Origin of the sequence: Campylobacter concisus, from assembly GCF_003048555.1 — a bacterium.
Lineage (GTDB): Bacteria > Campylobacterota > Campylobacteria > Campylobacterales > Campylobacteraceae > Campylobacter_A > Campylobacter_A concisus_AO.
In genome coordinates this window covers 1-57671 of record NZ_PIRR01000006.1, presented here as the reverse complement: position 1 = coordinate 57671, position 57671 = coordinate 1, and the positions used below count along the sequence as shown (strand labels likewise).

Sequence of the window (57671 nt, the reverse complement as noted above, 5' to 3'; positions counted from 1 at the left end):
CTTCCATCTGGCATAAGTAAAAATGCAGTTTTTGGAGAAATTTTAAGTAGTCTCTTTAGATAATCCCCTGCTTTTGCCTTTGAACGCTCTTCAAGATACTTGCCAAGAAGCACAAAAGCTATTATCATCGCCACGCCTGAGACATAGATATTTTTTAGATCATTTGGTAAAAATTTTTCAAAAAGCACCACAAAAAGCGAGTATAAAAACGCACTACCACTTCCAAGAGCGACAAGCACGTTCATATCGTAATTTCTATTTTTTACCGCTTCGTAGGCGTGAGTAAAAAAGCCTTTGCCACTAAAGATAAGAACTAAAAATGCCAAAGCTAGCATAACTAAATTTACTAGCAAGCTGTGAGGTGCGAACATCTCAAGTACCATTATTACGATACTTGCAATAAATGCAAATATAAATTTATTTCTAATATTTCTAATGTGAGCTTTTCTTTTTGCTTCAAACTCATCAATATCAGTTGCTACAAAGTAGCCAAGCTTCTTTATCTTTTGCTCTAAAATTTCACGCACACTCGCGTCTTTTAAGATAAACTCGCCGCTCGCGTTTGCAAAATTTACATTTGCTTCAAGTACTCCATCTATCTTTTTTGAAACCTTTTCGATAGCATTTGAGCAGTTTACGCAGCTCATTCCTGCTATATTTAGTTTGACTTTTAAAGACATATCAGAGCTCTTTTATTATGTCAAATCCCAAATCAGCCATTTCAGACTTAAATTTCTCAACATCGCCATCTTTTATATCAAGACTAACTTGTCTTGGCTCTTTGCTAAGATCAACTTCTATCTTGCCAAAGTCATCTTCAAGTGCGTTTTTTATTGTATTTGCGCAGTTTTGGCAGTGGATATTGTTTGCTTCAAATGTTTTCATATTATCTCCTTTATCATATGATCGTATTCGTGTAAATTTACAATTTTCTTGACATTAAATTTAAAACCCAAACTCTCGTAAAATTTACGAACTTTTGGCTTATTTGTATCTACTATTAATGAAACCTTTTTATGCCCTAGCTCTTTTGCCTTGACAAATGAATGCCTTATGAGCTCTTTTGCAAGCCCTTGGCCTCTAAAATTTTCATCAACAGCGATACTATCTATATAAAACTCATCGTCGAAACACTCTTTTTCTACCTTGTCATCTTTGCCAAGAGCCATTAAATGCTGTGAAATTTCTCTATCAAGCTGCTCCGCGTCGCCACCAAAGTAAGCACACATAGCAGCGATAATTTCCTCGTTATATTTATAAACAAAGACATTTTTATAGCTTAGTCTATTTGTCTCACTTTTGAAAAAAATTTCTAAAATTTCATCACTTTTAATAGGATCGTCGTAGCCACTTAGCTTGTAGGCGATATCTTCCATTGCTAGATTTAGTAGCTTTATGCAGCTTTTTGCATCTTGTTTTTGAGCATTTTGTATCATGTGCGTCATTATAAAACTCTAGCTTAAATTTTTACCAAATATCAATCTGTGATTTACAAATTAATAACCCGCAATATGCAAACTAAAAATGTTTTAAAAAAGTATAAAATTTTTTTAGTTATAATCCGTAAAAAATTTATTTAAGGATATTTATGGGACGAGCATTTGAGTACCGAAGAGCGGCAAAAGAAGCTAGATGGGATAAGATGAGCAAGGTATTTCCAAAACTTGCAAAAGCTATAACAGTAGCTGCAAAAGATGGTGGATGTGATCCGGATATGAACCCTAAACTTCGCGCAGCTATCGCAGCGGCAAAAGCTGAAAATATGCCAAAAGATAACATCGATGCAGCTATAAAAAGAGCAAATGGCAAAGATAGCGCCGATATTAAGACTATTTTTTATGACGGCAAAGCAGCTCACGGCGTGCAAATCATCGTTGAGTGTGCGACTGACAATCCAACTAGAACAGTTGCCAATGTTAAAGCGATATTTAGCAAAAATGGCGGAGAAATTTTGCCAAGTGGTAGCCTTAGCTTTATGTTTACAAGAAAGAGCGTTTTTGAGCTTGAAAAGCTAAGCGCAGACATCGAAGAGATCGAACTTGAGCTGATTGATTATGGACTAAGTGATATCGAGGCTGACGATGAGACGCTATTTGTTTACGGCGACTATGCAAATTTTGGCACACTTCACGAGGGCATAGAGAAGCTAAATTTAGTAGTTAAAAAAGCTTCACTTCAGTACCTGCCAAACCAAGCTGTAAATTTAGACGAAGAGCAGATGCTTGAGGTCGAGAAGCTTCTTGATAAATTAGAAGACGATGACGACGTCCAAGCAGTTTATACAAATATAGAGTAAAAAAGGATATACATGCGTTTTGATGAGTTAAAAGTTTATGATATAAATTTAGATGAGCTTAAAAAAGATAAATTTGCGGTTTTAAACACCGATAAAGGCGAGATTAGACTTGAACTTTTTGTCGAGGAAGCTCCGCAAGCTGTTGCAAATTTTATACATTTGATAAAATCAGGCTTTTATAATGGCCTAAATTTTCACAGAGTTATACCAAATTTCGTAATCCAAGGCGGCTGCCCAAATGGCACAGGCACAGGTGGTCCTGGCTGGAGGATAAAGTGCGAGTGTGATAAGCAAGGAGTAAAACACGAGCGTGGTAGCCTCAGCATGGCTCACGCAGGTCGCGACACTGGTGGATCGCAGTTTTTCATCTGCCACAGCAAGCAACCTCATCTAGACGGCGTACACACAGTTTTTGGAAAGTGCGTTGACGATGAGAGTTTAAAGGTGCTTGATGCTATTAGACAAGGCGATAAGATCATCTCTGCGGTGGTCAAAGCTAGCCTATAAAGGGGAATTTGATGGAAAATGCAAAAACGCAAAAAAGCCTCTTCGTGAGACTATTTACCAATCTCGCCATTTGGGTTGTGATCGGTATAGTTGGCGGTGTCATCGTCGGCATGGTTGCACCTGAGCTTGGCATAGCAAGCAAGCCAGGCATTGATTATTTTATAAAAGCACTTAAAATTTTAATCGGCCCTATTATCTTTTTAACGATCGTCTCTGGTATCGTTGGACTTGAGAGTTTAAAGGACCTTGGCTCTATCGGACTAAAGGCGTTTATCTACTTTGAGATCGTTAGTACACTTGCCCTTGCTGTTGGTATTATCTTTGGCGAGGTACTTCGCCCAGGACACGGCATGAACCTCAACTACACGCAGCTTGACGCCTCAAGCGTGGCTAAATTTACATCACAAGCTGCAAATATGGACGCAAATAGCGGCTTTTTAACACATACACTTCATCTTTTAAGAGGGGCTGTACCAGTTGATGGTATATTTCCTTACGTGCACTTGCTTGATCCATTTATAAAGTCAAACACACTTCAAGTGCTTTTCATGGCGATAGTCGTTGCTATCGTGCTTTCGCTACTTGCTCATGATAAAAAGCAAGCTTGCCTAAAACCGCTTGAATTTATCCAACACTACGTCTTAAAGCTACTTACTTGGCTTATGCTATTTAGCCCAGTGGCTGCCTTTTCAGCGATGGCTTACTTGATCGGTAAATTTGGCATCGGAACGCTTCTTGGCATGATGGAGCTTCTTGTTGTTATGGCGCTTGCAAGCTGCTTTTTTATCTTTGTCGTGCTTGGCGTCATTTGCTACTTTGCCAAAGTCAATGTCTTTAAATTTATGCGCTTTATCTCAAAAGAAGTCTTAGTCGTTTTTGCGACAAGCTCGAGCGAGACAGCTCTTGCGCCACTTATGCAAAAGCTAGAATCAGCTGGTATAAACAGAGGCGCTGTTGGCCTTATCATCCCAACTGGCTACTCATTTAACCTTGACTGCACAAACATCTATCTAAGCCTAAGCGTTATTTTCTTAGCTCAAGCATTTAATATACCGCTAAGTTTTGAGCATCTAATAAGCATTTTAATCGTGCTAATGATCACAAGTAAAGGCGCAGTTGGCGTTACAGGATCGGGCTTTGTCGTCCTTGCTGGCACATTAAGCGCACTTCCGAGCACTGGCATACCAGTAGTCACCGTAGCTGTGCTACTTGGTGTTGATAAATTTATGTCAGAGATGCGTGCTGTTGGTAACCTTTGCGGTAATGCCGTTGGCTGCATGATCGTATCTATCTGGGATAAAAAGGTCGATATGGAGAAATTTAGATACGCACTAGATCATCCAGAGGAATTTCACTTTCACTCATAATATACACTTATAACTATAAGGGCAACTTTGCCCTTATTTTTCTTTTTATTCTAAATTTAATGCGCTCTATCTACTTCCTCAAACCTATAAAAATTTTAAAAACAGCATCGCAATAAATGATATTTGATAACTGGTTCAAGCACAAAAAGAAAAACTAGAGGCTAAGTGTAATAGAAAAATTTTATTAGTAACTCATATATTTGGCAATACCTAATATTTTGTTACTTACTAGAATAAATTTGCAAATGTAATACTTGAGCTTGGAATTTGGAAGAGAGATACTTTAAATTTAGCCATATCAAAAATACCAACTAAAAATTCTTGTAAGATATTAGGAACAGCCTTGCAAGAAGCTTTGCAAGGCCATATAAATTAAGCTTTTGGTCCAGCTTTAGCGTACTCAACACCCTCTTTTACATCTTCGTAACGTTTGAAATTTTCAACAAACATTTTAGCGAGCTTATCACGTGAAGCGTTATACTCAGCAGGATTTGCCCATGTATTTATAGGGTTTAGCAGTTTTGTCTCGACACCATCAAGCTCTTTTGGTATAGCAAAGTTAAATTTATCAAAATTTTCAAATTCGCATTTTGTAATGCTACCATCAAGGATCGCATTTATGCAAGCACGAGTTGCTTTTATGCTCATACGCTTGCCAACACCGTAAGCACCGCCGCTCCAGCCTGTATTTACAAGATAGACATTAACGCCGTGTTTATCGATCTTCTCGCCTAGTAGTTTTGCATAGACGGTTGGATGAAGTGGCATAAATGGCTCGCCAAAGCAAGCACTAAAAGTAGCGACTGGCTCAGTTATGCCGCGCTCTGTGCCAGCAACTTTTGCTGTGTAGCCACTTAAGAAATAATACATCGCCTGCTCTTTTGTGAGCTTCGCAACTGGAGGAAGCACGCCAAAAGCGTCAGCACTTAAAAAGATGATATTTTTTGGATGGCCGGCACTTGAGCTTGGTTCGTAGTTGTCGATGTGATAGATTGGATAGCTCACACGTGTGTTTTCAGTTTTTGAGCCATCTTTGTAATCAACCACGCCATTTTCGTCAGCCACGACATTTTCAAGTAGCGCATCACGCCTGATCGCTGCATAAATTTCTGGCTCACTACTTGGATCAAGGTTGATACATTTTGCGTAGCAGCCACCCTCAAAGTTAAATACACCATCATCGTCCCAGCCGTGCTCGTCATCGCCTATTAGTTTGCGTTTTGGATCAGTTGAAAGTGTGGTTTTACCAGTACCAGATAGGCCAAAAAATAGCGCTGTATCACCCTTCTCACCTACGTTTGCAGAGCAGTGCATACTTAGTTTGCCCTCAAGTGGCAACCAGTAGTTCATCATAGAAAAAATGCCTTTTTTCATCTCACCACCGTACCATGTGCCACCGATCACTGCAACATTTTCTTCGACGTTAAAGATGACAAAGACCTCTGAATGTAGCCCATCAGCCTTATAGTCCTCATTTTTTGTCTTACAAGCGTTATATACTACAAAATCAGGCTCAAATTTAGCTAGCTCTGCCTCACTTGGGCGGATAAACATATTTTTTACAAAGTGCGCTTGCCACGCTACTTCTGTGACAAAACGAACTGATTTTTTACTCTTTTTGCTAGCTCCACAAAATGCATCTTGGATAAAAATTTCTTTACCACTTAGCTGCTCTTTTGCTTTTTTAAGAAGCTTGTCAAAAAGCTCTTTTGTGATAGGCTGATTTATCTTACCCCAAGCGATGTATTTTTGGCTTGGATCTTGCTTGACGAAATACTTATCTTTTGGGCTTCTTCCAGTAAAAATTCCCGTATCAACCATAAATGTGCCGTTGCTTGAAACCCTACCCTCGTTGTTTGCCTTTTCAAGCTCAAAAAGCTCGTCGTAGCTTAGATTGTGATTTATCTTTTTGATCTCTTTTAGACCTAGTTCGTCTAGTTTATTTATCATGTTATTTCCTTTTAAAATTTTCATTTTTTATAAATTCTGACCTAAAAGTCATCAAAATGTTAATCAAATTTCGCTTAACACTATCTTTTTAAAAGTGGCAAATTTATTTAAATTTAGCCACCGCTTGATTGTTCGCGACGCTTTGACCTTTGCTAACTTCAATAGAGCCTATCACACCATCTTTTGGGGCTTTGACCTCTATCTCCATCTTCATTGCTTCAAGCACGACTACAGCTTGCCCTTTTTTGACATGGTCTCCTGCGCTTACTAAAATTTTATGCACAGCGCCCGGCAAACTTGCAACGATATCATTTTCAGTTGCACCTGCTGCTGCACTTTTGGCATTTTTTACGCTCTTGCCTTCAACTTCAGTGATTGATTTTACTTGGATGCTATCGTTAAAGCCCTCGCTTACTTCGACATTGTAGCGGCTACCATTTACAACAACGCTATATCTGCCACTTTGAGTTTGTCTGCATTCATTTGCCTTAGTGTTTGGATCGATTTTTCTTATATTTACTTTGGCTTCGCCTTTTAAAAACGCGATGCCTTTTTCTTTACAAGCTGCTGCTATAAAGACGTTTTCTTCGGTAACTTTGATCTTATTTTGTTTTAAAATTTCTTTCACGTGTGCAAGCGACTTACTCTCATCTTTATCAGCTATATCAACTGCGTGTTTTGTAGTTGGTTTTAAGCCTAGTTGCTCACTTGCAAGCTTGATGATCTCTTTATCAGGCGCAACTGGGGTCTTACCAAAGTAGCCAAGCACCATTTTGCCGTATCCCTCAGCGATCTTTTTCCACTTGCCAAACATCACATTATTAAACGCTTGCTGGAAGTAAAACTGACTAACCGGGGTCACTGAAGTACCGTATCCACCCTTTTGTACCACTTCGCGCATAGCAAGGATGACCTCTGGGAATTTATCTAAGATGTTGTTATCTCTCATCATCTGGGTATTTGCAGTGAGTGCGCCACCAGGCATCGGTGAAAATGGTATGAGTGGGCTTACTTGCACAGCCTCAGGTGGTAAGAAATACTCTTTTAAACAATCATTCAAAACGCTTTCGTATTTTAAAATTTTCTCCACATCAAGTCCGCCAAGATCGTAGTTTTTGCCTTTTACTGCGTGAAGCATAGTTAAGATATCTGGCTGGCTTGTACCGCCACTTACTGGGCTTGCGGCTAGATCTATGCCATCAACGCCGGCTTCAAGCGCTGCAAGATAGCAAGCGACACTTACGCCTGCTGTTTCATGTGTGTGAAGTCTGATGTGAGTTTTTTCTGGCAATAATTTTCTAGCCATTTTTATAGTTTCATAGACCTTTTGTGGGCTACTTGTGCCACTTGCATCTTTAAAGCAAACGCTGTGATAAGGGATGTTTGCATCTAAAATTTCTCTTAAAATTTTCTCATAAAATTTAACATCGTGTGCTCCCACGCAGCCACTAGGCAGATCCATCATAGTAACTACGACTTCGTGTTTTAGCCCGTGATGAGCGATCCTTTCACCTGAATACTTTAAATTTTCAACGTCATTTAGTGCGTCAAAATTTCTAATAGTAGTGGTTCCATGTTTTTTGAAAAGTTTTGCATGAAGGTCGATTAGCTCACGGCTACCGGTGTCAAGTGTGACGGTGTTTACACCCCTGCTTAGGGTTTGAAGATTTGCTTTTGGTCCTACGATGCTTCTAAATTTATCCATCATCGCAAAAGCATCTTCATTTAGGTAAAAATAAAGGCTTTGAAATCTCGCTCCGCCACCAAATTCAAAATGCTCTATGCCAGCCTCTTTGGCTGCTTCAAGCGCGGGCAAAAAATCGTTCATAAGCACTCTAGCACCATAAACTGACTGAAAGCCATCTCTAAAGGTCGTATCCATAACATCGATAAATTTCTTCGCCATCACCCACCTCATTAATTTTATAAATTTATTTAAAGAATTCATAGAAAATGGCTAAATTGGTTAGAAACTCAAATTAGCCATTTTGCTTGTTTTTTGGTATTTTACAACCAAAAACTTTTATATCATTTAAAAAGTGAGAGCAAGAAGTTTAATAATCCGCCGTGGCTCGCATCAAGCATTGGCTTTAATTCCATTAGAAAGACGCAGAAAAATACAAGTACAGCAAGCTGAATAAAAATATAAGGCACAACGCCTTTATAAATAGCAGTCGTTTTTATCTCAGCTGGTGCGACTGACCTTAGGAAAAATAAACTAAAACCAAATGGCGGCGTTAGGAATGAAGTTTGCAAATTCATCGCAACTAAGATTGCTAGATAAATTGGATTTATACCAAGCTTTGCGGCTATTGGCACCAAGATAGGAAGCACAATATATGAAATTTCAACAAAGTCGATAAAAAAGCCAAGCACAAAGATGACAACCATACTAAAAATGATAAAGCCCCACTTCTCGCCTGGTAAATTTGTCATAAATTTTTCAACAATCTCATCACCACCAGTGTAACTAAATACCATAGAAAAGGCTGTCGCACCAACAAGTATGGCAAAGACAAGTGCTGTAGTTTTTACGCTTTCTGCCAATGCCTCTTTTATCATAGAAAATGAAAATGTCCTATAAAAAATAGCTAAAATAATGGCTCCAACGCAACCAAAAGCTGAACTTTCAGTTGGTGTAGCGATACCTGCAAATATAGAGCCCAATACACAAATAACTAGTAAAAGCGGCGGAAAGATAGCGATTAATGCTCTCATGATCTGCTTAAATTTACTAACACCGCTCTCATCTTTTACTACCGGTGCGGTATCTGGTTTCAAATAAGCAATAATCAAAATATAAATGATATAAACTGCTACTAGCGTGAATCCTGGGATGATGGCTTGATGAAAAAGCTCACCAACTGGCACTGAAAATATATCACCCAAAATAATCAGCACGATAGAAGGTGGAATGATCTGTCCAAGCGTACCAGCAGCACATATAGTGCCACAACCTAGCGCTTGGTCGTATTTATACTTTAACATAACAGGCAAGCTTATAACACCCATTGCAACGACACTTGCACCAACAACACCAGTCGAAGCCGCAAGAAGTGCTCCAACCAAGATAGTGCTAATAGCAATACCTCCGCGAATTTCTCCAAAAAGCATGCCCATGCTCTCAAGTAGCCTCTCAGCTAGTTTTGACTTTTGGAGCACAACGCCCATAAAGACAAAAAGTGGAACTGCTATAAAAATTCTACTCTCCATGATAGAGAAAATTCTATAAGGCATGAAGTTAAACATATCTTTGAAAACTTCGATACTTCCAAGTAGTCCGTCTCCGTCTCCAATACTCTCAACAATACTACCAATCATGCCAAATATCATCGAAACCGCACCAAAGGTAAAGGCTACCGGAAAGCCAATGCCTAGCATCAAAAGTGCGGCTATAAACATTATCAAACCAGCCATTATTCCCCCTTTTTAGCTTTTTTGTAAAGATTAAAATTTCTTATAAAAAAGCCAATCGCAAAAAATACAAGTAGATAAAAAGAAAAAGGAATAAGTGCTTTTATGATCCATCTGTGAGTAAGACCGCCTGGATCTGCACTAGCTTCAGCTGAAGTATAAGCATCACTCACAAATTCAAATGATAAATTTGAAACTAAAAGTGCAAATGGGATTACAAAAATAACAGTTCCTATCATATTTACAAGGGCTTTATTTTTTGGTGAAAATTTAGCATAAAAGATATCAACTCTAACGTGCGCATCTTCTTTTAATGCATAGCTCATGCCAAGCAAAAATATCACAGCAAAAAAATGCCACTCAAGCTCCTGAAATGCGACGTTTCCATAAGAGAAAAAGTATCTTGCCACAACGTTAAAAAAGACGTCTATTATCATCAAAGCCATAATAAACATGCAAATATAGCCGACTATATCACCGACCTTATCAAAAAATTTCTCAACTTTTTGCATAAACAACCCTTAAAAAAACAATTTATTTATCATGATGATAAAGACGCAAACTGGCGCTACATATCTTAATAAAAAATACCACGCACTAAATACAAAGTCACTCATATATGGACTAAATAGCACATAAAGTGCCTCTCTTTTCATAAAATATCCAACAAATATCGCTCCACCAATACCACTAATTGGAAGCAGAACATTTGAAGCGGTAAAGTCAAGAAAATCAAAGAAATTTTTACCAAAGAGCATAAATTTGTCGCCAATATTTTCTATATTTGATAAAAGACATAAAAATCCCAATACAAAAACACCAGTTCCAACTATGCTAAGAGCTTTTATCCTGCTAATGCCATACTCTCTGATCAAGAAAAATACAAACGGCTCTACGATAGAGATAGCTGAAGTAATGCCAGCAAAGATAAGTGCTGCAAAAAATGCCACAGCTAAAATTTGACCTATCACACCAAGCTTAGCAAAGAGCGTTGGAAGCGAGATAAAGACAAGTCCTGGTCCTTGAGACGGCTCTGCGCCAAATTCAAATATAAATGTAAAGATAACAAGACCCATCATAATGGCTAAGACGATGTTTATAAAAACAATACTTAGCGTAGAAGTAGCTAAATTTGTATCATCGCTTAGGCTAGCTGAATATGTAATGATCGCTGCCATACCAAGAGATAGTGTCCAAAAAGCAAGCCCAAGAGCAAGCAAGAGCGAGTTAAATGAAATTTTACTAAAGTCAGGAACAAGTAAAAACTCAGCAGACTTTGTAAAGCCATTCATCGTCATAGAAAAGATAAGCATGATTAAAACCATAATAAATAGGCTTGGCATCATCCAAACATTTAGCTTTTCAATGCCACTTTTCACACCTTTTGAAAGGATAAAAAAGCAAGCTACAAATGCTATAACAAAATAAAGCGTCTGCTCGCCAAGACCATGCGTAAGAAGCTCATTAAATATTACTTTTGAACTTTCTATATCGTTTGGAAGACCGGTAAAAGATAGGCTGAAATACTTAAAGACCCAGCCGATGATCACAATATAATAAGATGAGATTATGGCTGCGGTTACCATAGCTAAAATTCCAACCAGCTGCCATAAATTTTTATTTTTATTCGCCAACTTTCTAAAGGCATTTACACTATCGCTCTCACTAAGTTTGCCGATACTTAGCTCTGCCATAAAGATAGGTATGCCAACTAAAAACGTTATCAAAAGATATAAAATAACAAATGCCGATCCACCATTTTCACCGACCATATATGGAAATTTCCATGCATTGCCAAGTCCAACAGCTGACCCTGCAACTGCTAAAACATAACCTATTTTAGAAAACTGTTCTTTTGCCATTATGCAATCTCCCTTACTAACACCACAAAAACTAGAACTGGCGCTATAAACCTTATTAAAAAATACCAAATTTTAAAAACAATCTTACCCATATAAGGCAAGAATAGCTCTTTTAAAAGCTCAAATTTCATAAAGTATCCAACAAAAATGGCAAATATAATGCCACCAAGTGGGAGCATAATGTTTGAGCTAAGATAATCAAGCAAATCAAAAAAGCTCTTACCAAAAAATGTAAGTGCTTCTTTAAAAACGCCAATACCGCTTAACGCACATAAAATCCCTAAAACATAAACTACGGCACCGACAATAATAATTGATCTATTTCTACTAAATCCCAAACTTTTATTTAAGAAAAATATAAATGGCTCGACTAGCGAAATAACCGATGTTATACCAGCAAAAAATAAAGATGTAAAAAATGCAAAAGCCAAGAAATTTCCAAGCAAACCAAGCTTTGCAAAAAGCGTTGGAAGCGAGATAAATGCTAACCCTGCCCCCTTTGATGGCTCTGAGCCAAATTCATAGGTGAATGTAAAAACTATAAGCCCTATAATTACGCTAATAATTATATTTGCAAAGACTACATAAAGCGATGAAGTGAACAAATTTGTATCATCACCAAGACTTGATGAATAAGTAAGTATGCAGCCTATACCAATACACATCGTAAAAAAAGCAAGTCCAAGAGCGTTTAAAATAGCACCTTGATCAATTTTTGAAAAGTCTGGCACAAGTAAAAATTTAGCCGCCTCGTCAAAACCATTCATACCAAAAGAGTAGCCAAGCATAAGCAAAAGCAAAATAAAAAGTGCTGGAATAAGATATACATTTATACGCTCTATTCCACTTTTTATACCTTTTGTAAGTATAAAAAAGTAGGCAAAAAAAGCGATGCTAAAATATAAAATTTGCTCCCATGCGCCATTTGAAGTAAAATTTACAAAAAGCGCTTCTGAGCTTGCCATATCTTTTGGAAGCTCACCAAGACTTAAGATAACGTATTTTAAAACCCAGCCGATAATGAGCGTATAAAAAGAGGCAATGAATAACCCTGTCACCATCACAACACCAGCAAATTTCCATACATTTGCACCTTTTGTAGCTAGACTTTTAAACGCTCCAACCGTATCAAGGCGTGAAATTTTGCCCATTGCCATCTCAGCAAAAAATATACTAAGCCCAACAACAAAAGCAAAAAATAGATATATAAGAATAAATGCTGAACCGCCATTACTACCGACCATATATGGAAATTTCCATGCATTACCAAGGCCAATAGCCGCTCCAATGATAGAAAGAACAAAACCAACTTTACTAAATCTATCCATCATTTACCTGCTATTTGATAGATCATGATGGCACAAATTGCAATTGGCACGATATATCTTAGAGTGAAGTACCAAATTTCAAAGAATACTTTTCCCATAAATTCGCCAAAGAGTAGATATAGGCTCTCTTTTTTAAGTTTATAGCCAACAAAAAAACTAAAAATTATGGCACCTATTGGCATCATGATATTTGAAGTAAGAAAATCAAGTGCATCAAAGACTGGCTTGCCAAAAATACTAAAAATATTAGCCGTCTGCGCATAATATGAAAAAATACAAAAAAGGCCTAAAATATAGGCAAAAATTCCAATATAAACAAGAGCCATTTTGCGTGAAATTTCAAATTTTCTAACCAAATAATAAGCAAATGGTTCAATCATCGAAACAGCACTTGTAACACCAGCAAACAAAAGTGAAACAAAAAATGCGATGGACATAATATTGCCAACTATCCCAAGCTTTGCAAAAAGCGTAACAAGTGAGATAAAAATAAGCCCTGGTCCACTTGCCGTACTATCAGCTCCATAAGCAAATATAAATGTAAAGACCACAAGTCCCATCATAATGCCTATTAATATGTTTATAAAGATGATAGAAAGCGTTGATTTTATAAGATTTGTCTGCTCTGGTAAATTTGCAGCGTATGTCGGTATGACACCAACACCCATAGATAGCGAGAAAAACGCAAGTCCAAGAGCCTGTAAAACAACATCTGGTGTGATCGCGCTAAAATTTGGTACAAATAAAAATTTAGCCGCCTTAACAAAACCATCGCCCATGCTAATTGCATAAAAAAGTATACAAACAAGCAGTATAAAAAGGCCCGGCATCATCCAGATATTTAGTTTTTCAATGCCACTTTTAACACCTTTTGAAACAGCAAAAAATACCATCAAAAAAACCAAGCTAAAACAAACAATAGCGCTACTTAGATCATTCGATAAAAGCGTATTAAACTGTTGGACTGCCTCTTCTTGATTGCTCAAAAGTGGCGAAAAGCCAAGATAAATATACTTTAATATCCAGCCAATTACAACCATATAAAATGAAGCAATAAGTATCGCTCCTATCATAAAAAAGCCTGAGAAAGACCATATTTTTTTATGTTTTGGAGCAAGTTTATAAATGGAGCTTACAACATCACTCTCGCCAAGCTTACCAATGCTAAGCTCTGCTAAAAACGCTACAAAAGCAATAGCAAACGTGAGAAGCAAATATAAAACTATAAACGCTGAACCGCCATTGTTTCCTACCATTGTTGGAAATTTCCATGCATTACCAAGTCCAACAGCTGATCCTGCCATAGCAAGAACAAAGCCTATTTTTGAAAATTTTTCATTTATCATTGATTACCTGAGATTAAGAATAAATTAATTTTTTCAAAGATAACATAAAAAAACTTTTATTTTTCTAAGCCAAGAATTTTTTATGGGCAATTTAAATTTTTAGTGTTTTTATTTGAAACAAAGTTTTGTTTTTGTAATATTACGGCTCATAAAGTTTAAGTAGGGGACAGATCCGAAAGAGCTTTAAAATTTAAAGGAGCAACGATGAAAAAGATCGTGTTTTTAATTCTTGGTCTTGCTGCATTCGCATTTGGCGCTGACGGCGAGATGATTAGATCATATTCAGTTATTGCTGGTGGTATTGGCCTTGGCCTTGCAGCTCTTGGTGGTGCTATTGGTATGGGTAATACAGCTGCTGCAACAATTAGTGGAACAGCTAGAAACCCAGGTGTTGGTAGCAAACTTATGACTACAATGTTTATCGCTCTTGCGATGATCGAAGCACAAGTTATCTACGCACTAGTTATTACGCTTATCGTTCTTTACGCAAACCCAATGCTTGGCTAAGCGTAAAGCTTAAATTTAGCCCCTTTGGGGCTTTTATTCTTTTTGCGATCATGGTGGAATTGGTAGACACGCTATCTTGAGGGGGTAGTGCCGCTAGGTGTGCGAGTTCGAGTCTCGCTGATCGCACCATCTAATCTTACACTTCAAAATCCAAAATCTTACAAAATTTAAAAAAGGGGAATTTATGCTAGATAAAAAGCGTGCTTTAAAACAGCTACAAAATGAAGCAGATGATACCGCCATCTATACGTTACTAGAAGCTAGTGAAAAAAATGAAGAAAATAAAAAAATACTTCGTAAATTAATAACTGAAGAAAAACGACATTATGCTTTTTGTCAAAAGATAACAGGCGAGAGCAGAACTGCGAATTTATTCAAAGTCATATTCTATACGATACTCGTTAAAATTTTTGGAACCTCTTTTACTTTAAAATTTATGGAGTCACGCGAAGAAGACGCAGAGCAATTTTATCTTGGTATCGTTGATGAGTATCCTGAAGCTAGAGATATTTATGACGAAGAAGTAAATCATGAAAACAATTTAATCTCTATGCTAAAAGATACGAAATTAGTCAATGCTGGTGGCATTGTTCTTGGCATGAATGACGCATTAGTTGAGTTAACTGGCACGCTAAGTGGCATCGCTCTAGCTTTTTCAAATACAAAATCAGTTGGTGCGACGGGCCTTATCATGGGCATTGCAGCTGCTCTTTCTATGGCAGGATCGGCCTATCTTGAGTCAAAAGAAAATCCAAGTGACGAGATCAAACCGCTTACCTATTCGCTCTACACAGGTGGTTCATACATCATAACAACGGCGTTTTTGATACTTCCATTTTTCATCTTTTCAAGTGGTGTTTACGCTGTCTTGTCGATGTTTTTCTTTGCCTTTGTTGCCATCATCACTTACAACTTTTACATAAGCGTGGCAAAAGAGCTTAAATTTTTGCCAAGAGTGATTGAGATGTGTGTGATAACTTTTGGTGTTGCGATCATTTCGTTTGGTATTGGCTTTTTAGTCAAGCACTATTTTGGCTTAGATATTTAATCCAAAATTTCATACCAAGTGTAGCTATCGTTTCCAAAATTTCCACTAAATAGTGGCTTTAAATTTAGATCAAGGCTCAAGCTTTTACCATCCTTAAAATTTGAGCTTTGATAGATAAGTAGCCATTTTACGTTTGCTAGCTTGCCATCTTTTGCAAGTTTTAAAAACTCGCCAGCACCTTCAAACATACTAAGTCCTGTTAAGCTAAGCTTTTTTTGAATACTAACTTTGCGCCCTGGCACACTAAAAAGCGGTATAGTTTTATCAAATTTATCACTTCTTGAGTAGATTATAACGTCTGGGTTTTTACCGCTACCCACTAACCTGCTGTCAAGCTTTGGCCGGTCTGTTCGCACTGTATTGCCACCGATCACTATCGTATCTATGACGCTTCTAAGTTTATGGACGTGCGTACGGCTAAGCTCATTTGTGATGATGCCGCCACTTGCCACGCCGTTTTTACTAAGAGCTATTTTTAAAAAGCTAAATCCACCATTTTGATAGGCTAAAAATGGCTCAAGTAGCTTATCACAGCGCTCTTTTAAAATGCCAAATTTAACTTTTACCCCAGCACTTTGAAGTAAATTTCCACCACCACTTGCTATTTTATTTTCATCGTGGCTGCCTATTATCACCTCACTAAAGCCAAGTTCTTTTAGCAAATTTGCACAAGGTGGCGTTTTGCCGTGATGTAGGCAAGGTTCAAGTGTGACGTAAGCTTTTGCTTTTTTTAGTAAATTTGAGTGATCTTTTAGTATAAATTCATGGGTAAATTTTGGCTCTAAAAGGCCAAATTCGCCCTCTTTTATATTAGAACTAAATTTATCGTTATACGCTTTTATAAAATCATCTTTAAATTTTTCACTTTTTTTGCAAAGTGCAAAGAGTATCGCTGTCGGTTCAGCGTGTAAATATCCAGCCTTTTCATGAGCCTTACAAGACAAAATTTGCCCATTTTCATCAAGAATAAGACATCCAACGGCTGGATTTGGATAGGTCAGGATTTGAAATTTCCAAGCCTCGCTTAAAGCAAGATCCATGTAAAATTCGTCATTCATCTTAGCAGACTATTTTTATTTTCCTATGTCTTTTATCTCATCAACAAGAGTTTTTGAGATCAAGTCGATATCGGTCGGCTCATCCTCCGCGTCCCATCTAAATGCAGCAATCTCTGCCAAAACCGCGATCTCTTTAAAATAGCTATATTTCGTTGTAGAGAGTGGTATAGCGTAAGAGACCAAAAGCCTATCAACGTTATCATAAATTTTCACGCTATAGCGAAAGTGTGGCTTGTTTAATGCCTTGCCACCCCAGTTAAACCATCTTTCATAGTCCATTTGTATTTTTATCTTGAAGCTATTTTCGTCCCCTAAAATGCCCTGCTCTTTTAGATGTTTGTTTATAAATTCCACAAACTCATCACGAAGTTCGCTTTCATTTTTATAGTTAGTGTTGTGCTCGTATCTAGTTGGTTGATTTATCAATGTTAGGTTAAAATCACTAACAATATATTTAGCCACGCCTTTTTGTATCGGCGTTGGCTCAACATTATATTTATATTTTCCCGCGCATCCAACGAAGAAAACACTTAAAACTATTAAAAAGAGTATTTTTACAAATTTCATATTTTCTAAATTTACGACAAACCGTCGATCTTGCCCTCTGCGTCTATCTTCATATTGACCGCAGCTGGCACTTTTGGAAGTCCTGGCATCAGCATGATCTTACCGCAAACCGCGACGATAAAGCCAGCTCCCGTTCTAATGTCAAGGTCTTTTACACTAAATGTAAAGCCCTTTGCTCTACCCAAAAGCTTCGCATCGTCACTAAACGAGTACTGAGTTTTTGCGATACAAACTGGTAAATGGCTCAAATTTAGCTCATTTATCATCTCAAGCTTTTTAAGAGCGGCTTCCTCAAAGACCACCTCACCAGCTCCATAAATTTCCTTAGCGATCTTTTCTATTTTAGTTCTCGTATCGTCGCTCATCTCATATGTGAAATTTATCTTGCTTGGCTTATCGCACGCTTTTAAAACTAGCTCAGCAAGCTCAATCGCACCTTTGCCACCTTTTAAGAAATTCTCACAAACTGCCACTTCTACGTCAAGCTTTTGGCAGTACTCTTTTACGAAATTTATCTCTTCATCTGTATCAAAGCCAAATTTATTAAGTGCCACGACTACGTTTTGACCAAATTTACCTTTTAAATTTTCGATGTGTCCGCCAAGGTTTTCGATGCCTTTTTTAAGGGCGTTCATATCTGGTTTTGTAATCTCGTCTTTGTTTGCTTCGCCGTTATATTTTAGCGATCTGATCGTACTTACAAGTACCACAGCGCTGGGTTTGATGCCAGCAACCCTGCATTTTATATCTAAAAATTTCTCCGCACCAAGCTCCGAGCCAAAGCCAGCCTCAGTGATGACGTAGTCAGCTAAATTTAGAGCTGTTTTTGTTGCGATGACCGAGTTACAGCCGTGTGCGATGTTTGCAAATGGGCCACCATGCACGAGCGTAGGTGTGTGCTCAAGCGTTTGAAACAAATTTGGTTTGATCGCATCTTTTAAAAGTATGCAAACAGCGTCTTGGCAGCCTAGATCGCGCACATAAATAGGCTTTTTATCGCTATCATAAGCGACCATGATGTTTGCCACGCGCTCTTTTAGATCTGATAAGCTTGTGGCTAGACAAAGCACGGCCATGATCTCGCTTGCTGCAGTGATGTTAAAGCCATCTTCTCTTGGCACGCCGTCCGTCCTGCCACCCTGACCCACAGTGATAAATCTAAGCGCGCGGTCGTTCATATCCATACAGCGCTTCCATAAAATTTTCTCGATTTTTAGCAGGTTTTCTTGATAGAGGCTATTATCTATCATCGCTGAAATAAGGTTGTTTGCCGATGTTATAGCATGAAAATCGCCAGTGAAGTGTAAATTTAGATCCTCCATCGGCGCAAGCTGCGAGTAGCCACCACCTGCTGCTCCACCCTTTATGCCAAAAACTGGTCCCAAAGATGGCTCACGAAGTGCCAAGCAGACCTTTTTATTAAGTGAATTTAGTGCATCAGCTAGACCGATCGACATAGTTGTTTTGCCCTCACCATATGGGGTTGGATTAGTCGCAGTGACCAAGATGAGCTTTGAGTTTGATGGCTCAAGCCTTGGAGAAATTTTTGCCTTATATTTGCCGTAAAGTTCAAGCTCGTCTTCACTTAAGCCTAGTCTTGCGGCAACTTTACTGATGTGTTCAAGTTTCGTTTGGTGAGTTATCTCGATGTCGCTTAGCATTTTACCACTCCAAATATGTTTTTGCTTTTTTTATCTCACTAATGTTGATCTCAAAAATTCCCTCTTTGTTTTCAACTGCAATGCCCTCTTCGTCTGCTTTTACAAGCCTTCCTGCAAATTTCTCAGCCTCGGTTTGAACTTTTACAAGCTCACCAACGCTCGCTTTAAAGTGAGATGGCTTGCTAAGCTTTCTCTCAAGACCAGGCGAACTAACTTCGAGGTTATAATCCCCACTAACTGGCGGTGTCACGTCAAAGATAGGCGAGAGCAGACGGCTCACTTTTTCGCAATCATCAAGGCTTACTCCACCATCTTTTGTGATGTAAACTCTAAAAATAGCCCTGCCATTTTCATTTGTGATCTCGTTGTCGTAAAGCTCGACACCGCATTCGCGTACTAGTTTGTCTAAATTATCCATTTTTGTTTAAATCCTTTGAAATTTTATCAAACAACTTATCCATATGGTTTTGATACTCTAATCTATCGTCAAATTTAAAGTGAAAATTTGGGCATCTATACCAGCCCTCAGCTGCCATACAGTGGTTTTGCAAATGCCTGCAAACTCGCTTTAAATGCCCCAAAATATACTCTTGTTCACGCTCATCAAAAGCCATTTTGTCAAGATAAACAAAGGCGTCATATCTGCCCTTTTTACACTCTACATCAGTGACACAAAGTCCTTTTAAAATGCTATCTTCAAGAGTGGCTAGAGCCTCTGGAATGAGCTCTTTTAGCACACTCTCTGTTCTCATACGCTTTATTTCGTTAGCGTTCATAGAGTAGCTTTCTCCTTGACTTCTTTGAAGCTTTCGATATAGTCGTTTTCTCTGATGTCATTGAAATTTTCGATACCAACGCCACACTCGTAGCCTTTAGCAACCTCTTTGACATCATCTTTGAAGCGTTTGAGTGAGCCAACTAAGCCCTCATAAACGACCACACCTTCTCTAATAAGGCGAATTTTTGCGCCTCTATTTATCGTGCCCTCAGTGACGATACATCCAGCAATAGTACCAACTTTTGGCACATGGATCACTTGGCGAACCTGAGCTTGACCAAGCTGCTCTTCTCTGATGATTGGTGACATTAATCCACCCAAGATCGCTTTCACATCATCAATTAGATTATAGATAACGTTGTATGTTTTAATCTCAACACCACTCTCTTTTGCCTTTTCTTTTATCTCGCCAGTTGGTCTTATGTTAAAACCAAGGATTATACAGTCTTCGCTCGCACTAGCAAGTGCCACGTCGCTTTGTGTAATGCCACCAACACCTGAGTGGATGACATTTACCCTGATCTCATCATTTGCTAGTTTTTCTAGGCTTGCTTTTAGCGCCTCAAGTGAGCCACCAACGTCAGCTTTAATAATAACTGGAAGCGTCTTTAACTCACCCTCAGCGATCTTAGCACTAAGCTCATCAATACTAACTTTCGTGCTCTTACTAAGCTCTTTTTGGCGGATATATTCAGCCTTTTTCTGTGCGTACTCACGAGCCTCTTTATCTGTTTTTACACCTATTAGCGTCTCGCCAGCCTCTGCTATCTCACTAAGACCTACTATCACACCGCATTCGCCCGGTTTTATATCTTGCAAAGGCTTACCTTGGTCATCAAGTAAGCTTCTTATCTTTCCATATGCAACGCCAGCTACGACAGTATCCCCAACATGAAGCGTGCCGTTTTCAACGATGATGGTAGCTACTGGACCACGACCTTTTTGAAGTGAGCTCTCGATAACAGTTGCTTTCGCATTTGCTTTTGGATTTGCTTTTAGCTCTAAAAGATCAGCTTGTAAAAGTACGATCTCTAATAGATCATCTATACCCATGCCTGTTTTTGCAGAGATTGGCACAAATTCATATTTTCCACCCCACTCTGTTGGCATGATATCAAGCTCGGCAAGACCTGTCTTTACTAGGTCAGGATTTGCTGACTCTTTATCCATTTTATTTATAGCGATGATTATTGGTACACCAGCAGCTTTTGCGTGACTAACTGCCTCTTTTGTTTGTGGTTTTACGCCGTCATCTGCTGCAACAACGATGATAACTATATCAGTTACACCAGCACCCCTTGCACGCATAGCAGTAAACGCTTCGTGACCTGGAGTGTCGATAAATGTGATGTTTTTGCCGTTTTTATTGACCATATAAGCACCAACATGCTGAGTGATACCGCCGGCCTCTCCTGCTGCTACACGTGATTTTCTTATGTAATCAAGCAATGAAGTTTTACCATGATCAACGTGGCCCATGATGGTTATAACTGGTGCTCTTGGCTGGAGATTTTCATCGTCTTTTATCTCTTCCTCATAGGCTGCTACGTAGTCAAATTCTTTTTGATCGTCGATGATATTAACCTCTACATTAAACTCATCGGCTAAAATTTCTATCGCATCTTCATCCAAAAAGTCATTTTTTGTTGTCATCATACCAAGCATAAAAAGCTTACCTATGATCTCACTTGGCTGCTTATTTAGCTTTTCAGCAAATTCATAAACACGAATTTCTTTTGGAATATTTATAGATGTCACAGCTTCATTGTTTTGTTTATTTTCAGGCTTTTTGTGTTTTTTTCTAGCTCTTCTTTGAATGCCGCCTTCGCCAAATGAATTTATCGTATTGTTGACTGTAGTTCTCATAACATTTGGCTGTTTTGTCTTTTGTACAGGTGCTGGTGCTGGGGTTTTAAAGCTAAAATCAGGAAGAACGACTACATCTTCATCTTCTAGCACTATGTCACCAAAATCACTTCCGCCAAGCAGATCCATCTTCTGGGCGCTATCCTTTTTACTTGCAACAACTACTTTTTTATCTTTTTTCTTTTTCTTAGCTAAATTTTCATCATTTGCTGAAAACATACTTTTAAAATCGCTTATATTAGCTATGCTTGGTTCAGGCTTTTTCTCTTCTTTTGTAGCAATTGGCGCCTCATAATCTTTTTTCTTTTTTACTATCACAAGGCCACGTCTTTTTTGAGTCACATCGGCCAAGCTCTCTTTTGGTCTTGGAGCTTCGACTTGTTTTTGCTCTATTTTTATTTCTTCTATTTTAGGCTCAATTTTTTGTTTTTCTTCTAAAATTTGTGCCTCTTTCTTAGGCTCAGTTTTTACCGACTTTGACTCAGTTTTAGTAGTAGCTTTTTTAGGTTCACTTTTTTGCTTTTCTTCTTTTTTTGCTGACTCTTTTTCTACTTCTTTTTTAGGCTCTTTTTTTGGTTTAGGCTCACTCTTTTTCTTTTTAAATTTATCTGGTATCACGCCAGTTTGAACATATTCATATATAGCTTCAGCCTCTTCAAGGCTAACTGCATTTGAGTGAGTTTTGACTTTTAATCCTAGCTCTTGAGCTTTTTCTACTATCTCTTTACTTGGATAGCCAAGCTCGTTTGCGATCTCTGAAATCCTAACATTGCTCATTTAAGAGTATCTCCTTTAACTTCGGTGCATCACAAATAAAAGCACCTTTAGTTTGTTTATCAATTATTTTTTTTAAAATTTTTATATCTTTTTGCATACATTTGTCGCACAGATAAAAGCTACGACCATTTCCTTTGCCATGCTCTAAATTCTTACCTACCAAGCGGTATCTTTTTAACAAGCTCTGAGAAATTTTAATTTTACAAGCGACGCATGTCCTTATAGGATTATTTTTGTTCATTATATCTTTTTAAACTTGTTTTTAGCTTTGCGTAATTTCGTATCCATCGTTATCAAATGAAAAAACCTCAACCCTAAAATCACCAAATTTACTCTTTAAAATATCTCGTAAATTTTTAGCATCATCTTTGTAAGCGATATTTAAAAAGCTTGAACCTGAGCCTGAAAGCGTGCTCATTAAAGCACCATTTTCATAAGCTACTTTTCTAACTTCAAAAAGCTCTTCTAAAGCGTGCATTCTACGCTCTTCATGCATCAAATCTTTGCTTGCTATTTTTAAGAGATCATACTTTTTTTCATAAAAACAAGACGTTAAAAAAGCGGCATGAGATAAGTTATTTACGCATTCTTTCATCGTATAGTTCTTTGGTAAAATTTGTCTTGACGAGGATGTGCTCATCGGTTTATTTGGGATAACAACTACTGCTTTTATCTCATCGCTTAAACTTATTTTATTTGCGTAAACATTACCATTTTTTACGATCGCGCTGATAAATCCACCGTGAACTGCTGGCGAGATATTATCAGGATGGGTTTCATAGATGATAGCTTTATTTAAAACTGTCTCTTTGCTTGCCTTAAAGCCAGCCATTTCGTACGCTGAAGCAATGGCCCCAACGATAACAGCAGAGCTACTGCCAAGCCCCCTTGAAAATGGGATATTATTTTCAAAAACGACTCTAAAATTTTCATTTTTACCAGTTAGCTCAAAAAAAATTTCATTAAAAATACTTAAGAATATATTATTTCTTTTTAAATTTACACTTCCACTGCCTTCGCCGTTTATCGACACTGAGCTAAATTTTGCTGGCTCGATTTTCACGCTATTAAAAAGCTTCAAACTAAGCCCCAAAGCATCGAAACCAGGACCCAAATTTGCACTTGTTGCAGGGACTAAGATATTCAAAATTTCTCCTAAACTGCTTGGATGATATAATCTGGTAGTGTATCTGAATTTAGTTTTAATTCATCTAAATTTAAAGGCAACCTAAATCCTACTGGCTCTACTTTTTCAAGTGAAATTTTGCCATCTTTTAAAATGAAGCTTAAATTTTTATTTGCTCTGATCGCTTGGCCTCCATTTAAGCTAAATCCACTAACGGCGTAAAATTTGCATCCTTTCGCCAAAGAAAATGTTTTTAAGATGACATAGGCCACCTTTAGCCCCATAAAGCTTCCTGGCGTATTTGCATAGATAATTTTTGTGATATTAAATTTAGAGGATAAATTTTCTAAGATCTTTATCAAAGCTTCACTGACATGTTCATCAGTCGTAATTTCATCAAATTTTACGCCATCTTTATAAACTCCAACCAAGAGCGGAATCGATAAAGAGACAACTAAAATTTCAATATTTTCTATGCAAATACCTTTTGATACTCTTTTAAAAGTTCGCCATTTAGAGTTGCGATCTCGTAGTTTTTCTCATCGGCCATCAAAGCAAGAGTTAATTTGTGATTTAGATCGTGACTTCCAGCAAATGCTGTATAATCGCCCAACAAAGGCGCTCCAAGCAAGCTTAAATCACCAATCGCATCTAAAATTTTGTGCCTTACAAACTCATTTTCAAATCTCAAACCTTCTGGATTTAGAATATGCGTATCATCGATTGCCACGGCATTATCAAGTGATGCACCAAGAGCTAGATTTTGAGCTTGCAAACGCTGTAAATCTTTCAAAAACCCAAAAGTTCTAGCACGAGCTATATTTTTTATAAAAGAGCTTTTACTAAAATCAAAAACATATCTTTGTTCACCAATAACTGGATGATCAAATTTTATCGTATAGTCAAATTTTGGACTTCTTGAAGGTGAAGTTCGCACAAATTTAGAACCCTCAACAACCTCAACTTCACGGCGGACAAGAATTACTTTTTTGCCAGCATCAAGATATCTTATACCAGCTTCATCAAGTAGCATACAAAAGCTTATTGCACTACCATCCATCACTGGAATTTCATTTGCATCAACAGAGATTCTAATATTATCAATGCCATAACCATTTATGGCTGACATTAGATGCTCAATCGTACTAATAAAGCCCTTTTCATTGCCAACAACGGTTGCCATCTGCGTATTTATAACATTTTTAGGTTCAGCTTTAAAACTAATTCCAAGATCTTCGCGGTGCAAAATAATACCAGAATTTGCATCAAGAGGTTCTAGTATAAGTCTTATCGGCTCACCTTTATGAAGCCCTATACCAACGGTCTCAACGCGTCTTGCGATAGTAGTTTGTTTCAAGAATTTTCCTTATATTTTTAATCCGCTTATGATAGCACTAAAAAATCAATTTTGCAAATTTTTTAGTTCTTGTCTATCATCGCTTTTGCAGCATCTAAAACACTTGTGATATTGTCTTTTATCCACTTTTTATCCATCCATTGTTGTGGTCTCACCTCTTCGCCTTGGACCAAAATTCCAAAGTGAAGGTGATCACCAAGTGCAAGACCACTAGTTCCAGTAGTACCTATCTGATCGCCAGCTGCCACCATATCGCCCTCTTTTACTCTAGTGCTTGAGCAGTGTCCATAAAGCGAATAAAGCCCAAATCCATGATCGATCACAATATTTAATCCATAAATTCCATTTTCAGATGCTAGCACAACACGACCAGCATTGCTAGCTATAATAGGAGCTGCGGCCACACTTGCAAAGTCTATTCCCATATGCCAAGACTCGCTTACTTGCTCGTTATTATATGTATAGTATCGGTGATCGGCGAAGTCAGCCACTTTTTTACCATTTCTTAGTGGGTAAAATGGTGTCACACTAAAGCCAGTTAACATCTCATCACCAGGATTTGTAGTAAGTGCTGTTATTTTTTCTTCGTTTGAATTTCTAAGCGTTTCATTGACAAATCTCATTTTTTCAAGCCTTGAAAGCGCACTCGGATCTTTTGCATATTGATCAGTTAGATCGACTATTTTGCCATCTAAAAATCTATCGTTTAATGCGATAGTTGAAGTTTTATACTTTACATTTTCATAAAAATATCTAACATGTGACTTGCTCTCATTGCCTGCGAAGTCCCTAGCAATAACTTCTGCACTAAAATTTTCAACCTGAACTGGCCAAGCAACAAGTGCTGCATAAAAGCCCTCTTTATAAAATGGAACAGCCTTAAATTTCTTACCAAAATTTGTCTGGACATAGACCTCTTTTAGCTGATTATCAGTTGCTCTAAAGACCACAACAGCACTACCGCCTTTTGAGATAGAATAAGACTGCGAAAGCACGTAAAGATCAGGCTTTGAAGTATCAAGCACTACTTCAACCTTTTTACTAGCTTTGTTGCCAGTAAAAAAGCTCCATTTACTAGTATCTACAGCTTCAATATTCATCTCATAGGTATCTTTTTGAGCAAAAAAGCCAGTCTTTGGAAAGGTTAAATTTACATCAAGCTCAGTACTTGGGTTTTGTATGATTTGATTTAATAAATTTAGATCATTTTTCCCATCATTCATACTAATTCGTACAAATTTTATACCGCTATCGTCTTTAAATTTGATATTCATTGGGGTTCTAAGATTCCAATAAACTTTATCAGCAACACCGATTATCGGCTCATTTCGCTCAAAATCTTTTGACATCAAAGCATAGCCAAAACCACCGGCTAAAATTAAAATTAGCAAAAGCACAACAATACCAAAACCGCCTATCCCACGTCTATACATATATTTTTACCTTAAATTTTATTTGCGAAATTTTACATTTAATCAATAAATTTTTAGTTAATTACAAAATTTCTCTTACAGCTCTAGCGTCGCTCATCCAAGCAAAAAGTTCATCCCAGCGTTCATCTTTTATGAGATCTTTGCACAAATTTAGCTCTTTTTCAAACATATTTATGGCTTCAACAACATTATTTTTATTTTGCTTAAAAATATCACTCCACATAAAAGGCGAACTCTTTGCGACACGTATCATGCCTTTAAATGTAGGTCCGCCAAGTGCTACGATGTGCCTTTTATCCTCTTCTTTTAAAATCCCACTCGCAAGAGAAAATGCAATCGCATGAGGCAAATGCGAAATAAGACCCACGTGATGATCATGCTCTTTCGCACTCATAAAAATGATCTTCATACCAAGGCAAGAAAATAGCTCAACGCTTCTTTTTACATGTTTTTCTGCGCTCTCAGCAAAGTCGCAAACAATAACAGTTGCCCCTGTGTAAAGTGATTTGAAAGCAGCCTCTGGACCAGAATACTCGGTACCTGCCATTGGATGAGCTGGGATGAAATTTTTACGAATTTTTTCTGGTACTGCCTCGATGATCTTTTGTTTGGTTGAGCCAAAATCAATAATAGTTGTATCTTCGCTAATATCGGTTAAATTTTGCACAATGCTCACGATAGCCTCGACTGGCACAGCCAAAAAGATGATGTCACACTTCTTTTTCATCTCGTCAATGCTTAAAATTTCATGCACCAAGCCAAGTTCTAAGGCCTTTTTGCTATGATTCTCGTCTTTATCGTATCCGCTAACACAAGAGATTAATTTTTCATCTTTTAATGCTAGCCCAAGTGAGCCACCCATAAGACCAAGTCCGATGATACCTATTTTCATAAAAAACCTTCAAAATTATAAAATTTAAATTTATTAAAAATAAAATATGATATTATACGCACTTATACTAAAACTCTAGGTTAAATTTAATGAGAAAGAAATTATTTTTATTAGCATTAGCTTTCAGTGGACTAAGCGCACAAACAATCCAGTCAATAAATTTTAAAGGCCTAATTCACCTTTCGCCTGAAGTAGCAAGCCAAATAATGGGCCTAAAAGTCGGTCAGGATTTGACTCCAAAGCTTAGCGATAAGGCGATCACAAATTTATACAAACAAAATTATTTCGACGATATCTACATAGAAGATACAGGCAATGGCAATCTTTTAGTAGCTGTAAAAGAAAAACCAAGTGTTGCTAGAGTCGATCTAAAAGGCGTCGTAACAAATGACAAAACTGCCATAGAATCACTGATTAATATCAAACCAGGCAATATGTATGATGAGCTTACAATAGAAAAAACTAAAGAGAGAATTCGTCAGTATTATGAGTCAAAGGGTTATTTTGATACCGTTGTAGACGTAGAAAAACAACCAGTTGCAGATAACGACAGCTCACTTTTTATAACACTCAACATAAACCGCGGCGAAAATATGATAATCAAAAATGTAAATTTAGTCGGTGCAAAAGAGTTTGATTATGACGACATTGAGCCAGTAGTTGCAAATAAAAGTAGAGAATTTATGGGTTGGCTTTGGGGCAGAAATGACGGTAAAGTTAAACTTTTTGAGCTTGAAAATGATCCAGCAAGAATACAAGACAAATATTTCCAAAAAGGCTATTTAGACGCGACTATTTCGTCACCTTATTTAAATTCATCGTTTGATAACTACACAGCTGATCTTACTTATTATGTTCATGAGGGTGAGCCTTATAAGGTTTCAAATGTAAGTATTACAGCACCTGAAGAGCTAGAGCTTGATACCAAAAAGATTATAGATGACTTTAGGCTTGAGGCTGGCGATACGATGAACTCAGCAAGACTTCGCCAAGATATGAAAAAGCTCGATGATATGGTTGCTGACAAAGGTTATGCATTTGTAAAAGTCTATCCAAAGACTGATAAATTTGATGAAAATAAAACTGTCGATATTGACTACGAAGTCGATCCTGGTGAGAAAGTATATATAAGAAATGTTCAAATTTCAGGAAATGATAGAACTGTTGACCGCGTTGTAAGACGTGAACTTTATCTAACTGAAGGAAATTTATATAGTAGAACTGACCTTCAAGACTCAAAAGATGCGCTAAAAAGAACAAGCTACTTTGATGATGTTGAGATAGAAGAAGATCCAGTTGATAAAAATACTGTCGATCTAAAAGTAAAAGTAAAAGAGGCTTCGACTGGCTCAATAAGCGGTGGTATCGGATACGGCAGCAGTGACGGACTACTACTAAACGCAGCACTTTCTGATACAAATATCTTTGGCTCTGGTCTTCAAGGACAAGTAAGCGTAGATAAGAGCGACAGAGAGCTTTCAGGTCAGATAAGTCTTACAAACCCAAGAATTTTCGACTCAGAGTATAGCCTTGGTGGAACACTTTACGCAAATGACTATGACTGGAGAACATATAAAGAGAGAAGCTATGGTTTCAGCACAACACTAGGTAGAAAACTAACTAGAAATTTAAGCGCATCACTTACTTACAACATTGAGCAAAGCAAAATTACCTTAAAAGATGATGAGCTAAGAGATATCAACACAAAAACCAAAAAAGAAATTTATAGAGAAGGTAAAGCCATAAAAAGTGCCATAACTCCAGCTTTAACATATAACAGCACCGACGATTATTACTTGCCAAGACGTGGCATCATAGCTAGCACATCATTTGAGATAGCTGGGCTTGGTGGCGATATAGACTTTATCAAAAATCGCACAAATTTTAACTACTATCTAGGTCTTAGAGAGTACATCGACTACGATCTTATCTTAAGATATAAAGCAAGCTTTGGTAAAATTTGGGAAAGAGGTTATACTCCGATCAACGAAAGACTTTACCTTGGTGGCATAAGAAGCTTACGTGGTTACGAGAGCAGAACTGTATCTCCAAAGGTAAAATATAATGGCGACTACTACGAATACGGTGGCGAAACTTCATTTAATAATTCAGCTGAAATAAGCTTCCCTATAATAGATCGTGTCAAAATGCGTGGTGTTGTATTTTATGACTACGGCATGATCGGTGAAAATAGTCTAAATGAGATAAAAAGATCATCAGTTGGTACTGGTATCGAGTGGATAACTCCTATCGGACCACTTCAACTAATCTTTGCAAAAGCTCTTAAACCTAAAGAGGGTGATGATACAAATACATTTGAATTTACTATTGGAAGACGATTCTAACAAGATACTTTAAAGGGGCTAACTTGCCCCTTTAAACCTCCACAAATAAATAAACTTTAAGTCATATAAGAAAAAGCAAGGCAAACATTAGATATAATCCCACAATTTTTAATATAAGTGGGTAAAAATATGAATTTCTCAGACATTTTTTCAAAGATAAGAAAAGCTCAACCTCGTCCAGAAGAAGCGCCTACACACTGGGTAAAATGCGATAATTGTCACTCACTGATGTACTACAAAGAAGTTGAAGCTTGTTTTAATGTATGCCCGAAATGCGGCTATCATATGAGACTAAAAGCTACTGATCGCATAAATTTGATCTGTGACGAAGATAGCTTTGTAGAATTTGATGCAAATTTAAAACCGGTAGATCCATTAAATTTTGTTGATAAAAAATCATACAAAAAAAGAATCACAGAGAATAAAGAAAAAACAGGACGTACAAGCTCAGTGATATGCGGCGAAGGCAAATGCGACGGACAAGAAATCCAGCTAGTTGTCTTTGACTTTGGCTTCATGGGTGGTTCGCTAGCTTCAGTTGAGGGTGAAAAGATCGTAAGAGCGATAAAACGAGCAATAGAAAAACGCCAAGCTTTAGTCATAGTGAGTGCTTCAGGTGGAGCTAGAATGCAAGAGAGTACATTTTCTTTGATGCAAATGTCAAAGACATCAGCTGCTTTAAAACTACTTGATGAAGCAAAATTACCTTACATCTCAATACTTACTGATCCGACAATGGGTGGCGTTAGTGCCTCTTTTGCTTGGCTTGGAGATCTAATAATCGCTGAACCTGGCGCATTAATAGGCTTTGCTGGCCAAAGGGTTATCAAACAAACCATAGGTGCTGATCTCCCAGAGGGCTTTCAAAGGGCTGAGTTTTTATTAGAACATGGCTTAATCGATGCTATTGTGCCAAGAAGCGAACATAAAAAATATATAAGCGATATGGTTAAATTTCTCACAAATAATAAGACAATACATCAAAAAGATAACCAAGATGAGAGTGGAAGCAACTTTGAACTAAAGCTAAAAACCAAAGGCTAAATTTGGAAATTTCAGTTTTTAGCATTCAAAAATCATCACGTGACAACTTTGAAAACGAAATACAAGAATATATAAAAATGAGTGCAAAATTTGCCAAGATAAACGATAAAGTCTTTTTTAATGAAAAAATAGCAAAAGCTCAAAGCACTGGGAAAAGCGAAGCATTAAGAGCCTATAATGAAATTTATGAGCCAAATTTAAAAGGCTTTTGCGTAATGCTTGATGAAAATGGCTTGCAACTTGATAGCCAAGAATTTGCACAAATTTTAAACTCAAATTCACAAATTAACTTTTTCATAGGTGGAGCTTACGGCCTTAGCCAAAATTTAAAGAATAAAGCACAAAAAATTATAAGCTTAAGCAAGATGACGATGGCTCATAAGGTTGCCAAGCTTGTACTTTTTGAGCAAATTTTTAGAGCACTGTGCATAAATGCAAACCACCCATACCACAAATAAAGGAATATAAATGACACAAACTGAGCTAAATTTTTTTAAAAAATTACTCGAAGAAAGAAAATTACAGATCAAAAAAAATATCTATGATTCATCTGTTGAAGTAAATGGCTTAAGAGATAGTGGTGTAAGCGATGAGTTTGATATAGCCTCAGTAAATACAGACCAGCTAATAGAGCATTCGATCTCGACACAACAAAGAGCGGAGCTATCAGAAATAGATGAAGCACTAGAGAAGATAGCAAATAAAACTTATGGAATTTGTGATATGTGCGAAGAGGAGATCAGCATACCGCGACTTAAAGTAAAACCACATGCAAAATACTGCATAACTTGCCGTGAAATAATCGAAAAAACAGCAAAAAACTAAGGAGAAAATATGAAAACTAGAAAATTTCTCGTCTATTGCATAATCTACATAGTAGTTGTTGCAGGACTCACTTATTCTCTTAATAGTTCTGATTACACATTTGAGCTTTTAGGCCAAACTATAACTTTGCCAATTGCTATTTGGGTCGCTCTTCCAGTAGCTGTTTTAGCACTTCTTGCTCTACTTCATATCGCTTATCATGGATATGCTTTTTATAGATATAAAAAATGGATCAAAAAAGATAGCCAGCTTTATAAAGACTTAGCCAAAGAGACGCTTCTTGGCTTTGAGAGCAATAAAGACTTCAAAACCGACACTTACAAGATCGCCTCACAGCTTACTCGTTCTATCTCACCAGTAGGCGAGCTTAAAGATGTCGGTGTAGATGATGCCGAGATAAACAATATCTTACAAACTATAAAAAGTATAAAAAATAAAGAGATCGTCGATCTAAAGAAATTTAGACTAGCAAAAGATAGTAAGTTAAATATCCTAAACGAGCTAAATAAGATCGAGCAACTACCTACTTACTATCTTGACATACTTAAAAATCAAGATCAAAATGAGAGCCTTAAAAAAGCTGCATTTGATAAACTTATAAAAGTAGCTTCTTTTAGCGAGATCAAAAGATTAAATTTTGAACTAGCAAGTGAAGATATAATGCTTATTATTACCCGATTTGTAAATGACGAGATCGATCTAAGCAGTGATGAAATTTTTGATCTTTTAAACAACGCAAAAGTGACAAAAGCACAATACGACAAAGCAGCCATAATGCTTAAAAATAAACTAAAACCAGATGCATTTATTGGCATCTTTGAAAAACTAAAAAGTATACACGCTGATGCTGATGAGGCTTATGTATATGCACTGTTTGAGCTTCAAATGCTTGATAAAGTAAGAGAGGCTATCGAAGGTAGCGACCCAGATGAGTTTAAAGAGATAAAAGTCTTGCTGTTTTTACGAGATAACGGCAAAATGGTGCCTAGCTCGCTATTTTTTAAATGATAGACTTTAGTAAAAAGCCACTTTTCTTAGCACCTCTTGCTGGCTTTTCTGACTTGCCACTAAGAAGCGTAGTTAAGAAATTTGGCTGCGATGTCACTGTTAGCGAGATGATCAGCGCAAATGCTCTGGTCTATGAGAGCAGTGACAAAACTCTTGAAATGCTTAAAAAATCCCCAAACGAAGAGCCCTACGTCGTTCAAATAGCTGGTAGCGATATAGAAAATATAAAAAAAGCCGTGCAGATAATCAATAAATTTGATGGAATTTATGGGCTCGATCTAAACTGCGGCTGCCCTGTGCCAAAGATCGTTAGACAAGGTGCGGGATCGGCTTTGTTAAACGATCTTGACAAACTTCAAAGCATAATCTCAGCTATAAAAAGCATCTCAAACAAAGAGAGCCTGAGTGTTAAATTTAGACTTGGCTTTAACGATAAAAATGAAGAAAAGATAGCAAAGGCCTGCGAAGAAGCAGGTGCAGACTACATCGCAGTACATGGACGCACAAGAGCTGGGGGATACAGCGCAAAGGTTGATTACAAAGCGATCGCTAGAGTAAAGGCGAGCGTAAAAATCCCAGTCATCGCAAATGGCGATATAAATGCGCAAAATGCAGATGAAATTTTATACCTTACAAAGTGCGACGCCCTAATGATCGGCAGAGCAAGCATCGGTAACCCTTGGATATTTCACGAGATAAAGACCAAAACTAGCGTAGATAAGGCGCTAAAACAAAAGATCATCCTAGCTCACTTTGATGCGATGATCGAGCACTACGGAGAGCATGGACTTTGCATATTTAGAAAGCATTTGCATCAGTACAGCAAGGGCATCGACGGTGCAACAACCTTTAGAAACGATATCAATTTCATCAAAGACGCGACAGCGATGAGAGAGCGTATAAAGGAGTTTTTTGCCTAGATGCAAGGCTATATCCTGCGCGTGCAAAAGGTCAGAGACGAGGACCTTTTAGTCTTTGTGCTAACGCCAAATTTGCTCGTAAAGTCATATAGATTTTTTGGCGCACGCCACTCAAATATCATGACCGGCTACAAGATCGACTTTGAGCTAGAGCAAGAGGTGAAATTTCTACCAAAGCTTAGAAGCATACTTCATCTTGGCTTTAAATGGCTGCTTGAGCGCGATAAACTCATCATTTGGCAGCAGTTCATGCGCCTACTTTATGATCATCTAAAAGAGGTCGAGCAGCTCGATGAAATTTATTTTAATGAGCTTGATCGCTGCGCCAAACAGATGCAGCTACAAAATCCAAAACGCCTTATCATCGAAAGCTACGTTAAAATTTTAGAGTATGAAGGTAGGCTTCACAGCGAGCTTGAGTGTTTCATCTGCGACGAGAAGATAGAGAGTGAGCTTTGCTTAACTCGTGGTTTTTTACCCTCTCACAAGCACTGCCTTGATAGGAGCGAATTTGACGCTGGTAAGATAAAAAATTTGTTTGATACAAAAAGTACGATTGAGCTAAATGACGATGAGATAAACCGCCTTTATAAAATTCTACTTGACGGACTTTAGGCTATAGCTTGCTATTTTAAATAGCTATTTCTTAATGTTTAAAACACATGACTATTTTTTTAAGCTTAAATTTTCTAAGTTATAAAATTATAACCAAAGGCAAAAATTTTTAAAGAGAAGATTAAAATAGAAATATTTATAGCTTGCTTCTTGGGATTAGTCCCAAAAAGCAAGTAAAATTTTACTCTTCACTACTGCTATTGAGAGCAAAAAAAGTATCAGTATGAATATTTTCAAATGCTGCTTTTAACGAAGTAAAAAGTTTTGGATTTTCTTTTTCTAAGGTTGCTAAAAGCTGTTTAGTTTCATATCTAGCATGCGGCATCTTTACGTCAAATCTCATTGCAGGACATGCTTCATCACCGATAACTCTTAATTCATTTTTGATAGCATTTTCGCGAAGCTGTCTCTCGCGAACGAAGATAAATGGCCTAATAACCGTGATACCATTTTTTGCAGTATATTTTGGAGCAAGCGTCCTTAGTGCACCATTATAGGTAAAATTCATAAAAAAGCTCTCCGCTGCATCGTCTAAATGATGAGCAATCGCAAGTTTATTAAAACCATGTTTTAAGGCGTAAGTATAAAGATAACCTCTTCTCATACGAGAAAAGAAACTACAAAAACTGGAATTCTTACGGATTTTCTCTTTTGAAATCTCAAAGATTGAGCTATCTATCACTTCATGCTCTATTCCGTGCTCATTGCAATGCTTCGTAAGATAAGCGTAGTCCTCACCCATGCCGTAGCTTAGTGTTACTGCTTTAAACTCAAATTTCTCAGGTGTAACGTTTTGGATATGCTTTAGTACGTGAGCTAGTGCGAGGCTATCTTTACCACCGCTAAGACCAAGCAAGATCTTATCTCCGCCCTCTATCATCTTGTATCTGGCATTTGTCTGACCAACTTGCCTAAGAAGCCTTTTACTAAGCTCTATCATAAGCTTTCTACCATTTCAAGTATAAATTTTGCACTAACATTTGCTGAATCTTGCAAAAATTTATCAAAGTCAAACTCTGCTGCATCACCAGCTCCATCGCTGATAGCTCTTAGTATAAAAAATGGCACACCAAGTGTTTCGCAAACTAGTGCAACGCTAGCACCTTCCATCTCGGTAGCGCTCGCATTAAATATCTTTTTAATCCAAGCTTTCTTTTCATTATCGCAGATAAACTGATCTCCGGTCGCAATAATACCAGCGCTTAAGCTCATATCTTTTTTATCAGCTATCTTTTTTGCCAGTTCATTTAGCCCTTCATCACTTTTGACAAAAATACTTGTACCTGGCACATAGCCATAAGGATGGCCAAAAGCCGTAATATCAAGATCATGTTGCACTAAGCTAGTAGCATAAAGCATATCGCCTATTTTTAAACTCTCATCAAGTGAGCCAGCTACGCCGGTAAAGAGCAATTTTGAGGCCTTAAATTTTTCTATCATTAAAGTTGCTGTTATAGCTGCATTTACTTTGCCTATCTTTGAATAGGCAATGACTAGCTCTTTTCCCTTATGGTTTGCTAAGTAAAATTTATTATTTGCATATTGAATAGTTTTATATTCACCAACCATTTCAAGGATCGGTGTTATCTCCTCTTGCATGGCTCCTAGTATCGCTATCATCTCTCCTCCAAAATTTTCACAACTTCTTCAAGACTTGCCATATCAGTAATACTATAAGTTGGCTTTTCGGTAATTTTTTTATTGATGCCCTTTAATGTCGCAGCACCAAGCTCGATAAAACAATCAACATCATTTTCATAGTTTTTAATGCTTTGTTTATAGCAAACTGGTTTTATTAGCTGCTCTTTTAGCAGAACTAGTGCTTCACTTTTATCGGTATAAATTTTAGCATTTACATTTGAGACAACAGGAGAAAATTTGGTAGCCAAAGTACTCTCAAGCTCGCTTGCCAGTCTAACACTAGCTGACTCAAGTATCGGACAATGGCTTGCTACTGACATATTTAAAAGCATTGCTCTTTTTGCGCCAGCTTCTTTAAATTTTGCTTCATAGCTAGCAAGATCAGCTCTTACACCAGCGACAACGATTTGTCCATCGCAGTTGTAGTTTGCAGCATAAATTTGTAAACCTTCCTCTCTTGCTTTTTTACAAATTTCTTCAACCACTTCATCACTAAGTCCAAGAACTACCATCATGCCAGCATCTTTGCCAACGCAGGCTTCTTGCATAAATTTACCACGCAAATTTACAAGCCTAATCGCATCAATAAAATTAAATGCTCCACTAACTGCAAGAGCAGTAAATTCTCCAAGTGAGTGCCCAAGGCTAAATTCTGGTTTTTCTTTAATAAAATTTGAAAAAGCTAAATAAGTCATTAGCGAGTTTAAGACGATAGCTGGCTGAGTAAATTCTGTTTTATCTAACTTATCGTTTTGTGTAAATAAAAGCTCTTTGTAATCAATGCCAGTGTCATTACAAGCATCATTTAAAAGTAACTTAGCAGTAGAAAAATTTTCGTAAAAGTCTTTTCCCATACCAATACTTTGCGAGCCTTGGCCCGCAAAAACAAAAGCAAATCTTTTCATTTTAGCTTCTTAGTGATGGTGATGTCCGTGTCCACCGCAACCGCAACCGCCATCCTCATGACCGTGTCCATGACCGTGTCCATGACCTCCGCAGCACTCATGTTCATGCTCATGATCGTGACCACCGCAACCGCAAGTATGAGCCCCAGCTACCATGCCTGTTGCTTTTTCATCTTCTGTCGCATCTCTAACTTCTAAAACTTCAACATTAAATAACAAATCTTTACCAGCATATGGGTGATTAAAATCAACTGTTACTTCGTCATCTTTGATCTCTTTAACAATAACACGAACGCTTGAGCCATCCTCATTTTGACCAAAAAGTTCCATTCCTTCATGTAAATCTATACCAGCAAACTGCTCTTTTGGTAACGACTGAATGGCTTCGTTATTATATTCACCACAACCCTCTGCTGCCTTTACGCTTATAGTTGCTCTTTCGCCTGATTTTAATTTGCTTACTTCTTCTTCAAGCTTTTCTATAATATGGCCATGCCCTGTTATAAACGAAATTTGGCCACCTTCTTGCATGTTTGACTCTAAAATTTCACCAGTATTAGCATCTTTTAGTTCGTAAAACATAGTTATAACTTGATCTTTACTCACAATAATCTCCTTAGATTTGGTTTTTTGATTAATGTGGGATTATATCTAAAAAAGATTAAAATTTAGTTTCTATTGGGAGAGGCTTTGGCTTCTTTACTATCTGGATAACCGACTTTTAAAGCCTTATAAAATCTATTTGCACTTTGCGTGTCACCTATCTTATCAAAGCTTATAGCTGTGTGATATAGAAGTTTTGGTGTATAGTCAGCCTTATCTTCGTTCTGTATGCTTTTTTTATAGTATTGTATAGCTGTACTGTATGATTTTTGACTGTAAGCAACTTCACCTAAATAATAATTTGTTACACCAGTTTTATAGCCTTTTTTATTTAAATATTCAAAATATTCAGCTGCTTCTGTGCTATTGCCAGAATTTAGAAGTTTAATGCCATCAGCCAAAATATCTTTATCGCTTTTTCCACTAAAATTTGAAGTTGGCTTACTTTGTTGTTTTGGATTTGCATTTTGCTTTGGTTGAGCAGCATTTTTATCCATTATTGCACCTAATTTATTTAAGGCAGCAGTAATATTTTTGTAGTTTTTGTCTTGTATATCTCTAGTTTCATCAACATAAGCCTTCAATGATGTCAAACTTACACCAGAATCACTTATGCCACCATTTACCTTCGTCTCTATATCATTTATTCTTTGCTCAAGCTTATTCATTCTAGCACTCATGCTCTCAATCAAGCTTTGCAAACCTTGAAGTTGTTCTAAAACATTATTCATATTCTCTTCAATATTTTGAACGCTTCGCTTATTATTTAAGGTAGCTTTTTCATTATCAGTTAGACCATATGGATTCACACTATCCATATTGCCTGCATCAAAAGCTGAAATCTCTTGGCCAGAGGTAATGGAGATAGTGGCTCCAATCAGAGCCACTACAATTATTTTTTTGTTCATTATTATTTAATTATAAATTATGGAAGTACTTTGAAATCTGCACGTCTATTTTGAGCATCGCAAGCTTTTGTTTTGTCTGTACAAACTGGATTGCTTTCTCCAAAACTAACTACAGCGATTCTATCAGCACTAACGCCATTTCTTACAAGAGCATCTTTAGCACTTTTAGCACGTTTTAAACCAAGAGCATAGTTATACTCATCTGTACCCCACTCATCGCAGTTACCTTCTACTTTTATAGAAAGAGCTTGAGCGTCAGCTTGGTTGAATACTGATGCATTTGAGCTAACAACGCCTTGTTGATCAGCTTTGATATTAAATTTATCAAAGTCAAAGTATACACTTTTAACTTGACTCTCGATGTTAGCAATAAGAGCTGCTAATCTATCAGCATCACTCATGCTACCTGAATTGTCTGCAGATTGATTTGAATTTGAATTCATATCAACTTCAGGGTTTTTTGAGCTACAACCGCTCAACAATAAAGTTGCAACTGCAACACTTGCTAGAACTACTTTTTTCATTCCTTATCCTTTTTTAGAAATTTGGTCGAATTATATCACAAAAATTTTAAATTTTATCAGAATCTTACCAATCTATAGACTGAATTTTTCCTACTTTTAAAGGAAACTGAAAACTTCTGTTTTCATTTAGCCTAACAACCCCTAATGAACTTTGACCGCCAAGCTCTTTTATAAAGACGACACTTTGCCCATCGCTTGAGAATCTTGGATAGTTATTTTTGCCATTTGCTGTAAGCTGGCGTATAAAATCCGTTTGAGTTGAAATTAGATATATATTAAAACTACCGCTTGCTTCCCTGCTTGAATAAACAACATAATTTTCAAATGTGCTTACAGAGTTGTTATTCTTACCATGAAATACCATTTGTTCAACGCTTCCGCCAGAAATCGCAGGAGTTGCAAAAACGTTGGGATAACCAAGCCTATCTGATACAAAAACTATCTTACTATCATTATCTACAAAATTTCCATTTACATCTATACCTGGATAATTAGTAATCTGCGTCAAATTTTTGCTATTTGTATTATAGATAAATATATCTGGTTGATCTTTTGGTGCCATAGTTAATAAAATTTTACTTCCATCTTTACTAACATCTGAGGCTATGAGCATGCCAATGCTATCAATTATCTTTGTTTTTGTGCCAGAATTTAGATCATATCTAAATAAAGTTGGTTTATTATTTACATAAGATGTATAGTAAAATTTACTTTGATCAGCTCCAGCCCATTTAGGAAAAATATTTAGTCCGCCACTTACTATGGTCTTTTGATATGTAAGTGTATAATCTGCAACTATGATAGAGCTTTGGCGAGCTGAAGTATATTTTGAAAGAATAATAAATTTTTCCATCCAGCCAACTGGTGGTAAATTGAGCTCATTAGTAAGCTCAACTATACTTTTATGCGCCAAAAACGGATACTTTGCGCCGTCTGGCATAGTATAAACCTTCTCATATCTTGTAGTTGCTGTTTTAGCGTTTATCAGTTTTACTCTCAAAGTAAGAGGTGAGCCCATAGAGCCCTCAAGAGCATATCTAAAGATAAGCTCGACGCCTTTATCGCTCATTGTATTAGTAGTCGCATCCCCTTCATAGGTAGAAGGCACATGATCTTCGATTACTTCAAAATCGGAACTAACCTTTAGATCTCCTAGCATGATTTTAAAGAATTTATCTTTAAAAGCCATATCGCTAACAGCAGTTGTTGCATCTTGCAAAGCTATCTTTGGCAAGGCAATACCTTGATTTACAACAGATATGGTCGCATCAGCAGCATAAAGCCCTAGAGCAACACATAAAAAAAGAAAAATTTTCTTCATCTCTACTCCATAATTTTATAAATTTTAGTTTATTTTATCTTCTAAATTTAAATTAAAAGTAGTGCTTTTGTCTGGATTGAATGGAAATTTCTCCATTGTAAGTTTTTCTAAGCACTCTCTTACTTTTGCGTTAAATTCTTCATTATATGATAGCTCTAAAATTTCATAGCTAAAATTTCCGCTCTGATCTATCATAACTTTAACTTTAGCCAAATTTGCAGAATCAGCCTTATAGCTTTGCCATCTTCTTTGAATTTGTTTTGTTATCGCACCCATTAGTGGATCGTAAGTACCAGTAGATTGTGATTTTGGAGCAGTTGGATTTTGATCTATCTTTAAACTCTTTATTATATCACTAGCTTCTTTTGCGGCTTTTGAACTAGAAGCTTCGCTTTTTTTACGGCTTTGCACTTTATTTTCGGCCTTTTTTATACCATCATCTTTTTTGAGTTTTGTAGGGTCTATGTCACTAAAGAGGTCTTTTATATTTGGCTCTTTTGGTTTTGGCTTTTCAACTGGCTTTGGTGTAGGCTTAGGCTCAGGTTTTGGCTCTGGCTTAATATCTTCTTTGGGTTCTTCACTTGGTTTTAAAATTTCTGGTTTTGGTTCTGGTTTTTTAGGCTCAGGCTTTGGCTCTTCTTTTGGAGGAGTTGGTAAGCTTGGGGTAGGTAATGGTTCATCTGGTACAACAGGCTTATTTGTAGTCTCTTGTTTATCTTCTTCAGATTCCTTTTTAGGTTCAGGCTTTGTCTCTTTAACTACTTCATCTGCTTGTTTTGGAGCTTTAATGGTTTGATCAACTTCTCTATCAACCATAACCACATCCATAATAGCATCTTTATCATCAGTATATTTCTTAGGAGGTTCTACAAAAAATGTAAGCTTTATAAATAAAATAAGTATAATTGTAACGTAAATACAAAACGCTACAAAAAACGAACTAAGCGTTGGAAATTTAACTTTATTTGACATCTTAACCGTTTGTCTCTAAAGCTACTTTATTAAAACCAGCACCTTTCAAAGTCTTTAATACAAACATAACATCATCGTATTTTAAATTTTTGTCAGCTTTTATATAGATAGGCGAGGTTTTATCGTATTTTGTGCTCATTAATGCGATATTATCGGGAAACTCAGCAAGGCTCATAGTACTCTGATCAACTCTAACTTGTCCTTGCGAATTTATAGATACTATAAGGTCTTTTTGCTTAGATGTTGAAGTTTTCGCCTTTGAACCATCCGGAAGAGTAATATCCTCTTGATATGTTATGGTTGGCATAGTAACCATTAAAATGGCTAGTAAAACAAGCATAATATCAACAAGAGGAGTTATATTTAGCTCTGGTGTCTCATCGGTAAATTTAACGGCCATTTATAGTATCTCATCATCTTTTTTAAGTGCTATCATTACATCAGCCTGACGCTCAATAACACTCATTAATTCATAAGCTTTTCTTTTTACGAGTAAGTTAAATGTATATGCTGGGATGGCAACAAAAATTCCGCAACCAGTTGCAACAAGTGCCTCTGAAATAGCTGGAGCGATAATACCAAGTGATGAACCTCCACCATTTCCAAGCTGTGAAAATGTCTCTAGAATAGAAACAACGGTTCCAAAAAGACCGATAAAAGGCGAAGTAGATGCTATTACACTTAGCCACGTTAGCCCACTTGTAGCATTTTTCTCGGCTATACTTATACATACGTTTAGTTTTTCTCTTGAGATCCTTCCATTTGCACATTTTCTCAAAGACGAATCATTTGGAATATTTTTAGCACCCATAAGCAGTGCTTCAAGTGCATTTTGCTCACGTTTTTGCCAAGCTCCAATACCAGCCATTCTTGAAAAAAGAATTGTGAAACTAACTATAAAATATATTGACAGCCAAGTTAAAACAATAATTGTAATAAAACTGCTTCTTTGAATGTAATTTAAAAATAAATCTATACCGCCCACTTATCTAGTTCTCACTACATTTTCCATTTTAGATATAGTTGCTGCAAAAGCATTTGTATCACTACTCATGCTCTCTATCAAATTTCTAGCAGCTTCCAATGAATTTGCAAGCTCGCTTTCACTATCACCAGATACGTAAACCGCACCGTCAGCAAGTATTACTACCTTGCCTTCGTCAATCTTTGCATAGCCCCAGTTAATCGCAACAACATCATGTTTTTTATTTTTATGTTCTATATCTATAATACCTGCTTTTAAAAGAGATATTAATGAGGCATGGTTTGGCAAAACACCAAACTCACCCTCGCTACCTGGAAGCACTACACTGCTCACGTCATCATTAAATATCTGACCTTGAGGAGTTACGATCTCTAAATGTAATTTATCCATTACGCTTCCTTTTTAAATTTAAGCCTTAAGTTTCTCAGCTTTAGCTAAAGCCTCATCTATATTTCCAACCATATAAAATGCTGCTTCTGGTAAGTGATCATATTTACCCTCTAAAATTCCCTTAAAACCAGCTATATTTTCGTCAAGACTTACATATTTGCCAGGGCTACCTGTAAATACTTCAGCAACAAAGAATGGCTGAGATAAAAATCTCTCTATCTTTCTTGCTCTATCAACTGTTAGCTTATCTTCTTCGCTAAGCTCGTCCATACCAAGGATCGCAATGATATCTTGAAGATCTTTATATTTTTGAAGTACAGCTTGAACGCCACGAGCTACCTTATAGTGATCTGCTCCTAAAATTTGAGGATCGAGCATTCTTGAAGTAGAATCAAGCGGATCAACAGCCGGATAGATACCTTTTTCTGCAATCGATCTGTTAAGAACTGTCGTAGCATCAAGGTGAGCAAAAACCGTAGCAGGAGCTGGGTCTGTAAGGTCGTCAGCTGGAACGTAAACAGCCTGAACAGAGGTGATCGAACCTTTTTTAGTTGATGTGATTCTCTCTTGGAATTTACCCATCTCACTTGCAAGAGTTGGCTGATAACCAACAGCTGACGGAATACGTCCAAGTAGAGCTGACATCTCTGCACCTGATTGAGAAAAACGGAAGATATTATCGATAAACATCAAAACATCAAGCCCCATCTCATCACGGAAGTACTCAGCCATTGTAAGACCAGTTAGTGCGATACGGTTTCTTGCTCCTGGTGGCTCATTCATTTGACCATAGCACAAGGCAACTTTATCTAAAACGTTACTTTCCTTCATTTCGTGATAAAGGTCATTTCCTTCACGAGTTCTCTCACCAACACCAGCAAATACAGAATAACCGCTGTGTTTAAACGCAACGTTGTGGATAAGCTCCATAATAATAACCGTTTTACCAACACCAGCGCCACCAAATAGGCCTACTTTACCACCTTTTGCATAAGGAGCTAGAAGGTCAACTACTTTGATACCAGTTTCAAAAATTTCACTCTTTGTGCTTTGCTCTTCAAATGGAGGAGGATCGCGGTGGATAGACCAATGCTTATCAAAATTTACTCCCTCGCCCTCGTCTATCAAGTCGCCAACTACATTAAAAATTCTACCTAGAACTTTTTCGCCAACTGGAACACTAATAGGTGCACCAAGCGCTTTAGCCTCTAAGCCACGAGTCAGACCCTCACTCATATCCATAGCAATAGTTCTAACTCTATTATCGCCTAGGTGAGCAGCAACTTCTAATATTAGTTTATGTTTCTTGCCCTCAACCTCAAATAAAACTTCAATAGCTTCATTGATCTTTGGCAAGTAGTCATTAAAGTCAACATCGACCACAGGGCCCATAACTTGACTAATAACACCCTTCATTCATACTCCTTTTATTTCATTGATTCAACACCACTGATGATCTCGATAAGCTCAGTGGTAATAGACTCTTGTCTTGCTTTATTGTAAGCAAGATTTAACTGTTTGACGCGTTGTTTAGCATTGTTTGTTGCATTATCCATAGCTTGCATTCTAGCGCTGTGCTCAGCCGCTAAAGAGTCAACTAAAGCATAATACATACTATACTCAAAATATTTATTGAGCAATTCATCCATAATCTTAGTATAGTTGTCCTCTGGCTCAAATTCCATCAAAGAATTTGTCTCAACCGCAACTATCTTAGACGGCTCAATAGGCACTATATCATTTACTCTAATCTCTTGAGAAATCATATTTTTATAGCCATTGTGTATTAGCACGACTTTATCAGTTATGCCGTTTGTAAAATCATCAATAGCGTCTTTTATGATCTTTTGAGCTTTTTCATATGTAGGAGAAGAGCTAGCTCCGACATAAGTCTCGAGTAGTTCAACGCCTTGGAAATTGAAAAATTCTATGCCTTTTTTACCAACAGCTCTTAGTCTAACTTTGATCTTTTTGGCTTTTAGCTCATCAATCATGCGCCTAACTGTCTTTATGGTCTGGACATTAAAGCCACCGCAAAGCCCTTTATCAGCGGTAACAAATATAATATCAACCTTTTCTACACTCTTTGTTGTGTTAAAAAATTTACTCTCAGTCATAACTGAAGCATATTGATTGATCTTATAAGCTATCTCTGATAAAACCTCATTGATCTTAAGTGCGTAAACTCTAGAGTATTGAGCAGCCTCTTCGGCTTTGCGAAGCTTTGCTGTTGAGACAAGCTTCATCGCACGCGTCGTCTTTTGAGTGTTCTGGACGCTCTTGATCTTTCGTTTTATATCTTTTAAATTTGACATATCTTAGCCCTAGTTAGCGGCAAAAGTCGCTTTAAAATCTTTCAACGCTTTATGTAAAATTTCTTCTACTTCTTTATCAAGAACTTTTTTAGTTCTGATCTGTTCAAAAATTTCAGGGTATTTTGCCTCTATATATGGATATAGCTCAGCTTCAAATTTTGTTACATTTGCAGTTGCAACGTCATCTAAATATCCCTTAGCACCAGCAAATATGATAACTACTTGATTCTCAACTGGAAGCGGAGAATATGGAGGTTGTTTTAGTACTTCAACCATCTTCTGACCACGCTCTAGTTGTTTTCTGGAGCTCTCATCAAGGTCGCTTGCAAATTGAGCAAACGCTTGTAGTTCGCGGTACTGAGCAAGGTCTAGTCTTAGTGTGCCAGAAACTTGTTTGATAGCTTTGATCTGAGCTGCACCACCAACACGAGAAACAGAAAGACCAACGTTGATCGCTGGGCGGATACCTGAGTTAAATAGATCACTCTCAAGGAAAATTTGACCATCTGTAATAGAAATAACGTTTGTTGGAATATAAGCTGAAACGTCACCCGCTTGAGTCTCGATAATAGGCAGAGCCGTTAAAGATCCAGCACCTAGTGCGTCATTTAGCTTACTTGCTCTTTCTAGAAGTCTTGAGTGAAGATAGAAAACGTCGCCTGGGTAAGCTTCACGGCCTGGTGGTCTTCTTAAGATCAAAGACATCTCGCGGTAAGCAACCGCATGTTTTGACAAGTCATCATAGATGATTAATGCGTGGCGAGAGTTATCTCTAAAATATTCACCCATTGTTACACCAGCATAAGGAGCAAGGTATTGAAGAGCAGCTGCATCACTAGCGCCAGCATTTACAACTATCGTATAGTCCATAGCGCCGTACTCTTCAAGTTTTTTAACGACTTGAGCAACGGTTGATTGTTTTTGACCGATAGCTACATAGATACAAATAACATCTTGACCCTTTTGGTTGATGATAGTATCGATAGCAACTGTTGTTTTTCCAGTTTGGCGGTCGCCGATGATTAGTTCTCTTTGTCCTCTACCGATTGGCACAAGTGCATCGATCGCTTTAATACCCGTTTGAAGTGGCTCATGAACGCTTTTTCTTGCCATGATACCTTTTGCTTTTTCTTCGACGAAGCGAGATTCAGTAGCTTCGATTGGACCTTTTGCGTCGATTGGCTCACCGAGCGAATTTACAACACGGCCGATCAATGCGTCGCCAACTGGCACACGTAGAAGTTTTTTTAGTCTTTTTACAGAGCTTCCTTCTGTGATACCGCTAGTTTTTCCAAGGATAACTATACCAACACTACTCTCTTCAAGGTTAAGAGCCATACCTTTTTCGCCGCTTTCAAATTCAACCATCTCGCCGGCCATAACGTTTTTCAAACCATAAACGTTAGCAACGCCATCAGCGACTGAGATGACTTTACCGGTCTCTTCTACATCAACACTTAAATCAAAATTTTCAATACGCTCTTTGATTATCGTGCTAATTTCGTCAGCTTTAATTTTTGCACTCACGCTTTCACTCCTTTTTAAATTGCTTTTAATATATATTCACTCATTTGACTTTTTAGTCTGTCGATAGAGAAATTTACCTCGACACCTAAATCATCTAACTCAACTTTTACACCGTTGTATTCGCTCTTTGAGCCATTAAGCTTGATCTTAGAGTCAAATTTCTTAGAGAAATTCTCTTCCAAAGCTTTCAGCTGCTCAGCGCTTAGATCAAAATTTCCAACAACTTCGCCGCGATATGTATTTTCAAGCAAAGATTGCTCTATCTTCATCTCGTTTAAGATCACTGGGATAAGCTCCAGTCTTTTATTTGCGCCAAGAAGCTTAATAAAATTTGCAAATTTGACATCTTGATTTTTAACCAAAGATAGTACAAATTCAACCTTTTGTGAAACCTTTAAAGTAGGCAAACTTATAATGCTTTTAAATTTATCGCTAGCAAAAGCAGCAGCTAGCTCTGATAAATTTTCAACAAATGCATTAAGTTCATTGGATTTTACGTCGCTTAAGATCGCTTTTACGTATTTTTTAGCTACTACTTCATTCATTAGCTAACCTTTTTAAGTATGATATTTACAAGCTCTTTTTGATCGACTTTTAGGCTATCGCTTGAGAAAATGTCACTCAAAATTTCATTTACAACGCTTTTTGTCATCTTACGCTCTTCAAATTCTTTTTGCTCTTTGTAGCTCTTTTGAAGATTTGCTATATCATTTTGAGCATCACTTTTAACCTTAGCAGCTAAATTTAAAGCCTCTTTTTTTGCAGTTTCGATTAAGGAATTTGCATTTTGTTTAGCTTCCTCAACACGTTTTAGAGCATCATCTTTTTTGGCTTTAGAATCGCGTAGCTTTTCTTGAATACTTTCAAGCTTACTTGCGATCCTGTCAATTCTGCTTTGATAAAGAGCTTTTAGTGGCTTAGCTGCAAAATATACCAAAATAGCAAAGAAAAGTAAGAAGTTTAGCGTTCTCTCTACTATATCGTAATTTGTTCCACCATGCCCACTAGCATAAGCTAGAAATGGAAGTGCTAGAAAAAATAAAATTTTTATCTTCATAAAATTCCTTTAAATTTTAGAGAGCTTGGCATTTAAAGCCGCTCTAAGTTCAGGTAGTTTAGCTGATAGATCTGCCTTTAGGTTATCTTTTTGAGAGCTTAGAGCATTTAAAAATTCATTGTAATCAGCCTCTAAACTAGTTTTTACAGCATTTACTTCTTTTAAAGACTCTTCTTTTGCCAAATTTAAGGCTTCTTGCCTTATTTTATTGGCCTCAGTCCTTGCGTTTAATATAATCTCTTCAATCTCTTTTTCATGAACACTTAGATCACTTGCATTTTTACTAGTACTCTCTTCATCATTTTTTATAGAGGTATTTCTGTCATCTATAAATTTGAGCATTGGCTTATACAGCAAGGAATTCAAAATAGCGATCAATACCAAGAAAACAATAGCCGTTAAAAGCATCAATGGCACATCTATTTCTAACATCCACTCTCCTTATTTTATCATTAAGTTTTATTTAATATTCAAATTAAAGTCTGATTTTACAATAAATTACTAAAAATAAAAATAAATTTGTAATTCTATTTTAGCCTAGCAATAAATTCTTCCACCTGTGAAATATTATTAAATTCTAAAACTAGATTGCTAGATTTTACTTTTGCTTTTATCTTTAAATTTTTAAAAATTTCTTGTAAATTTGATAGTTTTTTACTCATTTCCTCAGAAATTTTTGGCTTTTTGTCTTTTATCTCTTCCTTATTTTTTATCTTTTTTACTAAAATTTCTGTGTCTCTAACGCTTAACTTTTGACCGATGATCGTATCAACAACCATCTTTTCTTCTTCGGCGCTAAGCCCAACTATAACTTTAGCATGGCCTTGTGTGAGCTTGTCTTCTTGTAAAAGTTTTTGCGTGTAGTCACTAAGAAGCAAAAGCCTCATCGTATTTGTTATTTGTGTTCTACTTTTATGAATGATATTTGCCAAGCCGTCTTGTGTGATCTTATACTCATTTATGAGCTCTTTATACGACTTTGCAAGTTCGATTGGATTTAAATTTTCACGCTGAATATTTTCGATAAGCGCAAGCTCTCTTAAATTTTGAGACTTGATATCAGCGATGATCGCCTTTATCTTGCTTGCTCCGAGCATCTTTGTGGCGCGGTACCTGCGCTCACCGGCTATTAGCATATAACCATCATCTTTTTTGATGACGATTATTGGCTGGATCAGTCCGTGCCTTTTGATGCTGGCACTTAGCTCTTTTAAAGCTTCTTCGTCAAAATGCGTTCTTGGCTGGTATGGGTTTGGTAAAATTTCATCTATATTTATCTCTTCGACTATCTCAGAGTCATTTAAATTTGCAATCTCTTTACTGTAGGCTTGCTCTACATCTTCAAGTATCGCGCTAAGTCCTCGCCCTAATCCACCTTTTTTAGCCATTTTTTTCCTTAATTTTTAGTTTAAAATACAATATGCCAAATTTTGATACGCGATCGAGCCTGGTGATTTTATATCATAAAGTATCACTGGCTTGCCAAAACTTGGGCTTTCAGCAAGTTTCACATTTCTTGGAACGACCACAAATTCCTCTTTGCTGTCCTTACTCTTAAAGAGCTTATTTTCAAAATGCTGCTTTAAATTTGCAATTGTCTCTTTTGAGAGATTATTTTGCGAACTAAACATGGTCGGTAAAAAGCCTTTTATATTTAGCTTTGGATTTATTGTCTTCTTAATAATCTTAACCGTATTTAAAATTTGAGCCAAGCCTTCAAGTGCGTAAAATTCACACTGGATAGGGATGATCACACTATCGCTTGCACTAAGAGCATTTATCGTAATGCTTCCAAGTGCTGGAGGACTATCGATGATGATAAAATCATAATCGTTTACAACTTCTGAAATTTTATTTTTAAGGATTAGTTTATAGTCCTTATTTTGATCGTTAAATTCTTGTTCAATACCGACAAGCCCAATATTTGATGGAGCTAAAAAAAGTGTTGGAATCTCAGTTTTTAATACGATTTGCGAGAGCTTTTTTCTATCTGTTAAGACGTGATAGATGTTAAACTCATAGTCACTTCTACTAAAGCCAAGTCCAGTTGTCGCGTTTGCTTGTGGATCGATGTCTATCAATAATACTTTTTTCTCAGCAACCGCCAGTGATGCGGCTAAATTTACGGCTGTTGTGGTCTTGCCAACGCCGCCTTTTTGATTAGCTATTGTTATTATCTCGCTCATCTTAAAGAATATACCTTTTCCCCATTTAGTAAGATCGCTCCATCATCGCAAATTTCAGCATCCTGAAGCGAAACAGCTCTATTTGCAATATGCGTAATAAAACCTTTTGACTTGCAAAAGTCTATCCTAAATTTGCTAAAAATTGGCTTCCATAAAATCTTTTTATCAAGCATGCTAACAAAGCCCCAAACTAGCTCATCTACACTAGTTTTGATATCTAAAATGCCCGCATTTTCAGGCGCACTCGTTAAATTTATCCCCATGCCACAGATGTAAATTTCATCCACTTTATTTGTCAAAGTGCCGCCTATTTTGTACTCATCTATGTAAAAGTCATTTGGCCATTTTAGCCAACACTTTGAGCCAAGCTCGCTCAAGACTTCACGCATCAGCATAGAAAAATATATCGAGATCGAGGGCGGAGGTATATCGCTTGGCAGCTCATCTTCGCTTATGCAAAATGACATAAATAAATTTCCGCCAAGTCCCTCCCAGCTGTTGCCGCGGCTGCCGATGCCTTTGGTTTGATTATACGCCACTACCATATACGGAGCTTTTATCTCGTCGTTTTTTAGGGCTTCTATCAAAAATTCCTGTGTCGAGGGTAGACTTTGAAAAAACTCTACTTTCAAATCACACCTTAAATTTATAAAAGTGATTTACCGGATTTTGTCCGCCGCCGATGATGACCGCGTTTTTGATAGCGTTAAAGATATAATCATGCGCGTTTTTCACGCTTTCTTTTAGACTATGTCCATTTGCTAAATTTGAAGCGATCGCGCTTGATAGCGAGCAGCCTGAGCCGTGAGTAGCAGTCGTTTTTATGCGCTCATCACTAAAAATTTCATATTCCTTGCCATCATAAAATATATCAAGCGACTTGCCTTCTATCTCGCCACACTTTAGATAAACGCTTTTTGTGCCAAATTTCAAAAGCTCCTTGCAAGCCTCTTTAAGCTCGCTCTCGCCTTTTAGCTCACGCTTTAAAATTTCGCGCGCTTCAAAGATATTTGGCGTGATCACGCTTGCAAGCGGGAAAAGCTCCTCCACGATCGCGTCTTTTGCAGCACCCTCTAGCCAGATGTCGCCATTTTTACAGCTCATAACAGGGTCAAGCACAACTGGCGGTAAATTTTTGATCTCTCTTAGCGTTTTTGCGACACTTTTGATGATCTCAACGCTTGGGACAACGCCTATTTTTATCACATCAACTCTTATATCATCAAATATCGCTTTGATCTGATCCTCGATGAGCTTTGGCTCGACTAACTGCATGCCAAAGATGCCCTTTGTGTTTTGAGCAGTGACCGCTGTGATCGCTCCCATCGCATATACGCCGTGTGCTACAAAGACCTTTATATCAGCTAAAACTCCAGCTCCGCCGCTTGGATCAACCCCTGCTATACTTAGCGCATTTTTCATATTTTCTCCTATTAAATTTGATTATTACTCTATCTTGTCGCCAACACTAAGACGCTTACCATTTATATATGCTTTTGCGTTTGTTGGCTTTTTGCTTGGCTCTTGAAGCTCGTAAATTTTGACCGCTCCACCCTTGCAAGCAACCACAACGTGATCTTTTTCTACGCTTAAAATTTCTCCACTTTTGCCACTTTTTTCGCTTAGCTCAAGCGATAAAATTTTTAGCCCGCTTGCCAGATAAATCCCTGGCCAAGGTGTGAGCGCACGAAATTTATTATAAATTTGTTCTGCTTCTTCATCAAAGCTAAAAAGTCCATCACTCTTGCTTATCTTTTTGCAGTGCGAGGCCTGCGCGTCGTCTTGCTTTTGTGGCTTTAAATTTTCAAAATTTTTAAGCACTTTTACGATTAGCTCGCCGCCAAGCTCGCCAAGCTCGCCAAAAAGCTCGCTTGACATCTTACTCTCGCAAGGAGTGTATATGAAGTCTAGCATATCGCCAGTGTCAAGGCCAGCGTCCATTAGCATAGCTGTGACGCCAGTTTGCTTCTCGCCTGCTAGGATCGCGCTTTGTATAGGGCTAGCACCTCTATATTTTGGCAAGATCGAGGCGTGTAAATTTATACAAGTTGCCACCTCAAGCACGCTCCCAGGCAAAATTTTACCATAAGCTGCCACTACGATAAATTTAGGTTCAAATGCCTTTAGCTCGGCAATAACCGCCTCATCTTTTAGTGTATTTGGAGTAAGGACTGGCACTCCAGCTAGCTCATTTTGCGCGTAAATTTTTACCTCGCTTGGAGTTAAAATTTGCTTTCTACCAACTGGCTTATCAGGCTGGGTAAAGACCGCTTTTATATTAAAACCAGCCTCTTTTAGGTGCCTAAGTATCCTAACGGCATAATCAGGCGTCCCCATAAAAACTACATTCATCACTTTCCTTTAAATTTCAACGACTTTTATTTTGATCTACGTTTTTACTGCCAGTCAGCCAAGAGGCGCATGGATCTTCACGCCAGTCAATCTTTTGAAATATCAAACTTCCTAGCTCATTAATGCTAACTTTGCCACTACGATCAAGATCCAGCCTTTTAAATTCCTCACTGGTGCATAGATCTGGCGCTATTTTTAGCGCTGATGGCACTTTGCAGGACGTCCACTCATCTAAATTTAGCATGCCGTCACGATCTATGTCATTGTAATCCAAAAACATATACGCCGGATCCGCTGGATCACAGCTATATGCACCAAGACAAAATAGCATAATGCAAAAAATTTTCTTCATTTTGTGTTCTTAAATTTCTATGTTCAAAGCGCTAAAAAGTCGCAACTCAAAGCTCATTTTTAAGTAGCTCAAGAAGTGCGAATTTAAGCTCGTCAATGTTTTCGTTTGTCGCTGATGAGATCGGCAAAATGAAATATGGTTTTGAATGATCAAAGCTGAGTAAATCTTGTTTGTAGATAAATTTACCGTTTTGCTCTGGTTTTAGCTTTAAAAATTTCATAAATTCTTTTATATTTTCATCTAAATTTTCCGCCGCATCGACTCTAGTGATAGCGATAGCATAGTCCCTGCTGGCAAGCACACTTGAAAATTTAGCAACCTCCTCTTTTAGCACACTAAACTGCTCGCTCATGCTTCTATAATTCGCACTATCTATCATGAAAAGCAAAATTTTATTTCGCTCGATATGCTTTAGAAACTGCACGCCAAGCCCGCGCCCTTCGCTTGCGCCCTCGATGATGCCCGGGATATCGGCCATGACAAAGCCGCTGTATTCGTCAACCTCCACGAGACCGAGCTTTGGCGTGAGCGTGGTAAATTCGTAGTTTGCGATCTGAGGTTTGGCATTTGATACTGTTGAAATAAGCGTTGATTTACCAACATTTGGAAAGCCCACCAAACCAACATCAGCAATGAGCTTTAACTCGAGCCTTACTTCAATACTCTCTTCAGGCATGCCTTTTTGTGCGTATTCTGGAGCTTGATTAATAGAGCTTTTAAAGTGAAAATTTCCGAGTCCGCCTTTACCGCCCTTTAAAAATAGCGTCTTTTGGCCCTCGCTAACTATATCACAGAGTAGTTCATTTGTCTGTGCGTCATAAACAGCTGTGCCAGGAGGGACTATGAGTTCTAAATTTTCGCCCTTTTTGCCAGTCATTCGCTTGCCCATGCCAGCTTCACCATTGCCAGCCTTCATGGCTCTTTTACCCTTATAATTTGCTAAAGTATGGGTATTGTTGTCACAAACAAAATAAACATCTCCGCCATCTCCGCCATCTCCGCCATCAGGACCACCTAAAATGACGTGTTTTTCACGGCGAAAACTTACAGCTCCGGCTCCACCATGCCCCGAACTTAGAGTCAATCTTGCACTATCTATAAACATTTTTTACCTTAAATTTTTTATTTGGATTATATCCAACTTTACTGAAATTAAATCGTGATATCTTGATTAAAATAAAGCAAATATAAACACCATGAAGCTCGAAATATAGAGTTGTGATTGATTTAAAATTTCTCTCAAACAGCTATTTGAAAAATTCTAAACACTAAATAAAAATTTTGATTTTTGAATAATTTTAAGAAAGAAAGGGGCGATTGCCCCTGGTATTATGCAGCTGGATAAACAGATACTTTTTTTCTGTTTTTATCGAGTCTTTCAAATTTTACAAAGCCGTCGACTAATGCAAAAATTGTGTGGTCTTTGCCAAGACCTACGTTATTTCCAGCGTGAGTTGCTGTTCCTCTTTGGCGGATGATTATATTTCCAGCACGAACGAACTCACCACCAAATTTCTTAACACCTAATCGGCGTCCGATACTATCACGGTTATTTTGGGTTGAACCCTGACCTTTTTTGTGTGCCATATCTTATCTCCTTAAGCTGCGATACTTACGACTTTTACACGTGTAAATTGTCTTCTAAAGCCGCGTTTTAGTTTTGAGTCTTTACGTCTGCGTTTTTTGTAGATAACTACTTTTTTGTCTTTGCCTTCATTAACGACCTCAAGAACAACTTTTGCACCCTTAACAAATGGCGCACCTACCTTTACTTCGCCGTCATTTACAGCTAAAACTTCTGTAATCTCAACGGTTGATTTAGCTTCAGCACTAAAGTGATCTAGCTTAAGGTACTCACCCTCGCTAACACGATATTGCTTGCCGCCATGCTTAAATATAGCGTATTTTGACATACTCTACCTTTCTAAAATTTGGTAAGACCAAAAAGCACTTTTTTGCATAAAGATTTATGGAGCTTTATTGGTTGTAAGGTGTGAATGTTAGCCAAAAGTTTATAAATTCTACTTTAATGCCCCTGATTTTATGATCTCGTCGGCTAAATTTTTAATCATCGCATCGTGATCCAGAAAAAATGTTTTGTCATTTGGCAAATATGGCTGATATATCAGAGTTTTAGCTACTGGCGCACTTAAGATCACATTTATCAGTTCAAGCTCAGGCGGAAAAGTAAAATAAAGTTTTGGCTTGGGAATTTCATTTTGAAAGAGCCTCTCGCACTGATCGTATCCACCGCTGCAGCCTGGGAGTAAATTTAGCTTAGCGTATTGAAAAATGAGATCATTTAGCCCCTCGGCGTCACCCTCAGCTAGGCACTTTTCAAGGTAAATGTCGTAGCATCTAGCTCTTGAAAAAGAGAGTAATCGTATGAGCTCACATAAAAAGTCGTATTCGTTTAAATTTTTCTCTTTTATTTGGTCGTAAATGCTTGCATACTCGTCTAAAAGTAGCTCTTCATCGCTTTTTGGTAGTTTTTTGGTTTTGAAAATATTAGGCAAGCCTTCTAAAAATGACATTTTGTGTTTCCTTATTTTTGCTAATTTTAGCCAAAAACACCTAATTTTCCACGTGCAAAAAGTGGCTTTAGCGGATAGTTTAACCGCATTTTGGCTATAATCGCCCCAAATTTAAGCAAGCTTAGGATAAAGATGGCAGGCGAAGATCAGGAAAAAACCGAAGAAGCGACCCCCAAAAAGATAGAAGATGCCAAAAAAGACGGCAACGTTCCCAAAAGTCAGGACCTGGCTGGGTTCGTGACCCTTGTCATCGCTATTGGCGTATTACTTGCAATGCTAAATTTTATGAAAGAACAGATCATCTCACTTTATATCTATTACTCAAAATTTATCGGTCAGCCACTTACCTTGCCAACTGTAAAAATGATCGTCGTAAATACCTTTGCAAGGTCGCTTCTTATGATACTTCCGGTTTGTATCTGTGTGGCGATCGCTGGTGTCATCGCAAATGTAATGCAGTTTGGATTTATCTTTACCACAAAGCCTATAATGCCAAATTTTGGCAAGATAAACCCGCTAAAAGGGCTAAAAAATTTATTCTCGATGAAAAAAGTGATAGATAGCATTAAGATCGTGCTAAAAGTTAGCATCGTCTTTGGTGTTGGATTTTATTTTTTCTTGCAGTTTATAAAGGAGCTGCCGCACACGCTCTTTTTTTCTATGTTTGATCAGCTTACTTGGCTAAAAGAAAAGCTCATCATTCTTGTTAGTGTCATGCTTTTTATACTTTTTGTGATCGGCCTTATCGACCTTCTCATCGTACGTTTTCAATACTTTAAAGACCTTCGTATGAGCAAGCAAGAGATAAAAGATGAGTATAAGCAAATGGAAGGAGATCCGCAAGTGAAGGGCAGAATTCGTCAAGCACAAATGCGTGCAGCCAAGCGTAGAATGATGCAAAATATCCCACAAGCTGACGTAGTCATCACAAACCCTACTCACTACGCCGTAGCGATAAGATATGATAAAAGTCGTGACGAAGCGCCGATAATACTTGCAAAAGGTGTTGATTTTTTAGCACTGCAAATCAAAAAAATAGCCGTTGAAAATGGTGTGCAAATTTATGAAAATCCACCACTCGCAAGAGAGCTTTATAAAATTTGTGAAGTCGATGATACGATACCAGCACATCTTTTTAGGGCCGTAGCCGAAGTGCTAAGCTTCGTTTATATGAGCAATAAACAAAAATTTAAAGATAAGCTTTGATAAATTCTACTCTTGCCACTAGAAATTACTAGCAGCAAGAGAATTTATCTACTATAGATATCCAAAAGCAGTTGCAAAAATATAGCCAAATATACAAGAGGATATAACACCAATAAGACCCGGAATGATAAAGCTGTGATTGATAACAAATTTACCAATATGTGTCGTACCGCTTCTATCAAACTGAATAGCTGCAAGGTCGCTTGGATATGTTGGTAGGATGTAGTATCCGTAGCAAGCTGGCGCAAAAGCTAGAATGATAGCAGGATTAACATCGATATTTAATGCTAATGGCACAAAAGCAACCAAGGCCGCAGCTTGAGAATTTACAAATTTTGAGATAATCAAAAGCATAACCGCATAAGTCCAAGGGTGCTCTTTTACGATACTTCCTAACGCCTCTTTCATCATCGGAGTATGCACTGCAAACATAGTCTCAGCCATCCAAGAGATACCAAATACTGCAACAAGAGCGATCATGCCTGATCTAAATATCTCGTTTTTACCGATCTTGCTAGCATCTGTTGGTGTAAAGATTAAGATGATAGCACCAGTTAAAAGCATGAAAATTTGGATAACATGAACCATACTTAGGCTCTTTGAAGATGCTTGTTTGTTGCTTATATTGATGTAAGCACCTTGAAATTCTTCTTTTGCACCTTTTTCATTTATGTATGTTACTGCGCCATCAGCTGTGCGAGTAAGAGTTTGATTTGCATCTTTGCCGATGATTTTAACTGATTGGGCTTTTTGATTGGCATTTAGCTTATCGTTTGCTACTTTTAACTCAGCCGCCTCTGTTTGGATACTAGCGTCTTTTATTTTTAAGGTTTTTAAAACTTTTTGCTCAGTTGGGAGGTTGGCTATTACTTGAACGATTGTTGCATCTTTGTAAGTAGTCCAGCTTGGGCGAAGATCTTTAAAATATCCAAGAAGTGCAACTACAAGGATAGAGCCTAAAAATATCCACATCGCAGCCCATTGATAGCCAGGAAGCTTTTTGCCTAAAAGTGTCGCACTATCGCCATAAACATATTTTTTAAACTCAGGATCTTGAAGCTTTGCTTGAAATACTTCGTCTTTATCAAGATCTTTGCCTCTAAACCAGCTAAAAATTCCTACCGCCAAAACACCGCAAAATGTTGATGGAATCGTAATCTTTAAAAGATCTAAATATCCATCAAAGCCAGCTAAGTGAGTTTTAGCATTAATAAGAAAGCTTGTAAGAGTTACAACAGCAACTGAAACTGGGCTAGCTATGATGCCCATTTGTGAAGCTATTGAGCTTGCTGCCATTGGTCGCTCTGGGCGGATACCATTTTTGATAGCAATATCATAAACAATAGGAAGCACGGTATAAACAACGTGTCCAGTACCGCATAAAATAGTAAGTGTACATGTTACAAAAGGAGCCAAGATACTTACATATTTTGGATTTTTTCTAAGTATGGTTTCTGCTATTTGAAGCATAACATCAAGACCACCACTAGCTTGAAGCGTAGCACTTGCCACAACGACAGCAAGGATAGTTAGCATAACATCAATTGCTGGCTTACCAGGCTCGATGTTAAATCCAAAAACAAGAACTATAAGACCGATACCACCTAGCATACCAAGCGCGATACCGCCTTTTTTAGCTCCGTAGAACAAACAGATAAGGACGATGAGAAGCTGAATAGCAAACTGCATGCCTTCACTTAAATTCATGAGAAAATCCATGAAACCTCCTAAGTTAATATAAATTTAATCAAGATTATATCTCTTATGAATTTAGATTAAACTTATATTTTAAGGACAACTTGATATAAACATAATGTTTTGATTAAAAAAGCTTATTTAGAATAAATTTTTATAAGATTATCTCTTACAAATTTTTTATTTGATCTTGAAGATTTTATTTGTCTTAGAATATATAAAATGAAAATAGCATTGTTATATTTTAAATTTATTAATAATAAAAATTTATTTAAATTTTATAAATAACCTAGAAAAATAG

General features: G+C 37.3%; 63 protein-coding genes and 1 tRNA gene (1 of these 64 running past the window's edge). 14 read left to right on the top strand and 50 right to left on the bottom strand.

The features are described 5' to 3' along the window. The 3 genes in view from CVS92_RS01950 to CVS92_RS01940 are tightly spaced (at most 1 nt apart) and all read right to left on the bottom strand, a layout consistent with a single transcriptional unit that may run on beyond the window. On the bottom strand, positions 1-680 hold the start of the coding sequence (locus CVS92_RS01950) for a heavy metal translocating P-type ATPase (RefSeq protein WP_107788326.1). It extends 1498 nt beyond the left edge of the window; only the first 680 of its 2178 coding nucleotides appear in the window; it begins with the start codon at positions 678-680; the stop codon falls past the left edge of the window. A gap of 1 nt (position 681) precedes the next feature. Then, on the bottom strand, positions 682-885 hold the full coding sequence (locus CVS92_RS01945; RefSeq protein ID WP_084040980.1) for a heavy-metal-associated domain-containing protein: 204 nt from the start codon (positions 883-885) through the stop codon (positions 682-684). Then, complete coding sequence (locus CVS92_RS01940) at positions 882-1436, bottom strand: GNAT family N-acetyltransferase (protein ID WP_107788325.1); 555 nt, start codon at positions 1434-1436, stop codon at positions 882-884. The genes CVS92_RS01945 and CVS92_RS01940 overlap by 4 nt, the downstream gene beginning before the upstream one ends. 152 nt (positions 1437-1588) lie before the next feature. Between CVS92_RS01940 and CVS92_RS01935 the strand changes: the two genes are divergently transcribed. Genes CVS92_RS01935 through CVS92_RS01925 form a run of 3 tightly spaced genes read left to right on the top strand, consistent with a single transcriptional unit; the run spans position 1589 to position 4170 of the window. Then, positions 1589-2296, top strand: a complete 708-nt coding sequence (locus CVS92_RS01935) for a YebC/PmpR family DNA-binding transcriptional regulator (protein ID WP_107788324.1) — start codon at positions 1589-1591, stop codon at positions 2294-2296. 12 nt (positions 2297-2308) lie between these two features. After that, positions 2309-2803 carry a peptidylprolyl isomerase gene (locus CVS92_RS01930; RefSeq protein WP_107788323.1) on the top strand — a complete coding sequence of 165 codons (495 nt, stop codon included), beginning with the start codon at positions 2309-2311 and terminating at the stop codon, positions 2801-2803. An 11-nt stretch (positions 2804-2814) separates the two neighbouring features. After that, entirely contained in the window at positions 2815-4170 is a 1356-nt protein-coding gene (locus CVS92_RS01925) for a cation:dicarboxylate symporter family transporter (protein WP_107788322.1), read from the top strand. Positions 4171-4542: 372 nt separating this feature from the next. On the opposite strand, the gene pckA is transcribed toward CVS92_RS01925, so the two are convergent. The 7 genes from pckA to CVS92_RS01890 all read right to left on the bottom strand — a co-directional run bounded on the left by pckA (position 4543) and on the right by CVS92_RS01890 (position 14070). After that, on the bottom strand, positions 4543-6117 hold the full coding sequence (gene pckA / locus CVS92_RS01920) for a phosphoenolpyruvate carboxykinase (ATP) (protein WP_199906397.1): 1575 nt from the start codon (positions 6115-6117) through the stop codon (positions 4543-4545). A 106-nt stretch (positions 6118-6223) separates the two neighbouring features. Further along, positions 6224-8026 (bottom strand): biotin/lipoyl-containing protein, encoded by a 1803-nt coding sequence (locus CVS92_RS01915; protein ID WP_107788320.1) that lies wholly within the window; start codon positions 8024-8026, stop codon positions 6224-6226. A gap of 122 nt (positions 8027-8148) precedes the next feature. Further along, on the bottom strand, positions 8149-9537 hold the full coding sequence (locus CVS92_RS01910; RefSeq protein ID WP_103580425.1) for a TRAP transporter large permease: 1389 nt from the start codon (positions 9535-9537) through the stop codon (positions 8149-8151). Further along, positions 9537-10046, bottom strand: coding sequence for a TRAP transporter small permease subunit (locus tag CVS92_RS01905; protein WP_021090735.1), 510 nt, complete (start codon positions 10044-10046; stop codon positions 9537-9539). Before CVS92_RS01905 ends, CVS92_RS01910 begins: the two co-directional genes overlap by 1 nt. 9 nt (positions 10047-10055) lie before the next feature. Further along, positions 10056-11396, bottom strand: a complete 1341-nt coding sequence (locus tag CVS92_RS01900; RefSeq protein ID WP_107788319.1) for a sodium-dependent transporter — start codon at positions 11394-11396, stop codon at positions 10056-10058. After that, complete coding sequence (locus CVS92_RS01895) at positions 11396-12727, bottom strand: sodium-dependent transporter (RefSeq protein ID WP_107788318.1); 1332 nt, start codon at positions 12725-12727, stop codon at positions 11396-11398. The genes CVS92_RS01900 and CVS92_RS01895 overlap by 1 nt, the downstream gene beginning before the upstream one ends. After that, complete coding sequence (locus tag CVS92_RS01890) at positions 12724-14070, bottom strand: sodium-dependent transporter (RefSeq protein WP_107788317.1); 1347 nt, start codon at positions 14068-14070, stop codon at positions 12724-12726. The genes CVS92_RS01895 and CVS92_RS01890 overlap by 4 nt, the downstream gene beginning before the upstream one ends. Before the next feature lie 204 nt (positions 14071-14274). Here CVS92_RS01890 and CVS92_RS01885 point away from each other — a divergent pair, with 204 nt between their 5' ends. The 3 genes from CVS92_RS01885 (at position 14275) to CVS92_RS01875 (ending at position 15625) form a co-directional block, all read left to right on the top strand. Further along, complete coding sequence (locus CVS92_RS01885) at positions 14275-14577, top strand: F0F1 ATP synthase subunit C (protein ID WP_004317263.1); 303 nt, start codon at positions 14275-14277, stop codon at positions 14575-14577. A 44-nt stretch (positions 14578-14621) separates the two neighbouring features. Beyond that, positions 14622-14706 (top strand) — tRNA-Leu (locus CVS92_RS01880). A gap of 55 nt (positions 14707-14761) precedes the next feature. After that, complete coding sequence (locus tag CVS92_RS01875; protein ID WP_107698130.1) at positions 14762-15625, top strand: VIT1/CCC1 transporter family protein; 864 nt, start codon at positions 14762-14764, stop codon at positions 15623-15625. Here CVS92_RS01875 and ribD read toward each other — a convergent pair. The 12 genes from ribD to CVS92_RS01815 form a co-directional block, all read right to left on the bottom strand. Further along, positions 15622-16683, bottom strand: coding sequence for a bifunctional diaminohydroxyphosphoribosylaminopyrimidine deaminase/5-amino-6-(5-phosphoribosylamino)uracil reductase RibD (gene ribD / locus CVS92_RS01870; protein ID WP_107788316.1), 1062 nt, complete (start codon positions 16681-16683; stop codon positions 15622-15624). The two genes, CVS92_RS01875 and ribD, sit on opposite strands and share 4 nt — an antisense overlap. A gap of 15 nt (positions 16684-16698) precedes the next feature. Further along, the gene (locus CVS92_RS01865; protein WP_107788315.1) at positions 16699-17250 is read right to left on the bottom strand and encodes a hypothetical protein; all 552 of its coding nucleotides are present in this window, start codon (positions 17248-17250) and stop codon (positions 16699-16701) included. 11 nt (positions 17251-17261) lie between these two features. Next, the gene (locus CVS92_RS01860; RefSeq protein ID WP_107788314.1) at positions 17262-18911 is read right to left on the bottom strand and encodes a formate--tetrahydrofolate ligase; all 1650 of its coding nucleotides are present in this window, start codon (positions 18909-18911) and stop codon (positions 17262-17264) included. 1 nt (position 18912) lies between these two features. Next, positions 18913-19329, bottom strand: a complete 417-nt coding sequence (gene rimP, locus CVS92_RS01855) for a ribosome maturation factor RimP (protein WP_107788313.1) — start codon at positions 19327-19329, stop codon at positions 18913-18915. Next, entirely contained in the window at positions 19322-19687 is a 366-nt protein-coding gene (gene rbfA / locus CVS92_RS01850; RefSeq protein ID WP_021090755.1) for a 30S ribosome-binding factor RbfA, read from the bottom strand. The genes rimP and rbfA overlap by 8 nt, the downstream gene beginning before the upstream one ends. Next, complete coding sequence (infB, locus tag CVS92_RS01845) at positions 19684-22332, bottom strand: translation initiation factor IF-2 (protein WP_107788312.1); 2649 nt, start codon at positions 22330-22332, stop codon at positions 19684-19686. Before infB ends, rbfA begins: the two co-directional genes overlap by 4 nt. Continuing rightward, positions 22319-22495, bottom strand: a complete 177-nt coding sequence (locus CVS92_RS01840; protein ID WP_223154486.1) for a hypothetical protein — start codon at positions 22493-22495, stop codon at positions 22319-22321. The genes infB and CVS92_RS01840 overlap by 14 nt, the downstream gene beginning before the upstream one ends. 99 nt (positions 22496-22594) lie before the next feature. Beyond that, positions 22595-23479 carry a homoserine kinase gene (gene thrB, locus CVS92_RS01835; protein ID WP_107775900.1) on the bottom strand — a complete coding sequence of 295 codons (885 nt, stop codon included), beginning with the start codon at positions 23477-23479 and terminating at the stop codon, positions 22595-22597. Between the two features lie 8 nt (positions 23480-23487). Further along, on the bottom strand, positions 23488-23889 hold the full coding sequence (locus CVS92_RS01830; RefSeq protein WP_107775899.1) for a glycoprotease: 402 nt from the start codon (positions 23887-23889) through the stop codon (positions 23488-23490). A gap of 41 nt (positions 23890-23930) precedes the next feature. Next, the gene (gene lpxC, locus CVS92_RS01825; RefSeq protein WP_084041565.1) at positions 23931-24815 is read right to left on the bottom strand and encodes a UDP-3-O-acyl-N-acetylglucosamine deacetylase; all 885 of its coding nucleotides are present in this window, start codon (positions 24813-24815) and stop codon (positions 23931-23933) included. A 62-nt stretch (positions 24816-24877) separates the two neighbouring features. Then, positions 24878-26248: a M23 family metallopeptidase gene (locus CVS92_RS01820; protein ID WP_072594694.1), complete on the bottom strand. Its 1371-nt coding sequence runs from the start codon at positions 26246-26248 to the stop codon at positions 24878-24880. 61 nt (positions 26249-26309) lie between these two features. Further along, positions 26310-27140: a prephenate dehydrogenase gene (locus CVS92_RS01815; RefSeq protein WP_084108777.1), complete on the bottom strand. Its 831-nt coding sequence runs from the start codon at positions 27138-27140 to the stop codon at positions 26310-26312. A gap of 89 nt (positions 27141-27229) precedes the next feature. On the opposite strand from CVS92_RS01815, the gene bamA reads away from it, so the two are divergent. The 7 genes from bamA to recO all read left to right on the top strand — a co-directional run bounded on the left by bamA (position 27230) and on the right by recO (position 33897). After that, positions 27230-29485: an outer membrane protein assembly factor BamA gene (bamA, locus tag CVS92_RS01810; RefSeq protein WP_107788311.1), complete on the top strand. Its 2256-nt coding sequence runs from the start codon at positions 27230-27232 to the stop codon at positions 29483-29485. Positions 29486-29614: 129 nt separating this feature from the next. Then, complete coding sequence (gene accD / locus CVS92_RS01805; protein ID WP_103580445.1) at positions 29615-30529, top strand: acetyl-CoA carboxylase, carboxyltransferase subunit beta; 915 nt, start codon at positions 29615-29617, stop codon at positions 30527-30529. A 2-nt stretch (positions 30530-30531) separates the two neighbouring features. Beyond that, the gene (locus tag CVS92_RS01800; protein WP_103580411.1) at positions 30532-30987 is read left to right on the top strand and encodes a 23S rRNA (pseudouridine(1915)-N(3))-methyltransferase RlmH; all 456 of its coding nucleotides are present in this window, start codon (positions 30532-30534) and stop codon (positions 30985-30987) included. 10 nt (positions 30988-30997) lie between these two features. Beyond that, positions 30998-31354: an RNA polymerase-binding protein DksA gene (gene dksA, locus CVS92_RS01795; RefSeq protein ID WP_035167251.1), complete on the top strand. Its 357-nt coding sequence runs from the start codon at positions 30998-31000 to the stop codon at positions 31352-31354. Positions 31355-31363: 9 nt separating this feature from the next. After that, positions 31364-32362, top strand: a complete 999-nt coding sequence (locus CVS92_RS01790; protein WP_054196230.1) for a hypothetical protein — start codon at positions 31364-31366, stop codon at positions 32360-32362. Then, on the top strand, positions 32359-33282 hold the full coding sequence (locus CVS92_RS01785) for a tRNA dihydrouridine synthase (protein WP_107788310.1): 924 nt from the start codon (positions 32359-32361) through the stop codon (positions 33280-33282). Before CVS92_RS01790 ends, CVS92_RS01785 begins: the two co-directional genes overlap by 4 nt. Then, positions 33283-33897: a recombination protein RecO gene (gene recO, locus CVS92_RS01780; protein ID WP_107788309.1), complete on the top strand. Its 615-nt coding sequence runs from the start codon at positions 33283-33285 to the stop codon at positions 33895-33897. Positions 33898-34078: 181 nt separating this feature from the next. On the opposite strand, the gene CVS92_RS01775 is transcribed toward recO, so the two are convergent. The 27 genes from CVS92_RS01775 to CVS92_RS01645 form a co-directional block, all read right to left on the bottom strand. Then, positions 34079-34837, bottom strand: a complete 759-nt coding sequence (locus tag CVS92_RS01775) for a tRNA 2-thiocytidine biosynthesis TtcA family protein (protein WP_021090654.1) — start codon at positions 34835-34837, stop codon at positions 34079-34081. After that, positions 34834-35517, bottom strand: coding sequence for a 5'-methylthioadenosine/adenosylhomocysteine nucleosidase (locus CVS92_RS01770; protein WP_107788308.1), 684 nt, complete (start codon positions 35515-35517; stop codon positions 34834-34836). Before CVS92_RS01770 ends, CVS92_RS01775 begins: the two co-directional genes overlap by 4 nt. Next, positions 35514-36443 (bottom strand): ACP S-malonyltransferase, encoded by a 930-nt coding sequence (gene fabD, locus CVS92_RS01765; protein WP_107788307.1) that lies wholly within the window; start codon positions 36441-36443, stop codon positions 35514-35516. Before fabD ends, CVS92_RS01770 begins: the two co-directional genes overlap by 4 nt. Positions 36444-36452: 9 nt before the next feature. Further along, a complete protein-coding gene (locus tag CVS92_RS01760; protein WP_223154487.1) occupies positions 36453-37055 on the bottom strand; it encodes an FKBP-type peptidyl-prolyl cis-trans isomerase in 603 nt (200 codons plus the stop codon). A gap of 56 nt (positions 37056-37111) precedes the next feature. Further along, entirely contained in the window at positions 37112-37954 is an 843-nt protein-coding gene (locus tag CVS92_RS01755) for a tetratricopeptide repeat protein (RefSeq protein WP_107788306.1), read from the bottom strand. 17 nt (positions 37955-37971) lie between these two features. Beyond that, entirely contained in the window at positions 37972-38478 is a 507-nt protein-coding gene (locus CVS92_RS01750) for an OmpA family protein (RefSeq protein ID WP_021090913.1), read from the bottom strand. Positions 38479-38542: 64 nt separating this feature from the next. Beyond that, positions 38543-39799: a Tol-Pal system protein TolB gene (tolB, locus tag CVS92_RS01745; protein WP_103580401.1), complete on the bottom strand. Its 1257-nt coding sequence runs from the start codon at positions 39797-39799 to the stop codon at positions 38543-38545. A gap of 24 nt (positions 39800-39823) precedes the next feature. Next, positions 39824-40771 carry a TonB C-terminal domain-containing protein gene (locus tag CVS92_RS01740; protein WP_107788305.1) on the bottom strand — a complete coding sequence of 316 codons (948 nt, stop codon included), beginning with the start codon at positions 40769-40771 and terminating at the stop codon, positions 39824-39826. Position 40772: 1 nt separating this feature from the next. Then, a complete protein-coding gene (locus CVS92_RS01735; protein ID WP_021090535.1) occupies positions 40773-41171 on the bottom strand; it encodes a biopolymer transporter ExbD in 399 nt (132 codons plus the stop codon). Continuing rightward, positions 41172-41756 carry a MotA/TolQ/ExbB proton channel family protein gene (locus CVS92_RS01730; protein WP_107788304.1) on the bottom strand — a complete coding sequence of 195 codons (585 nt, stop codon included), beginning with the start codon at positions 41754-41756 and terminating at the stop codon, positions 41172-41174. It lies immediately after the preceding gene. Beyond that, the gene (gene atpC, locus CVS92_RS01725; protein WP_021090667.1) at positions 41757-42146 is read right to left on the bottom strand and encodes an ATP synthase F1 subunit epsilon; all 390 of its coding nucleotides are present in this window, start codon (positions 42144-42146) and stop codon (positions 41757-41759) included. A gap of 18 nt (positions 42147-42164) precedes the next feature. Beyond that, a complete protein-coding gene (gene atpD, locus CVS92_RS01720; RefSeq protein ID WP_107788303.1) occupies positions 42165-43562 on the bottom strand; it encodes a F0F1 ATP synthase subunit beta in 1398 nt (465 codons plus the stop codon). Positions 43563-43573: 11 nt separating this feature from the next. Next, complete coding sequence (gene atpG, locus CVS92_RS01715) at positions 43574-44461, bottom strand: ATP synthase F1 subunit gamma (protein WP_107788302.1); 888 nt, start codon at positions 44459-44461, stop codon at positions 43574-43576. Positions 44462-44470: 9 nt separating this feature from the next. Next, on the bottom strand, positions 44471-45988 hold the full coding sequence (gene atpA, locus CVS92_RS01710; protein WP_009294343.1) for a F0F1 ATP synthase subunit alpha: 1518 nt from the start codon (positions 45986-45988) through the stop codon (positions 44471-44473). A 14-nt stretch (positions 45989-46002) separates the two neighbouring features. Next, on the bottom strand, positions 46003-46533 hold the full coding sequence (locus CVS92_RS01705) for a F0F1 ATP synthase subunit delta (RefSeq protein ID WP_107788301.1): 531 nt from the start codon (positions 46531-46533) through the stop codon (positions 46003-46005). Next, positions 46533-47045, bottom strand: a complete 513-nt coding sequence (locus CVS92_RS01700; protein ID WP_107788300.1) for a F0F1 ATP synthase subunit B — start codon at positions 47043-47045, stop codon at positions 46533-46535. Before CVS92_RS01700 ends, CVS92_RS01705 begins: the two co-directional genes overlap by 1 nt. A 9-nt stretch (positions 47046-47054) precedes the next feature. Next, a complete protein-coding gene (locus CVS92_RS01695) occupies positions 47055-47477 on the bottom strand; it encodes a FoF1 ATP synthase subunit B' (protein ID WP_107788299.1) in 423 nt (140 codons plus the stop codon). 95 nt (positions 47478-47572) lie between these two features. Next, on the bottom strand, positions 47573-48433 hold the full coding sequence (locus CVS92_RS01690; RefSeq protein ID WP_103592959.1) for a ParB/RepB/Spo0J family partition protein: 861 nt from the start codon (positions 48431-48433) through the stop codon (positions 47573-47575). Positions 48434-48448: 15 nt separating this feature from the next. Next, entirely contained in the window at positions 48449-49231 is a 783-nt protein-coding gene (locus CVS92_RS01685; RefSeq protein ID WP_021090449.1) for a ParA family protein, read from the bottom strand. Further along, positions 49228-49863 (bottom strand): biotin--[acetyl-CoA-carboxylase] ligase, encoded by a 636-nt coding sequence (locus CVS92_RS01680; RefSeq protein WP_107788298.1) that lies wholly within the window; start codon positions 49861-49863, stop codon positions 49228-49230. The genes CVS92_RS01685 and CVS92_RS01680 overlap by 4 nt, the downstream gene beginning before the upstream one ends. 1 nt (position 49864) lies before the next feature. Then, entirely contained in the window at positions 49865-50653 is a 789-nt protein-coding gene (thiD, locus tag CVS92_RS01675) for a bifunctional hydroxymethylpyrimidine kinase/phosphomethylpyrimidine kinase (RefSeq protein WP_107788297.1), read from the bottom strand. A gap of 24 nt (positions 50654-50677) precedes the next feature. Further along, positions 50678-51583 carry a methionyl-tRNA formyltransferase gene (gene fmt, locus CVS92_RS01670; protein WP_107788296.1) on the bottom strand — a complete coding sequence of 302 codons (906 nt, stop codon included), beginning with the start codon at positions 51581-51583 and terminating at the stop codon, positions 50678-50680. A 16-nt stretch (positions 51584-51599) separates the two neighbouring features. Continuing rightward, positions 51600-51935, bottom strand: a complete 336-nt coding sequence (locus CVS92_RS01665) for a GDP-mannose dehydrogenase (protein ID WP_107788295.1) — start codon at positions 51933-51935, stop codon at positions 51600-51602. A gap of 46 nt (positions 51936-51981) precedes the next feature. After that, positions 51982-53040, bottom strand: coding sequence for a GTPase ObgE (gene obgE / locus CVS92_RS01660; RefSeq protein WP_107788294.1), 1059 nt, complete (start codon positions 53038-53040; stop codon positions 51982-51984). Positions 53041-53264: 224 nt separating this feature from the next. Continuing rightward, positions 53265-53522 (bottom strand): 50S ribosomal protein L27, encoded by a 258-nt coding sequence (gene rpmA, locus CVS92_RS01655; RefSeq protein WP_002942569.1) that lies wholly within the window; start codon positions 53520-53522, stop codon positions 53265-53267. 11 nt (positions 53523-53533) lie between these two features. After that, positions 53534-53848, bottom strand: coding sequence for a 50S ribosomal protein L21 (rplU, locus tag CVS92_RS01650; RefSeq protein WP_021090648.1), 315 nt, complete (start codon positions 53846-53848; stop codon positions 53534-53536). Positions 53849-53956: 108 nt separating this feature from the next. After that, positions 53957-54469, bottom strand: coding sequence for a hypothetical protein (locus CVS92_RS01645; protein WP_107788293.1), 513 nt, complete (start codon positions 54467-54469; stop codon positions 53957-53959). Positions 54470-54601: 132 nt separating this feature from the next. Between CVS92_RS01645 and flhB the strand changes: the two genes are divergently transcribed. Next, positions 54602-55675: a flagellar biosynthesis protein FlhB gene (gene flhB / locus CVS92_RS01640; protein WP_107788328.1), complete on the top strand. Its 1074-nt coding sequence runs from the start codon at positions 54602-54604 to the stop codon at positions 55673-55675. Between the two features lie 51 nt (positions 55676-55726). Here the strand turns inward: flhB and CVS92_RS01635 are convergent, their stop codons facing one another. Then, positions 55727-57394 (bottom strand): anaerobic C4-dicarboxylate transporter, encoded by a 1668-nt coding sequence (locus tag CVS92_RS01635; protein WP_107788292.1) that lies wholly within the window; start codon positions 57392-57394, stop codon positions 55727-55729. Positions 57395-57671 lie beyond the last annotated feature (277 nt).

Excerpts from the sequence above, each read along its gene's own strand:
- infB (WP_107788312.1), bottom strand. The coding sequence starts at position 22,332 with ATGAGCAATGTTAGGATTTCAGAGATCGCAAACGAGCTTGGCTATCCA.
- CVS92_RS01700 (WP_107788300.1), bottom strand. The coding sequence starts at position 47,045 with ATGAAGATAAAAATTTTATTTTTTCTAGCACTTCCATTTCTAGCTTAT.
- bamA (WP_107788311.1), top strand. The coding sequence starts at position 27,230 with ATGAGAAAGAAATTATTTTTATTAGCATTAGCTTTCAGTGGACTAAGC.
- accD (WP_103580445.1), top strand. The coding sequence starts at position 29,615 with ATGAATTTCTCAGACATTTTTTCAAAGATAAGAAAAGCTCAACCTCGT.
- flhB (WP_107788328.1), top strand. The coding sequence starts at position 54,602 with ATGGCAGGCGAAGATCAGGAAAAAACCGAAGAAGCGACCCCCAAAAAG.
- tolB (WP_103580401.1), bottom strand. The coding sequence starts at position 39,799 with ATGAAGAAAATTTTTCTTTTTTTATGTGTTGCTCTAGGGCTTTATGCT.
- CVS92_RS01770 (WP_107788308.1), bottom strand. The coding sequence starts at position 35,517 with ATGATAGCGATACTAGGAGCCATGCAAGAGGAGATAACACCGATCCTT.
- CVS92_RS01865 (WP_107788315.1), bottom strand. The coding sequence starts at position 17,250 with ATGAAATTTGTAAAAATACTCTTTTTAATAGTTTTAAGTGTTTTCTTC.
- CVS92_RS01775 (WP_021090654.1), bottom strand. The coding sequence starts at position 34,837 with ATGATAGAGCTTAGTAAAAGGCTTCTTAGGCAAGTTGGTCAGACAAAT.
- CVS92_RS01820 (WP_072594694.1), bottom strand. The coding sequence starts at position 26,248 with ATGTATAGACGTGGGATAGGCGGTTTTGGTATTGTTGTGCTTTTGCTA.
- CVS92_RS01945 (WP_084040980.1), bottom strand. The coding sequence starts at position 885 with ATGAAAACATTTGAAGCAAACAATATCCACTGCCAAAACTGCGCAAAT.
- CVS92_RS01930 (WP_107788323.1), top strand. The coding sequence starts at position 2,309 with ATGCGTTTTGATGAGTTAAAAGTTTATGATATAAATTTAGATGAGCTT.
- CVS92_RS01705 (WP_107788301.1), bottom strand. The coding sequence starts at position 46,533 with ATGAATGAAGTAGTAGCTAAAAAATACGTAAAAGCGATCTTAAGCGAC.
- CVS92_RS01695 (WP_107788299.1), bottom strand. The coding sequence starts at position 47,477 with ATGTTAGAAATAGATGTGCCATTGATGCTTTTAACGGCTATTGTTTTC.
- rimP (WP_107788313.1), bottom strand. The coding sequence starts at position 19,329 with ATGGATAATTTAGACAAACTAGTACGCGAATGCGGTGTCGAGCTTTAC.
- CVS92_RS01635 (WP_107788292.1), bottom strand. The coding sequence starts at position 57,394 with ATGGATTTTCTCATGAATTTAAGTGAAGGCATGCAGTTTGCTATTCAG.
- rbfA (WP_021090755.1), bottom strand. The coding sequence starts at position 19,687 with ATGAACGCTAACGAAATAAAGCGTATGAGAACAGAGAGTGTGCTAAAA.
- atpC (WP_021090667.1), bottom strand. The coding sequence starts at position 42,146 with ATGGATAAATTACATTTAGAGATCGTAACTCCTCAAGGTCAGATATTT.
- thiD (WP_107788297.1), bottom strand. The coding sequence starts at position 50,653 with ATGAAAAATGCGCTAAGTATAGCAGGGGTTGATCCAAGCGGCGGAGCT.
- CVS92_RS01690 (WP_103592959.1), bottom strand. The coding sequence starts at position 48,433 with ATGGCTAAAAAAGGTGGATTAGGGCGAGGACTTAGCGCGATACTTGAA.
- CVS92_RS01815 (WP_084108777.1), bottom strand. The coding sequence starts at position 27,140 with ATGAAAATAGGTATCATCGGACTTGGTCTTATGGGTGGCTCACTTGGG.
- CVS92_RS01935 (WP_107788324.1), top strand. The coding sequence starts at position 1,589 with ATGGGACGAGCATTTGAGTACCGAAGAGCGGCAAAAGAAGCTAGATGG.
- obgE (WP_107788294.1), bottom strand. The coding sequence starts at position 53,040 with ATGTTTATAGATAGTGCAAGATTGACTCTAAGTTCGGGGCATGGTGGA.
- CVS92_RS01645 (WP_107788293.1), bottom strand. The coding sequence starts at position 54,469 with ATGTCATTTTTAGAAGGCTTGCCTAATATTTTCAAAACCAAAAAACTA.
- CVS92_RS01785 (WP_107788310.1), top strand. The coding sequence starts at position 32,359 with ATGATAGACTTTAGTAAAAAGCCACTTTTCTTAGCACCTCTTGCTGGC.
- CVS92_RS01790 (WP_054196230.1), top strand. The coding sequence starts at position 31,364 with ATGAAAACTAGAAAATTTCTCGTCTATTGCATAATCTACATAGTAGTT.
- CVS92_RS01895 (WP_107788318.1), bottom strand. The coding sequence starts at position 12,727 with ATGATGGATAGATTTAGTAAAGTTGGTTTTGTTCTTTCTATCATTGGA.
- CVS92_RS01665 (WP_107788295.1), bottom strand. The coding sequence starts at position 51,935 with ATGAAGAAAATTTTTTGCATTATGCTATTTTGTCTTGGTGCATATAGC.
- rplU (WP_021090648.1), bottom strand. The coding sequence starts at position 53,848 with ATGTCAAAATACGCTATATTTAAGCATGGCGGCAAGCAATATCGTGTT.
- ribD (WP_107788316.1), bottom strand. The coding sequence starts at position 16,683 with ATGAATGACGAATTTTACATGGATCTTGCTTTAAGCGAGGCTTGGAAA.
- rpmA (WP_002942569.1), bottom strand. The coding sequence starts at position 53,522 with ATGGCACACAAAAAAGGTCAGGGTTCAACCCAAAATAACCGTGATAGT.
- CVS92_RS01735 (WP_021090535.1), bottom strand. The coding sequence starts at position 41,171 with ATGGCCGTTAAATTTACCGATGAGACACCAGAGCTAAATATAACTCCT.
- CVS92_RS01860 (WP_107788314.1), bottom strand. The coding sequence starts at position 18,911 with ATGCTAAGCGACATCGAGATAACTCACCAAACGAAACTTGAACACATC.
- CVS92_RS01885 (WP_004317263.1), top strand. The coding sequence starts at position 14,275 with ATGAAAAAGATCGTGTTTTTAATTCTTGGTCTTGCTGCATTCGCATTT.
- atpG (WP_107788302.1), bottom strand. The coding sequence starts at position 44,461 with ATGTCAAATTTAAAAGATATAAAACGAAAGATCAAGAGCGTCCAGAAC.
- CVS92_RS01905 (WP_021090735.1), bottom strand. The coding sequence starts at position 10,046 with ATGCAAAAAGTTGAGAAATTTTTTGATAAGGTCGGTGATATAGTCGGC.
- CVS92_RS01925 (WP_107788322.1), top strand. The coding sequence starts at position 2,815 with ATGGAAAATGCAAAAACGCAAAAAAGCCTCTTCGTGAGACTATTTACC.
- CVS92_RS01755 (WP_107788306.1), bottom strand. The coding sequence starts at position 37,954 with ATGAACAAAAAAATAATTGTAGTGGCTCTGATTGGAGCCACTATCTCC.
- CVS92_RS01900 (WP_107788319.1), bottom strand. The coding sequence starts at position 11,396 with ATGGCAAAAGAACAGTTTTCTAAAATAGGTTATGTTTTAGCAGTTGCA.
- CVS92_RS01740 (WP_107788305.1), bottom strand. The coding sequence starts at position 40,771 with ATGTCAAATAAAGTTAAATTTCCAACGCTTAGTTCGTTTTTTGTAGCG.
- CVS92_RS01875 (WP_107698130.1), top strand. The coding sequence starts at position 14,762 with ATGCTAGATAAAAAGCGTGCTTTAAAACAGCTACAAAATGAAGCAGAT.
- dksA (WP_035167251.1), top strand. The coding sequence starts at position 30,998 with ATGACACAAACTGAGCTAAATTTTTTTAAAAAATTACTCGAAGAAAGA.
- CVS92_RS01890 (WP_107788317.1), bottom strand. The coding sequence starts at position 14,070 with ATGATAAATGAAAAATTTTCAAAAATAGGCTTTGTTCTTGCTATGGCA.
- atpD (WP_107788303.1), bottom strand. The coding sequence starts at position 43,562 with ATGAAGGGTGTTATTAGTCAAGTTATGGGCCCTGTGGTCGATGTTGAC.
- recO (WP_107788309.1), top strand. The coding sequence starts at position 33,283 with ATGCAAGGCTATATCCTGCGCGTGCAAAAGGTCAGAGACGAGGACCTT.
- CVS92_RS01910 (WP_103580425.1), bottom strand. The coding sequence starts at position 9,537 with ATGGCTGGTTTGATAATGTTTATAGCCGCACTTTTGATGCTAGGCATT.
- CVS92_RS01685 (WP_021090449.1), bottom strand. The coding sequence starts at position 49,231 with ATGAGCGAGATAATAACAATAGCTAATCAAAAAGGCGGCGTTGGCAAG.
- fmt (WP_107788296.1), bottom strand. The coding sequence starts at position 51,583 with ATGAATGTAGTTTTTATGGGGACGCCTGATTATGCCGTTAGGATACTT.
- CVS92_RS01915 (WP_107788320.1), bottom strand. The coding sequence starts at position 8,026 with ATGGCGAAGAAATTTATCGATGTTATGGATACGACCTTTAGAGATGGC.
- CVS92_RS01940 (WP_107788325.1), bottom strand. The coding sequence starts at position 1,436 with ATGATACAAAATGCTCAAAAACAAGATGCAAAAAGCTGCATAAAGCTA.
- CVS92_RS01750 (WP_021090913.1), bottom strand. The coding sequence starts at position 38,478 with ATGAAAAAAGTAGTTCTAGCAAGTGTTGCAGTTGCAACTTTATTGTTG.
- fabD (WP_107788307.1), bottom strand. The coding sequence starts at position 36,443 with ATGAAAAGATTTGCTTTTGTTTTTGCGGGCCAAGGCTCGCAAAGTATT.